A 57,671-nucleotide genomic window follows, 5' to 3' on the forward strand; every position below is an offset into this window, starting at 1 on the left:
AGACAATTTCTATATTATTTCAATAGAAATTGTCCTTTTTTACTTATCCTGGAACTTTAGTCCCGGACTCTTTTTTAAATGCGTATTAACTTACCCATTTTTTAGTATGGTTTTCTATATACTGATTAGCGAATTTCTTGAATTCTTGCAGCTTTACCACGTAAACTACGTAAGTAGTATAATTTAGCACGACGTACTTTACCGCGACGTTTAACTTCGATTTTTTCGATTTTTGGAGTGTGTAATGGGAATGTACGTTCCACACCTACACCTGAAGAAATTTTACGAACTGTGAAAGTTTCAGAAATTCCTCCACCACGGCGTTTAATTACAACACCTTCGAAAACTTGGATACGTTCACGTGAACCTTCGACGATACGTACGTGTACACGTAACGTGTCACCAGTACGGAAAGTTGGTAAGTCTGTGCGTAATTGTGATTTTGTAACTGCTTCGATTAACTTATGATTACTCATTTTTATACTCTCCTTCAACCTATGTTCTTGCCTAGACAATCATATAGCAGCGGATCATAGTGATTTTTAGTGTCTTTTCACACTTGATATATATTAGCATACTCCTAGTTGTTTTTCAATTGATTTTTATAGCTTTCTAAAAATTCTTTATCCTTATCACTTAATTGATACTTTTCTAGTAAATCCGGACGTTTATGCAAAGTGCGTATTAATTTTTGTTCATGTCGCCATTTTTCTATATTTGCATGATTTCCAGATAATAATACGTCAGGTACAGTCATATCTTTATATTCTCTTGGTCGCGTATATTGTGGGAATTCAAGTAAACCATCTGAGAAAGAATCATCTTGATGGGATTGTTCATTACCAAGTACTCCAGGAATTAACCTAACGATAGCATCAGTCATAGTCATAGCTGGTAATTCTCCACCAGTCAATACATAATCCCCCATTGAAATTTCATCGGTTACTAAATTTTCTCTAATTCTTTCGTCATATCCTTCGTAATGTCCACAAATAAATACAATATGTTCAGCTTCACTCAATTCTTCAGCAATTGCTTGAGAGAATGGTCGTCCTTGAGGACACATGAGAATGACACGCGTTTTATCAGTACGCTTTAAATCTTGCATTGCATTAAATACTGGTTCTGGTTTTAAAACCATTCCTTGACCGCCACCATACGGATAATCATCCACTTGATTATGTTTATTTTCAGCGTAATCTCTAAAGTTTACAGTATTAATTTCAATAATATTTTTATCTTGCGCACGCTTCAAAATCGAATGATTTAGAACGCCGTCGAACATTTCTGGAAATAATGTTAGGTAATCTATTTTCATTATTCTAATAATCCTTCCATTGGCGTAATACAAATTGTTTTATGTTCAACATCTACTTCTTTAACGACATCTGCTATATATGGGATAAGGTACTCTTTGTCACCTTTAACAACCCATACATCATTGGCACCAGTTTCAAAAATATTAATTACTCTTCCAATTGGTGTATCATTATTAAACACCGTACACCCAATAATATCAGAATAATAAAATTCGTTTTCATTCAATTCAATATCCTCATGATCACGTTCTTGGAATAAATAATCTCCTTTATATTGTTCGATGTCATTAATATTATTAATACCTTCAAATTTAAGCATGTGGAATCCTTTATGTATACGATATGATGTAATAGTCATTTCTATTTCATTATGGTGGTGATTTACGATAAGGACTTCTCCAGGTTGAAAACGTGTATCAGTAAAATCGGAATTAGATTTTACTTTTATTTCTCCTTTAATCCCATGTGTATTTACAATTTGTCCTACTTCTACTTGCATCCTTATCCTCCTTACATAGTCGTTTATTTATACATATTAACATGTTTCTTATAGAGTGCACATATAATAAAAGCCTGTGACATACCTTATGTCACAGACCAGTTATTATATGATATTATTATCAATTATTTTGAACGTTTTTGTTCATCAAATGTTTTTAAAATACCTTGTTTTGATAAGATATTGTGAACAGTATCAGTTGGTTTTGCACCGTCTTTTAACCATTTCAAAGCTAATTCTTCATCGATTTTAACTTCTGGTGCATTTACACTTGCTGGATTGTAAGTACCGATTTGTTCGATGATACGACCATCACGAGGTGAACGCGCATCAGCTACAACGATACGATAGAATGGATTTCTTTTTGAACCTAAACGAGTTAAGCGAATTTTAACTGCCATTTATAAAACTCTCCTTTAAATCTTTTAATTTTTATTTTCTACAAGAAATAATAATAACAGGAACATTCAACTTTGTAAAGATTTTTTTCTTTACCAAATCTAGATTTATGAAATAAATCGTAAATTTGATTATGTACTAGCTTTAGCTAGGGCTTATCTTTATTCATTTTGGTTATGCATATACCAATATACATGCATTCCTTTACTTATTTATGAAAAAGCGGAATAACACTTAAAATGTTATTCCGTCTTCATTACTTTCTAGAATGGTAAATTCATGCCTTTTAACATATTTTCCATTTGGCTACGTTTACCTTTTTTACCTTTACGACCATTACCCGTAAATTGTTTCATCATTTTTTTCATATCATTAAATTGTTTCATTAAACGATTCACTTCCTGCAATGAACGGCCTGAGCCTTTTGCTATACGTTTCTTTCTTGAAACATTTAAAATTGCTGGATCTTGTCTTTCATTAGGTGTCATTGATTGAATAATAGCTTTAATATGGTCAATTTGTTTATCGCTCATATTTAGCTTATCTAAGCCTTTCATTTTATTCATACCTGGAATCATCTTCATAATATCATCCAGTGGTCCTAGATTCTTCACTTGATCCAATTGTTCTAAGAAGTCATCTAATGTAAATGAAGACTCACGCATTTTCTTTTCTAAATCTTTAGCTTTTTCTTGGTCCACATCTTGTTGCGCTTTTTCGATAAGACTTAATACATCACCCATACCTAGTATACGAGATGCCATACGCTCTGGATGGAATAATTCTAAACCATCCATTTTTTCACTCATACCAACAAATTTAATTGGTTTATGTGTTACTGCACGGATAGAAAGTGCCGCACCACCACGAGTATCTCCATCTAATTTAGTTAAAGTCACACCAGTGACATCTAATTGCTCATCAAATGATTGCGCAACGTTCACAGCATCTTGTCCTGTCATTGCATCTACAACAAGCATAATTTCATCTGGTTTTGAGATTTCTTTAACATCAGCTAATTCATTCATTAATGTTTCATCAATGTGTAAACGTCCCGCCGTATCGATAATTACAAAGTCCAAATGTTCTTCTTTAGCATATCTTAATGCGTTATCTACAATTTGTTGTGGTTTAACTTGATCACCTTCACTATAAACAGGTACATCAAGTTGTTTACCTACTGTTTGTAATTGATTAATCGCAGCTGGACGATATATGTCGGCTGCTACTAACATTGGCTTTTTATTATATTTTTTTCGCATTAACAATGCCAATTTACCAGCAGTAGTTGTTTTACCTGCCCCTTGTAAACCAACCATCATTACAACTGTGGGTGGCTTATTAGCCATTTTAATAGATGTATTTTCTCCACCCATTAATTGTGTTAATTCATCTTGTACTATTTTTATAACTTGTTGTCCAGGTGTTAAAGACTGCATAACGTCTGATCCCAAAGCACGTTCGGAAACTGTTTTAACAAAGTCTTTGACTACCTTGAAGTTAACATCGGCTTCTAACAATGCTAATCTAACTTCACGCATCATTGTTTTAATATCCGCTTCTGTTACTTTACCTTTACCGCGAATTTTTTGCATCGTGGCTTGTAAACGATCGGATAATCCTTCAAATGCCATATTAACAACCTCCTTATAAATTATTCTAGTTCTTCTAAATTTTGGATTAAATGTTCCAGTTTTTTAGTATCATGAATGGATTGTTTCATTTCGTTATAAATCATTTGACGTTGTTCAAATTTCTCATATAACTTTAATTTAGTTTCATAGTCTTCTACTAAATCGCCAGTTCTTCTTATATTATCATAAACCGCTTGTCTACTCACTTTAAACGTTTCAGCAATTTCACTTAATGAGTAATCATTTAGATAAAATAATTCAAGATAATTCTTTTGTTTTTCAGTAAGCAAAGAATGATAAAAATCAAATAGATAATTCATTCTTAACGTTTTAACTAAATCATTTTTCCCCATTTTGGTGTTCCTCATTATTGTTTGTTAAGCTTTGCATTTCATCAGGGATATTATCATTTTGCTCAATCATATCAGCAAACAGTCCATATACATAACTTTCAGGATTAAATGGTTGTAAATCATCTAGTTTTTCACCTAAACCAACGTATTTAACAGGAATATGCAATTCATTTCGAATAGCAAGTACAATACCACCTTTTGCTGTGCCATCTAATTTAGTGAGCACAATCCCTGAAACGTTGGTTACTTCTTTGAATGAACGTGCTTGTGATAGTGCATTTTGACCAGTGGTTGCGTCTAAACATAATAATGCTTCATGTGGTGCATCTGGAACAGCACGACTAATGACTCTTTTCATTTTGTCCAATTCTTGCATTAAGTTTGATTTATTTTGTAAACGACCTGCTGTATCACAAATTAATATATCTACACCTTTATTCTTAGCCGCATTGATTGCATCATAAACAACTGCTGCAGGATCAGAACCTTCGCTTTGTCTGATTACCTCTACGCCTACACGATCGCCCCAAACTTGTAATTGTTCAATTGCACCTGCTCTGAAAGTATCACCAGCAGCCAACATAACTTTTTTACCTTCCATTTTATAACGATGTGCCAATTTACCAATCGTTGTAGTTTTACCTACACCATTGACCCCAACCATTAAAATGACATTTAATCGGCCATCTTCGATATTCATTGCTTCTGAATGATCATCTTCTTGATGATAAATTTCTACAATTTTTTCAACGATAACTTCTCTTAAACCTTCAGTTTCTTTGATATTACGACGTTGTGCTTCTGTACGTAATTCATCCGTTAATTGCATAACCGTATTGAAACCTACATCCGCAGTAATCAACATTTCTTCTAAAGCTTCGAAGAAATCTTCATCTACAGTTCGATAACGTGCAATCAAGTTATTTAATTGCTCTTGGAAGTTTTCTCTTGATTTTTCTAAACCTGCTTTAAATTTCGCTCCCATTTTTTGAGCTTCAATTTCTTCAAAATCTTCAATTGAAATTAACCCATCTTCATCGAAGTCAGCTTCGCTTAATTTACGTGGTTTTTTCTTTTTTGGTGCGGGTTCTTCATTTTCTTGTTCATTGTCTTTTGTTGATGGTTGATCTAATTCCTCATCTTCCGTTAATTCCTTTTCAATATCTTCAGTCGACTTTGTAGAAAATTTATCTTTCAGTCGTTTGAAAAAACTCATGCATTTTCCTCCTTCATAACCTCATCTATTGTATTTAAATTTACACTTACTAATTTTGAAACGCCTGACTCTTGCATTGTAACACCATATAAACGATCCGAATACTCCATGGTACCTTTTCTATGCGTAATGACGATAAACTGTGTTTTTTCAGATAAATCATTTAAAAATTGTGCGTAACGAATAACATTGGCTTCATCCAAAGCTGCTTCCACTTCGTCTAGTATAACAAATGGTGCTGATCTTACTTTTAAAATAGCAAATAGTAATGCAATAGCACTTAATGCGCGTTCGCCACCACTTAATAGAGAAAGATGTTGTAATTTTTTACCTGGTGGTTGAACAATAATATCTACTCCTGCAGACAAGTAATCATCATCCGTAAGCTCTAACTTAGCATGACCACCACCAAAAAGTGATTGAAATACAGATGTAAAATAATCTTGTACTTCAAAAAATGTAGCTTTGAAACGATCTTTTACTTCTTGATCCATTTCATCAATGATTTGTTCTAAAGTCTGTTTTGCTTCTCTTAAATCATTTCTCTGTTCATTCAAAAATGTATAACGCTCATTTAATTCTTCAAATTGTTCAATAGCATTAACATTAACTGAACCTAATTCTTCAATTGACATCTTAGTTAATTTCACTTTTTTTCTTAATGTTTCTATTGGAACATCTGATTGATACGTTTCTCTCGCACGTTCAAGTGTAAGATGATACGTTTCATTTAAATGATTCATTGCATGATTAATAAGAACATCTAATTTAGACTGTTGGGCCTTAATATCTTGATAAAAACTTTCAATGGATAATAAATCTTGATGGCATTGTTCGAGTTTGTACTCATGAATTTCAATATCTTCATTTATAGACTCTTTTTGTTCTTTTAAAGCATCAAGTTTTTGTTTTAATGTGTCACGTTGAGACGCTTTATCTTGGATACTTGATTGAAGCTGTTGAAATGCTTTTTCGCCCATCATATCGTCAGAATTAAATAATTCTATTTTCTCTTTAGTTGCTATGATTTGTTGGTTAATTTGTGCATGTTGTTTGTCTATTCTTTCCAACGACATAGTTTGATGACTTATTTTTTCTTTAACGACTGCAACATCAGAACGTTTTTGATTTAATTCTTTTTCAACTTGCGATACATTTTCTTTACCCTCTTTAGAGAGCTTTGAATATACCTCTATGTCCTTTTCAAGTTGTTTTAGTTGCTCTTGAATTTCAGATAACCGTAATTGTTGTTGTTTTAATGTATGACGACTTTTTTCACTTTGATAGCCATCATTTTTCTCAAATTCAAATTCTTCATGTTCACTTTTTATATGTGTTTCTTGTTTTTTTAATCGATCTAAAGTCAATGTTTCTTCGTGAGCGGTGGCTTTTAATTGATGATATTGTTGACTTAAATCTACATACTTATTACTTAATGTCTCAACTTCCTCTTTTTGATTTTGCAATTGTTGTTCGAATTCTTTTGTTTTCTCTTCGTAGTCGTTTAATTGTGTTTTCATTGTTGTCAATTCATCTTTTTGAGCTAAAATACTTTTTGATTGACGCATTCCGCCACCTGACATTGATCCTCCTGGATTAACAATATCTCCTTCTAAGGTAACGATTCGCGCTTTATATTGAATCGCTCTTGCAAGTTCATTCGCAATTTTAAGATTCTCCACTATAATTGTAGTACCCATCAAATTATCTATGACAGCTTGATACGTTTGATTAACTTCAACCGCTTCAGATGCAATATTAATAAAACCATCAAAATTTCGAGCTACATTTTGGATATGATGAGATAAACTTCTTGCTCTAATTACATTTAGTGGTAAAAATGTTGCTCTTCCTAATCCTCGTTGTTTTAAAAATTTTATCGCCTGGCGACCATCTTTTTCATTATTTACAATAATGTGTTGTAAGGAGGCTCCTAACGCTGTTTCAATCGCTTGTGTTAATTTTGATGGTACCTTGATGACTTCGGCTACTGCACCATGAATACCACTTAAAGTATTCTCTTTTGCTTTTAATATATGTTTTACTCCATTAAAAAAGTAGGAATAGTCTTCTGCTTGTGTTTCTAAACTTTCCATACGCACACGCATTTTATCAGTATATCGATACGCTTGATATAACTTATCTTCATATGTCGCTTCTATACGTTTTGCTTCAGATAAACGATATTCAACGTCACGCATGTCTTTCTCTGTTACATTCATTTTTTGTGATGTAGTAGTATGCGCTTGTTCGGTTTGATGTATGTCCTTTTGAATATGTTTAAGTTGATCAAATACTTCTATTAATCTTGCATCGAGACGTGTTTTTTTGGTTTCATTTTCTTGAATAGTACGTTCTAAAAAACGAATATCATTATTCACTTCAGATTGCTCGGACATTAATTCATAATATTCATTTTTAATAGCTTCTAATTTTTCATCATGTTGTGCATCTGTAAGATTAAGTTTTGATTCTAACTGTTTAATCTCTTTATTAAGCGATTGATGCTGTTTTTTAAGTTTAGATACTTGTTCTAAAGAAAGTTCTCTTTCATCTTGAACATTCTTTAATTCATACTGTAAATTATCTAATTCTTCTTCAAAACGTGCATTCGTTTCTGATTGATTTCTTTTTCGCTCTTCAAGGACATTTAATTTTCCAATACATTTTTCATATTCCTCAGTTGTAGTAATTAAATCTATATTAACGTGGTCGGTATCTCTTTCAAGCTTTTGACGTTGTGTTTTTTGTTTTTGTAAATATTGATTTAATTGAGCTTGTTGGCCTTCTTTTTCAGCTTGTTGGCTTTTTAGATGATTCAATCGTTCATCGAGTTGACGATTCTCTTCATCATATTGATTAATATCGTGTACAGTTACGACAACATCACTATGCTCCATCTCTTTTGATAATTGTAAGTATTCTTTAGCAATAGATGCTTCTGCTTTTAGAGGTTCAACACGCCCTTCTAAATCATATAAAATATCTTCTACTCGAGATAGATTATCTTCTGTATGACCTAGTTTTTGTAAAGATTCCGTTTTTCTTTTTTTATATTTTAAAACACCCGCTGATTCTTCTATGATTTGACGTCGATCAACAGGTTTAGCATTTAAAATTTCATCTACTCTACCTTGTGAAATAATACTAAACGCTTCTTTTCCTAGACCAGAATCTAAAAATAACTCTGTAATATCGCGTAGACGTGCCCTATCATTATTTAAATAATATTCGCTCTCTCCACTACGATAAAGACGACGTGTTACAATCACATCATCAGCCTCAATCTGCAACCCTCTTGTAGAATTATCTAATTTTAATTGTACTTCTGCATAATTTTGTGCTTGACGATGTTCTGCCCCTGAGAAAATAATATCTTCCATTTTAGAGCCACGAAGCGACTTAGCAGATTGTTCTCCTAAAACCCATTTAATCGCATCAGTAATATTACTTTTTCCACTACCATTTGGACCAACAATTGCTGTCACGCCTCTATCGAACTGTACATTCGTACGATCTGCAAATGACTTAAAGCCAATGGTATCTATAGATTTCAAATAAACCATACTCTTCTCCTTAATTCATTCATACTCATTCTTGTTGAAAAGAAGATAATATATGAAATGCGTTCATTATTATTTGTTCTCATCTCTTAACTTATGATAAGCACTTTCAGCTGCTTTTTGTTCAGATTCTTTTTTTGTTCTGCCTTGTCCTTTTGCGATTGCTTTATTTTCTAAAATCACTTCAGATGTAAATAAACGATGGTGTGCTGGACCTTCTTCTTTAATCAAATGATACGTCACATCCCCTTTACTTTGACTATGAATATATTCTTGGAATTGTGTTTTAAAATCGACCACGCCAATTAATTCATTATGTTCTACATATGGAAAAATGACTTTTTGAGCAAACTTCCAGACTACTTCTAAGCCTTGGTCTAAGTATAAAGCCCCAATAAACGCTTCAAAAGCATCTGATACTAATGAAGGTCTTGTTCTACCACCTGTTTTTTCTTCACCTTTTCCAAGTAAAATGAGTTGATTTAATTCAATTTTATTTGCAAATATTACAAGTGAGGGTTCACATACGATTGTCGCTCTCATTTTAGTTAAATTTCCTTCTGGTAAATTAGGATATTTGTCAAAAAGGTAACGTGAAACCGTCAATTCTAATACCGCATCTCCTAAAAATTCTAAACGCTCGTTATGCGCTAATCGATCCATATTAAAATCATTAATAAAGCTAGAGTGCGAAAACGCTTGTTGGTACACATCTAAATGAGTATAACTAAGACCAAGCATCTTCATTTTTTTATCAAATTGATATTGAAAATCTTTAATCATTTCTGATTGTTTCGGGTGCATGATTGATAAACCTCCGTTCATGTTATTGATGTCCTATGAAAAAAATCTGAGCCATCATGACGACGACTCAGATGTAAGTTTTTATTTTTCAAGACTATTGATGTATTTAACTGCATCACCAACAGTGTTGATTTTTTCAGCTTCTTCATCAGGAATTTCAGTACCAAATTCGTCTTCTAATTCCATCACTAATTCAGCGATATCAAGTGAGTCAGCGCCTAAATCATCTTTGAAAGATGCATCTTCTGTTACTTTATCAGCGTCTACACCTAAACGGTCAACGATGATATCTTTTACTTTATCGAAGTTTTCCACGTCGATTCACCTCCTTTAAAAGTGTCTATCCATAGACTATTATATTTTCCCATTTTAAGGGCTAAAACACAAGTATTTATTAAAAGGATATAATGACTATTTATCCTTTTAAATACATGACGTATATATTACATATACATGCCACCATTAACTGATAACGTTTGACCAGTAATATATTTCGCACGATTAGATGCTAAAAATGACACTGCATAGGCAATATCTTTATCTTCTCCAAAACGTGATAATGGAATTTGCTCCAACATTTGTGATTTAAGATCTTCATTTAATGCATTTGTCATATCTGAGACGATAAACCCAGGCGCAACTGCATTAACAGTAATACCACGTGAAGCAAGTTCACGTGCACTTGATTTTGTCAGTCCTTCAATACCTGCTTTTGTCGCTACATAATTAGCTTGTCCAGGATTACCCATAGCCGCTACAATACTAGATAAATTGATAATAGCACCGCTACGTTGGCGTAACATTTGTGGCGTAGCTTTTTGAATACAATTAAATGTCCCTTTTAAGTTAGTATTAATAACGTCATCCCATTCTTGCTCTTTCATTCGCATTAATAAATTGTCTTTTGTAATACCTGCGTTGTTTACAAGAACATCTAAAGAGCCAAATTGATTTACAACTTCTTTAATCATGGCTTTGACTTGATCACCTTCAGCAACGTTTGCTTGTATTGCAAAACTTTCTACGCCTTTTTCTTTGATTTCTTTAACCACTGCTTCTGCTTTTTCTTTATTACCCGCGTAATTAACTGCTACATTGAATCCATCTTCTGCTAATTGCAATGCAATACTACGTCCAATTCCTCTAGAAGCACCAGTTACTAATGCACTTTTAGTCATTTTCATTCCATCCTTTCACATCTTCTAATGTTTGAATCGATGTAATTTTTACATCTCGATTAATTTTTTTAATTAAACCAGATAATACTTTACCAGGCCCAATTTCAATAAAATGATCCACGCCTTGGTCTATTAACCACTCTGTAGATTTAATAAATTGTACTGGTGAATAGAGTTGTTTCACCATATTTTGTTTAATCGTTTCTGCTTTTGTTTCTCCATGAGCATTATAATTTTGAACGATAGGAAATTGAGCATCATTCCAAGTGAATTGATCAATAAATGAAGCGAAATCCTCTTCAATTACTTGCATCATTGAAGAATGGAAGGGACCTGATACTGCTAAAGGAATCACACGCTTCGCACCTAAAATTTTTCCTTCTTTAGTTAATTTATCAATCAGCGCCTTATGCCCAGATACAACAATTTGACCTGGTGCATTAATATTGGCAGGTTCAATTAATTGATCTCCAAATGAAATTTCTTTACAAATTTCATTTACTTCTTCATAACTTAACCCTAAAACAGCAGCCATACTTCCTACACCATTTGGAAAAGCTTGAGTCATTAATTCGCCACGCTTACGCACAATTTTCACTGCATCTTCAAATTTTAGTACGCCAGCAGCCACTAAACTTGAATATTCACCAAGACTATGCCCCATTGTATAGTCAGCATCTATACGGTTTAGTGCTTCTAGTAATGCAATACTATGTGTTAACAATGCAGGTTGAGTATTCTCAGTTTCTCCTAATTTTTTCTCTTTATCTGTAAACATCGTTTCTAATAAATCAAAATCAACAGTTGTTTGCGCTGATTCTAAAACAGAAGTCGCATCTTTATTAACATGATATAAATCTTTAGCCATTCCTACTTTTTGTGCACCTTGTCCAGGAAAAACAATTGCAGTTTTACTCATTGTCACCACCTACCGTTTCTCTCATAATTTTTACTATTTGTTCATCACCAGCAATTTTAGCTTGTCGAATTGCAGAATAGAATGCACGTGCATTTGAACCACCATGTGCTTTTACTACAGTACCATCTAACCCTAAAAGAACAGACCCACCATATTCTGCATAGTCTAATTTTTTCGCAAACTTACTGATATCTTTTTTCAATATCGCAGCAGCAAGCTTATTTTTTAAATTAGCTAGTAGTGTACCTTTTAACATTTTTCCAATTGATTTAGCAGTACCTTCGATGTTTTTTAGTACCATATTTCCAGTATAACCATCAGTGACAACTACATCTGTGTCACCCTCCATCAATGTTTTAGCCTCAATATTTCCATTAAATCGGAGACTCGCTTCATCTTTTAATAATTGATATGTTTTTTTAGTCAAGGCATTTCCTTTTGCTGGTTCAGTTCCGATATTCAACAATGATATTTTAGGTTGTTGAATACCTCTAATTTTTTGAGCATAAATATTACCTAGCTGTGCATATTGCAATAAGTGTTCAGGTTTTGCATCTGCATTGGCTCCAACATCTAAAAAGACAAATCCTTTACCATCGATAGTAGGTAATGTGACAACAAGTGCTGGTCTAGCTACGCCTTTAATACGTCCGACGATAAATAGCCCTGCTGACATTAAAGCACCTGTATTACCAGCAGATACACAACCATCTGCCTCACCAGATTTAACCGCTTCTGCCATGCGTACCATTGAGCTGTCTTTTTTTCTTTTAATGGCACGTACAGGCTCATCTTCCATCTCAATTTTTTCTGAACAATGTCTAAATTCTATACGCTTATGATTTAATGTATATTGTTTTTCATCACCAAATAAAATAATTTCTAAATCTTTAAAATCATTGATTGCTTTCTCTACAGCTTCTAATACGATGTCTGGTGCATTGTCGCCACCCATCATATCTACAGCAATTTTAACCATGGTTTTCATCCTCACTTATATAAAACATTTTAAATATGCCTGTAAAAACGAGTGTATCTTTTACAAAAGATTCCACTTTTATATCATAATGTCGATTTGTTCTATTGATTACGGTTGCTTTTGCTCTAACATTATCATGCAACTTTACTTTTTCAATAAATTTCAAATTACTTTCTTGAGTTAAAACAGTAGAGTTATGTATTAGGGCTACACATAATGAATTAGCTTGAGCAAATAAAATATGCCCACGTGCAATACGTGTTTTTTGAAACACATACTCTTCTGTAATTTCTATAATAGATTGGGCAGAATAATTAGGTTTAACTTGAATAAGATCCCCAATCACTTCATTAGCTTCCAATCCTTTGATATATTCATAATTTTGTTTGGCTACAGATTTAATACGTTTACGTAATTCAGGAATATTAAGTTGTGTGCGATCCAGACGGATAGTTTGAATACTTACGTTGAATAATTCACACAATTCACTATCCGTAATAAAGGGGTTTTCATTAATCGCCTTCTTAATCTCATGACGACGTTCTGTTTTTTTTAATTTCATACTTTCCTCCCCTTTAAATATTTTAGTACCAAGTCTTAATCATTCCTCACATATCATAACACTTTCTATTTATTATCCTCAACAAATATTACATTCTCATATAATAAATAATTTGAATTAAATATCAGTTTACTGATGTTAATCAAAACTCATGTTAAGTAAGTGGTCGTTGATAAATGCTCTTAAACGTTCATATTTCTCAGTAAAAAACTCCCCAGATTGAATGAGTTCTGCGGCCTCATCACGAGCTACTTCTAGCATACGATAATCTTCTACTATATTAGCAACCATAAAATCTGGTAACCCGCTTTGTTTAACTCCAAAGAAATCACCAGGGCCTCTCATTTCTAAGTCATATTCACTTAATTCAAATCCATCTGTAGTTTGTGTCATAATGGTCATTCTTTCTATGCCAGTTTCTGTTTTAGGTGATGCAATTAATACACAATAACTTTGATGTTCACTACGTCCAACACGACCTCTAAGTTGATGTAGTGTAGATAATCCAAAGCGATCAGCATCATAAATCATCATAAATGTAGCATTAGGAACATTAACGCCTACTTCAACTACGGTTGTCGACACTAAGATATCAATATCATGATTACTAAAACGTGCCATTACATCATCTTTTTCGTCTGCTGACATTTTCCCATGTAATAAACCTACATGTGTTTTACCATAAAACTCTTGTAGTGACTCAAAAAGTTCAACAACATTTTGTACATCTTCTAGGTGTTCAGAACTTTCAATTAGTGGACAAATCACATAGGCTTGACGTCCTTTTTTTAGTTCGCTTGTCATTTGAGCTAACACTTGGTCATACTGTTCATGTTTCGCCCAATGTGTAATAATTGGCTTTCGACCTTTAGGTAATTGTTTAATTGAGGACACATCCATTTCTCCAAATACTGAAATGGCTAACGTTCTCGGTATAGGCGTCGCAGTCATAAACAATACGTTAGTCATAGCACCTTTTTCTCTTAGTAATTGACGTTGATTCACACCAAAACGATGCTGTTCATCAGTAATAACTAACCCTACATTTTTAAATTTTACATCGTCTTGAATCAATGCATGCGTGCCAATTAAACAATCGATCGTTCCATTCTCTAATTGTTCTAACAATACACGTCTTTTTTTTCCTTTTACCGATCCAGTTAATAAAGCAACATTCATATGGTCACCAAAAAGTTCTGTTAAACTATTTGCATGTTGTTCAGCCAAAATTTCTGTAGGTACCATCAGTGCAGATTGATATCCAGCAGTTTTGAGTGCATACATACAAATTGCTGCTACAACTGTTTTCCCTGACCCAACATCACCTTGTAATAAACGATGCATGCGTATTGGCGCTTTCAAATCTCTAAATATTTCATTAACGCTCGATTTCTGTGCATCTGTTAATTCAAAAGGTAACGACTGGATAAATGACTTCACTTTATTAATATCATAATTAATTTCAATGGCTTCATCTGAAGCTTTTTCTAAGCGATTTAACCATTGCATACGTAGTTCAAACATAAATAATTCAGTAAAAGCATATGTACGTCTCGCACGCATAAGAGCTTGTTTATCTTTAGGTAGATGCAACGTTTTAATAGTATAATCTAGTAATTCCAATTTGTACCTTTGTCTTAATTCCTCCGTAATCCATTCATGTATAGTGACATCATTAAGAGATTGATGAATCATATCACGCATTTGTTTTTGTTTAATACCTTCTTTAAGTCGATATACCGGTTCTAATCTCACTTCTTCAGTAGAGGTATGAGTGTCATTAAAAAAAATACGATTGCCATTAATTTCTTGTTTAGCACGATTCCATTTACCTTTTATTGTCACTGTTTGATTTAACTCAATTTTCTTTTTTAAATACGGTTGATTAAAAAATACACATTTAACTGCGATATTATCAATCATTAAATGGACAGTTAATTTTGATTTATTCCGACCAAAAAAGGCTACCGTGGGTACAGAATAAATTTCTCCTGCTACTGTCACAGTAGATTGATCTTCAGCTAAGTTTAAATCTACAACAGTATTATCTTCATAACGCGTTGGTAAATACAACACTAAATCTTCTATTGTGTGAATGTTTAATTCATGTAGTAAAGCAATTCTCTTTGGTCCAAGTCCTTTTATAGATTGAAGCGGATATGGACTTTCAATTAAACTAACTTTCGACATTATTTCTCACCTAATATTTTTAATCTTATTTATATTTTATCACGTTTATTATAAATATTTAGTGATACTATCTTACTATAGTCCACTTGACAAATGAATATCACTCACTTCATTTAAACGTACAACATTCACTTTTAATACTAATATCGTTTTATCATACTTAACTAATAATATGAAAGAGAGCATAAATCTATTTTAAATGATTTTGCATTAGCTCTTAATCTTATTTAAATTTTAGAAGTACGAAGTATTTTTATGTTCCATCAAGGTTTAAATCAAAAAACGATTTATACATACATTCCCAGTTATTATTACTGCTAAATTATATGATATTTTTTTAATTACTCTTTGAATATTAGTTATCTTCTTAATTGTGATATCTTCCTCTATTTTACAGTTCATTATTGATAGCATATTTTTCTATTTTAATATATATTGACTGGTCATTATGTCTTGAAAAACCTATTAAAGTAAGTTTTCCAGTGTCATATTTTTCAATACTTTTATTAAATATAAAATGGGGAGTGACAACGATAATCATTTCATCGTTATCACTCCCACTATTAAATCTCACTTTATTCTACAGCAAATAAATATGGATAAATTGGTTGATCACCTTTATGGATTTCTATTTCAACATCTGGATATTCATTTTCTACCCATTCTTCTAATTGAGTTGTCATATCAGATTGTGCATCTTCACCAGTAATCACTGTTAAGATTTCACTTTCTTCATTTAACAATGTACTTAATAAGCCAGTAATAGTTTTAAATTCATCTGCATTACTAGTCACAATTTTACTTTCAGCTAATCCCATAAATTCATCTTTTTTAATATCTACACCATCAATCTTAGTATCTCTGACAGCAAATGTAATTGAGCCAGATTTAACAGTTTCTAACGCTGTATTCATATGAGACGCATTTTCTTCTAACGTAGATGCAACATCATATTGGAAAAGTGCTGCAATACCTTGAGGAATAGATGTAGTTGGAATGACTACTGTATCAGCTTTAACAAGTTGTGCTGCTTGATCACTAGACATTCTAATATTTTTATTATTTGGCAAGATAATTGCACGCTGGCATTCAGACTGTTCAATCACCTTAACAATATCCTCTGTAGAAGGATTCATTGTTTGCCCACCACTAATAATGTGTGTCACACCCATTGAAGTGAACAACTCAGAGATACCTTCACCCATTGAAATGGCAATTACTGCTGTTTCAACTGTTTTAGGTTGTTGCGAAGCTGTTGCTTGTTGATGACTTTGTTCTTTTCTAATTACTTCACGATGTTGTTCACGCATATTTTCTACTTTTAATTTAATAAGCTCACCATATTGTTGTCCATAATTGAACACTTCACCTGGTGTTTCTGTATGTACATGGACTTTAACTATTTCATCATCATTAATAACTAATAACGAATCACCAAATTCGCTCATGTCATTTCTGAATGTTTGTTCATTAAATTCTTTTTTATCTTTTCCAAAGCGTACCATCATTTCAGTACAATAACCGTACTTAATATCTTCTGTATTAATAACCCCATGAAAATCATGTTCTTCATGAACCAAATCTTCTGTGTCTAATTTTTGTTTGTTAGCTTCAACTTTTTCGCCTTTTAGTCCTTTTAAAAAGCCTTCGTAGACACACAATAAACCTTTACCGCCACTATCCACTACGCCTACTTCTTTTAAAACTGCTAATAAATTTGGCGTATTATTTAAAGATTGCTCAGCTTTTTCGATTGTATATTCCATTACTTCGATGCAATCATCTGTTTCTTCTGCTTTAGTCATAGCTGCACTTGCTGCATCTTTGGCAACAGTCAAAATAGTTCCTTCAACTGGTTTCATGACTGCTTTATAAGCTGTATCGACACCTGCTTGAAAACTACTAGCAAATTGTTGAGCATTAATTTCCTTTTCATCTTCAATATTTTTGCAAAATCCTCTAAATAATTGAGATAAAATAACACCAGAGTTACCACGTGCTCCCATTAAAAGTCCTTTAGAAAAAGTTTTACCTAATTCACCAATACTTTGAGATAAATTATTTTCAACTTCTTCGCGACCTGAGGTAATTGTTAAATTCATATTTGTTCCTGTATCACCATCAGGTACCGGATATACATTAAGGGAATCAACTAAATCTGCATTATTAGATAAATTGTGTGCCCCTTGTATTATCATATCGGCAAATAATTTACCATTAATTTTGCTAATCATCGTGCTTTGTCCTCCTATACCTTCTTGCCCTTGTTATTAAGTCTTACACCTTGTACAAAAATATTAATAGAATTCACTTTAATATTAAGTGAACTTTCGAGTGTATATTTTACTGATGATTGTACATTGTTAGCTACTTCAGAAATTTTGACACCATAACTTACAATGATGTACATATCTATATCAATCACACCATTATCTTCTTTAACAACAATACCTTTAGCATAATTCTCATGTCCTAATATTTCAGCAATACCGTCTCTTACTTGTTGTCTAGATGCCATGCCAACAATGCCATAACTTTCTACAGCTTTACTTCCTACAACAGAAGCAATGACCTCATTTGAGATATCAATTTTGCCATAGTCATTTAAGATCTCTAATGTCATCTTCATTATCCTCCTGAATTATGGTTAAAATCATATTTAAAAATGATGTATACATATATGATAAAGATAACTATTTTATAAATAAGCCAATCTACATAAAAATATATTATAATAACTCCACAATAGTTAATTATACCATAGATTTACATTTTCAAAACAATTAACATAAATTACATATGATTTTATTGCTTTAAATATTGATATATGGTATCTTATTTAAAGTATATAAGTAGTTAAGTGTATTTATATTTATTAAAGGAGGTACTTTGATGGGTAAACAATGTTACGTAACAGGTCGTAAAGCTACGACTGGTAATAATCGTTCACACGCTTTAAATGCGAACAAACGCAGATTTAACGCTAACCTTCAAAAAGTTAGAATTTTAGTTGACGGTAAACCTAAAAAAGTTTGGGTTTCTGCTCGTGCTTTAAAATCTGGTAAAGTTACTAGAGTTTAATAAATATAATGCACTAAAAATGCCTTCATATGTGGTGAAGGCATTTTTTTATTACTCTAAATCTTTACTTCTCATTTGCAATACTTGACCTTTTTCAACTTCGATAATCGCTATTGATTGATCGACTTCATTAGAGATTGTCAGTGTAGAGCCTATTTCTAAATGCTGATGATCTAAATTATATTTAAACCCAGATAAAGATACTATCACTTCTCCATTTACTGGAATAAATGAAACATATTGATATTTATCAGATTTATGAAGTTGATGTGTCCCAGTATTAAGTAGCATGATTTCATTTTGCTTATCTATTACTTTAATTATAATTTCTTTTTTTATATAGACTGACTTGAAAAGAATTTGTAATGTTCCCATAAAATGATCTAATCTTCCACCCGTTGCTCCATAGATATCTATTTCTGTATATCCCTTTTGAATGGCTTGTTCTACGCCTAATGCTAAATCAGTGTCATCTTTTTCAGCTTTAACTGGATGAATATTTAATGTTTTTTTTAAAATTTCTCTTTCTTCATCATTGACGGAGTCAAAATCGCCCACTGAAAAAACAGGTACAATACTTTGTTCAGAAAGAATTAAAGTCCCACGGTCTATTCCGCCCCACGATTCAGTTGATAATTTTGAAAAAATATGAGGGGGTAAATGCCGATCTCCACATAGTAAATTAATTTTCATTATCTCAACCTCTCAATATTTTAGTCACTGTTTTATAATCATCTTGGTTAAAAAAGTATGAACCTGTAACAAAAAGGTTAGCCCCATGTTTTGCACAAATATCTATCGTTTTATCATTTATACCACCATCGACTTCAATATCAAAATTTAAATTAAAAGATGACTTCAAATCATTTAATAACTTAATTTTTGAAGCACACATGTCGATAAATGTTTGTCCACCAAATCCAGGATTAACCGTCATTACTAAAACATAATCCACCATAGAAAGAACAGGTACGACCCTATCTACAGGGGTGCCAGGATTAATTACTACACCTGCTTTTTTATCTAGACTTTTGATAAGTTGAATAGCACGATGAATATGAGGGGTTGATTCAATATGGACTGAAATCATGTCTGCCCCATGTTTTGCAAATGTCTCAATATAGTTTTCAGGATTCTCAATCATGAGGTGTACATCAATTGGTAATTGCGTAGTTGATCTTACTGCATCTAATATGGGTAATCCAATTGATATATTAGGTACAAATTGACCATCCATAACATCAAAATGTAGACCGTCAACGCCTGCTTTTTCTAATAATTGTATTTCCTGTTTTAAATTCAAAAAATCGACTGATAATAAAGAAGGAAAAATGTGTCTCATTAATATCTAACCTTTCTATTCGAAATTTCATTAACTAATTGTAAATAATGTTCATAGCGAAATTGCGCTAAATTATTGTTTTCTAATTGATGTTTAACATTGCATTTAGGTTCTTTAATATGATTACAATTTCTAAATTTACAATCATTTCCAAAAGCATTAATTTCTTTAAAGTAATACTTTACATCATCTTTTTCAATATGATCAAAATCAAGTGCACTAAAACCAGGTGTATCTGCTATAAAACCATTTTCTCTTTCAAATAGTTCTACATGTCTTGTCGTATGTTTACCTCGATTAAGTGATTTAGAAATATCATTGGTTTCAAGATTTAGTTCTGGTTTAAACGTATTTATAAATGTTGATTTTCCAACACCAGATTGTCCACTTAGCACAATTAGACCATTAGGCCAGGTATTCACAATATCAACTTTATCAGTTTCTTTACCTACAAATTGAACAGAATATCCTATTTCCTTATATGTATTTAGTAATGTTTCGATATGACTGATTTGCGTTTCACTAGCAATATCTTTTTTAGTGACTAATATACTAGGAGATAAGTTGTAAGAATGTGCAATCACTAAAAATCTATCTAACAATTGTGTTGAAAAATTAGGTTCAACCGCACTCATTACAATAACCAGACCATCAATATTACTTACTGGAGGACGCTTTAATGCATTGTGGCGTTCATGTACGTGGTGAATATAACCTTCATCTTCATTTTGAATATCAAAGTCAACGATATCTCCTACTACAGGAGAAAATTTTTTCTTTCTAAAAAGACCACGAGGTTTAGTATTATATTTTTTTCCACCTACATCTACTTGATATACTCCACTAATTAATTTAACAATACGTCCTGTTTCCAAATTAACACCTCAAATTAAGTATTTATATTTATATTATTATAGCAAACATAGAATTAATAATATATATTCTATACCATCATCATAAAGATAAGGATAGAAAGACATTAAAATCGCTCAAAAAAGTTAACTTTACATAATAAAATTATAGTTGTTAAAAAGACAATTTCTATATTATTTCAATAGAAATTGCCTTTTAAAATTGACATCATTTATATCATAAAATACATGTTAATGTATAAACAGTAAACGATGCATAACTTATCATTACTATCTTACTCTTGTTCTGATATTTGAAATTTATTCATAGTCAATATCTTTATCTGCAATAACATTGTCATCTACTTCAATCGTATATCCAGCAGAATCACCTTGTTCAATTTTTAATGGAATAGTAATGATCTTATCTTTGTGAATATTGTATGTTTGACTTACCTGTGTACCACTATTATTTTTATCTCTAATATAAATCTTTACCTTTTGACTTTCTCCATCATTTCCAGTATACGGAATATGATAAGTTTCCGTATAATTTTTTACGCTTGTCGTATGATTATCTTTCTTATCATCAGAAGAATCTGAGTCCTTTTTTGAATCTTCTTTTTTATCTTTACCCTTAGAAACCATAAATTCTACTGTACTTCCTTCATTTACTTCAGTCTGCTTTGGAGATTGTGAAATAATGATATCCTTATCTTTAGTATCCCTATTAGTCGTCTTAACTTGTACGTTTAGACCCATCGACTCTAATTCTTTTTTAGCATTTTGATAATTTTTATTTTCATAGTCTTTGACGTAAACTTTTTTTACACCTAACGATTCAGTCAGTACAATATGATGATCGTTAAGTTTCACCGATTCATTAGGGTTAATATTTTGCTTGAAAATATATCCTTTTGGCATTTGACTATTATATTCTTGATTAATTGTCACATGATTTAATTTATGATCTTTAAGTTTTTTTATAGCCTCTTCTTTTTTAATCCCGATCACATTAGGCATATTTATCTTTTCTGGGCCTTTTGATAACACAACATCTACTTTTTCTTGTTGGTTAACACGTTCTCCTGCTTTAGGATTGGAGTTAATAATTTTATTTTCGGGATAGTCATCATTATATTCTCTAGATATATGTCCTATTTCTAAATGCGAAGCTTTTAATACTTTTTCTGCTTCTTTTTCAGTTTTACCCGTTAAATCAGGCATTTCTGTATATTTATCACTAAGCATGCCCCAAGCGATAAACCCAATCAAACTTAATAATAAAAGCGCTAAAATAAAAATAATAGCGAACTTTTTCTTTTTAGAACGTTTTTTACGTTTAGGTGTGTATACATTATTTTCACTTGCTTGAAATTTATGATGATTGATAATAGGAATTTGCATCGTTTGCGCTATATCTTTTTTATGAGTTTCTTCTTCGAGTTTATTTTTTATTTCTTTTTTATCAATGGGTACTGTTTGGGTGGTATCACTTATACGCGTATGCTTTTCTTCATTTAATCTGCTTGTAACAAGCACACTACTCAAATCATTATACATTTCTTCTATCGTTTGATAACGATCTTTAGGATTTTTTTCAGTCGCCTTAAGTACCACATTACTTAAAGATTGTGGAATATTTGGATATTTTTCAGTAATATTAGGAACCGTTTCTTGAATATGTTTAATAGCAATACTTACAGCTGTCTCTCCACTAAAAGGTGGTTCACCAACTAACATTTCATACAACACTATACCAATTGAATAGATATCGGTTGTTTCATTCGTTTTATCTCCTTTAGCTTGTTCTGGAGATAAATATTGAACCGTTCCAAGCACATGATTTGTTTGAGTCATTGATGTCTCACTTAACGCTTTTGCGATGCCGAAATCAAAAATTTTTAAAATTTTATCTTTATTAATTAGCACATTTTGAGGTTTAATATCTCTATGTATAATACGTTGCTCATGCGCTTGTTTTACTCCATTTAAAATTTGCTTAATAAAATCAATAGCTGTTTCTATATTCAATGGACCATGACTATGTATATACTCAGATAGTGTCGGCCCATCAATATATTCCATAATAAGATAGAAATTATCATCATCTTCTTCAACATCATATACTTCCACGATATTTTCATGAACAATTTGTGTAGCACTATTTACCTCTCTGTAGAAACGTTTCATAGTTTCATCTTTTTCGCTTTGGGGAATAGAAATTGCTTTAATAGCCACTTTACGTTCAAGTATAGTGTCTTCAGCAAGATAAACCATACTCATTCCTCCGCCACCAAGTTTATCTAAGAGTTGATAGCGATCATTAATTAGCTTGCCATTCATACATTATTACCCTCAATTTCAGCTAATAGTACACTCACATTATCTTTAGATTGATGATCTAAGGCAGCTTGTATCAGTGCTTCTCCAAGTTCATTTAATGATGTAGACTGATTCATTAACGTTTCTATTTCGTGATTTCTTACATAATCTGACAGTCCATCAGAATTAAGTAATATATAATTATAGTAACTGATGCGTTTTGTAAAAATATCAGGACTTACTCGGCGATCGGTACCCATTACTTTAGTAATTATATTACGTTGAGGATGATTAAACGCTTCTTCTTCAGTAATTTGTCCTGTCATAAGCAAATGATTAACAAATGAATGATCATAGGTAATCTGTTCAATTTCTCTTGAATTAATCACGTATGCTCTAGAATCACCAATATTTGCTACTACAATTTTATTATCAAATATGAGGGCACATACACACGTTGTGCCCATACCACGATATTCTTCATTCGTTGTAGCATATTCAAATAATTCGAGATTAATATCTTTTAATGTTTGACTTAACCATGATTCAGCTCGGTCTAATTCAATAAAATTTTCTTTTTCAAAATAGTCTTGTAATTGATTAGTAACAAATTGACTTGCAACTTCACCTGCTTTATGACCACCCATTCCATCACACAACACTAACAATTGTTGATGTGTTTGGTTATAAAATATACCTCCCGCGTCTTCGTTCTTTTCTCGATGTTGTCCAGTATCTGTGAAAAACTGTGCGTTAAGCATGATGATTACCTCGTTTCTACTTGTCGTTCCTTAGCTCTTAATTGTCCACATGCTGCATCTATATCTGAACCTTGTTCTCTTCTAATTGTTGCATTGATGCCTAAACGTTTCAATTCTTTTTCAAATTTAAAAATATCATCTTTGGGTGTTTTAACATAATTACGTTCAGGAACATGATTGACTGGTATAAGATTCACATGACAGTTTAAATCTTTAATTAAATGTGCTAAATCTCTTGCATGTTCAAGTTGATCATTTACGCCTCCAAACAATCCATATTCAAATGTAATTCGACGATTCGTTTTCTCTTGATAATATTTAATTGCTTCCATTAATTTTCCAACATTATACGCTCTATTAATTGGCATTAATTTTGAACGAATTTCATCTTTAGCAGCATGTAAACTTACTGCAAAATTAATTTGAATTTGTTCATCAGCAAAGTCATAAATACGTGGGATAATTCCTGACGTTGATACTGTAATATGTCGCGCTCCAATGTTTAAACTATTATCATCATTGACTATTTTTAAAAAGTCCATCATTTCATCATAATTTTCGAAGGGTTCACCAATTCCCATAATAACAATTTGTGATACACGTTCATTAGTAGCATCAAGTGCTTTTTGAACTGTAAGTACTTGAGATACAATCTCGCCAGCCTCTAAGTTACGCTTTAAACCACCTAAAGTTGAAGCACAAAATGTACAACCAATTCGACAGCCAACTTGAGTCGTTACACATACAGAATTACCGTAATCGTGTCTCATTAATACCGTTTCAATAGTATAACCATCTTGTAATTCAAATAAAAACTTAATTGTTCCATCTTTACTTTCTTGTTTAACTACGGTAGTTAACGTTGTCATAACAAAGTTATCTTTTAACAATTGTCTTAAGTCTTTAGATAAATTAGTCATCTCATCAATAGTGTCTACACGCTTTTGATATAACCATTCAAAAATTTGTTTAGCTCTAAATTTTTGTTGTCCGTGCTCAACTAACCAATTTTGCATTTCATCATATCTTAACGAATATATTGATTGTTTTTCAAAATTTGGTAAAAATTTATTTTTTTTCTTTTTTTCAGCAGTTATCATCTTAACTTTCCTTTCTTTTTATTTTAGTAATGAAAAAGCCATCTGAATTAAAGTCTTGTGGCAAAATTTGTAGTGTTTTTACTTTTTCACCAGTAATAGGATGCGTTATTAATTCAAATTCAAAATCTTTATTTTCCTTTAAAAATGTATAAATTACATTTTCATTTTCCATTTGTTCAATTGTGCAGGTTGAATAAATAAGTGAACCGCCTGGTTTCAAGTTATGTTTAACATTATCTAATATACTTAATTGAATTTCTACAAGATCATTAATACTATCCTTAGATTGTACATATTTAATTTCAGGCTTATGTTTTAATACACCTAATCCACTACAAGGTGCATCTACTAAAATTTTGTCATATAGTTCTGAATATGGTTTTGTTGCATCATGGTCGAAAGTGGACACATTCTTTAATTTTAACTTTTTGATATTTTCTTTAATTAAACCAATTTTATGCTTATGAATATCTGTAGCATCTACATGGCCAGTGGATGCTAGTAATTCTGCCATATGACAAGCCTTACCGCCAGGAGCACTGCATGCATCTAGTATGGTATCGTCTTTTTGAACATCCATTAAATACCCTACTAACATTGAACTTTTATCTTGGATGGAAATAAGTCCATCTTTAAAAGCTCGAGATTCAATCACTGGTTTACCTGTAAGATGTAAACAATATGGAATGAGTTGATCGATATCCACATGATAGCCTTCTTGTAAAAGCGCCTTACTTATTGTTTCAACATCCGTACGACTTGTATTCACTCTTACTGTACTTGCAGATTGTACTAGAAATGATTTTGCAATCTTATGTGTCGTTTCTATTCCGTAATGTGTAATCCAATGCTCAATAATCCATCTTGGTATACTATACTCAATCGTCATGCGTTGCTTTTCATTCTTAATTGTTTCCAATGTCGGTAAGTCACTTTTAAATATATGACGAAGTATAGCATTAACAATGTTCCCATTATGCTGGCCACCACGACGTTTAGCAATATTAACTGCTTCATTTATAATTGCGTGATTAGGTATTTTATCTAGGAAGACATATTGATATAAACTCATCCATAATAATTGACGTACCCAACCTTTAATTCTAGTCTTAACAAAGGGTTTTAAATAAAAATCTAAAGTCATTTTACGCTTTATTGTTCCATAAACTAATTCTGTAAACAATGCTTTATCGACAGTTGCAATATTATATTGGTTAATGACTTCGTTAATTTTTAAATTGCTATAAGCATTATCGTTTAAAATATCTTGAATAGACTGAAATGCAAGGTCTCTTACTGATTGTGTCATACTAATTTAGTCCCCACTAATGAATCTTGTACACCACTTAAATATTGAGCAACAAGCATTCGTTTTTTCCCAGATAATTGAATATCTGTTAATGCAATAGCATCCAAAGAGCCAGTTCCTACAATAATTGCAGTCTTAGTGATTTCTATAATTTCACCTGGTTCTCCGTTTTTTCCTTTTTCAATATGAGCTTGATATAGTTTTAAATTTTTATTATTCATAGTTGTATAAGCCACTGGCCATGGTGATAATCCGCGAATATGATTGTGTATCTCTTTAGCACTTTTAGTCCAATCGATACGTTCGTCTTCTCTGCTAATATTAGACGCAAACGTTGCTTTTGAATCATCTTGTGGAATACTTTCATTTGAACCATCTATAATAAAAGGTAATGTTTCTTTTAATAAATCTGCACCTAAAAAGCTTAATTTATCGTGCATTGATCCTACATTATCATCATCTTCAATGTCGATGGCCTTTTGAGAAATAATATTACCTGCATCTAACTTTTTCACCATATACATGATTGTAATACCCGTTTGTACTTCCCCATCTATAATGGCTTGGTGAATAGGTGCTCCACCGCGATATTTTGGTAATAATGAGGCATGTACATTTACAGCACCTAACTTAGGGAGCTTTAATAGACTTTCAGGTAATAATTGTCCAAATGCTGCCGTTACAATTAAATCAGGATTTAAATCCATAAGTTCATTTAACTCATTAGAATCTTTTAACTTTTCAGGTTGATATACTGGAATGTGGTATGTTTCTGCCACTTTCTTTACAGGAGGAGGCGTTAATACACGCTTACGTCCTACTGGTCTGTCTGGTTGAGTAACTACTGCGATGACTTCATGTTCAGCGATTAACATCTCTAGTACTTTTGTTGAAAAATCTGGTGTTCCCATAAAAATTATCTTACTCATTGTCAAAATATGCCTCCACTTCTTTTTCAGTCAATATTTTTATAGCACGTTCGGTAAATGGAATACCATCTAATTGATCAATGATGTGTAGTATCATCCTAGCTACATCATCATAAGCAGTTAATTCAATCTCGTGACCTTCTAAATCATTTGCTTCTACAGTTATCATTTTACTACGTTCTACCTCACCAAATACATTAGGAAGATTAACCGAACCTTCTAAGTCAATGATTTTCTCATTAGATTCTGTTTTGATTTTAGGATTGATTAATTGCAAAAGTCCTTCTGCTTCCATGTCAATCATAGCAACACGTTGACTTACACCAATTTGTGGCGCTGATAAAGCTGATGCTTCTTCAGAATATAAAGTGTCTTCAATATCTAATAATAAACGTTTTAAATTTTCATCAAAAGTTGTTATCTTTTTTGCTTTTTTAAATAAAACAGGATGAGTCGATGGAACTAATTTCTTTATTGCCACTTAGAACGCCTCCCGAAAAAAATTCATCATATTATTATAACGTAATTCAAATTAAAATGCGACCTTAGTCTTACCTTCACTCTTCTTAGATAACTTTAATTGCTTTTAATTTTTTTCATATCTAAAATAATCATGAAGACATTAATATATTAAATAGACTAAGGAGGTATAAAGAATGGAAGTCAATAAAGTGATTTACATTATCCTAGCTGTCTTTTTAGGTGGCTTTGGCGTACACAAATTTTATGCTGGTAAAATGATGTCTGGTCTTCTTCATTTATTATTTTGTTGGACAGGAATTCCTCATATTATTGCAATCATCAGTGCGATTCTGACATTACTAAGACCAGCAGATGAAAATGGAAACGTAACAATGTAACCTGTAAATACAAAAAGAGTTACACCACGTAGCTAAACGCAAATGGTGCAACTCTTTTTTTACATTAATATTTGAGGATTGATATCAATCTTTAATGATAATTTATCTTTAATATATGCTTCATGATAATAATCATCTAAGTACTGTAATGCATGAATTAATTCTGGCTCTCGCTTGTATTTAACCAATATTTGAAAACGATGTTCGTTATTAATTCTAGCAATTGCCGCTGGAGAAGGTCCAAGTACGAGTGCTCTTTCTGAAAGATGTTGCAGTAAAATTTGATGTACATGTTTAGCAGCTTCCATTACTTTTTTCATATTTTTATGCGCAATAGTAAAATTAATTAAATAATAATAAGGTGGATATTTACCTAATTTTCTAAATTGCATTTCTTTATGATAAAACGTTAAATAATCATTTTTTTGAACATCTTCTATTGCATAATGAGTTGGATTATATGTTTGAATAATCACTTTACCGGGTTTTTCATGACGACCAGCACGACCTGAAACTTGTGTAAGTAACTGATACGTTCTTTCACTCGCTCTAAAGTCGGGCAAATTTAACATTGTGTCGGCATTAAGCACACCAACTAATGTTATATTTGGATAATCTAAACCTTTTGCAATCATTTGTGTGCCTAATAAAATATCGCCTTTTCCATTTTCAAAATCAGTCAATAGCTTTTCATGTGCACCTTTTCTTGACGTCGTATCTACATCCATACGAATAATACGTGCCTCTTCAAATTCTTGTTGTAAAATTTCTTCTACCCTTTGTGTACCTGTTCCAACCTGTCTGATATGTGGGCTTTCACAATTAGGACACAGGTTAGGAGGCAAGTCTTGATAGCCGCAATAGTGGCATTTTAGTTGGTCTGTCGTCTTATGATAAGTTAACGAAATATCGCAATGTGGACATTGTGGGACATATCCACAATCTCGACATAACATAAACGAAGCATAACCCCGTCGATTTAAAAATAAAACGATTTGTTCATTTTTATTCAGTCTATCTTGAATCGCTTGTCTTAATTCTTCAGAGAACATGGAACGATTACCTGAACTTAGTTCTGCTCTCATATCAATGATATCTATTGAAGGTAAAGCTTGTTGATTCACTCTTTCAGGTAAAGTAAGTAATTGATATACATTTTTTTCTGCCCGTGCATAAGATTCAAGACTTGGTGTCGCACTTCCTAATATTAATGGGCATTGATGAAATTGACTTCTCCATTCTGCTATGTCTCTAGCATGATAACGTGGATAATCTTCTTGTTTATATGTTGATTCATGTTCTTCATCAATAATAATAATGCCTAAGTTTTTAAATGGTGCAAAGATACTTGATCTAGCACCTACACTTACACGTGCTCTGCCATCTCTAATTTTTTGCCATTCATCATATCGTTCACCATTTGACAAACCTGAATGTAAGACAGCTACATCATCACCAAAACGTCGCTTAAAGCGTAAAACCATTTGTGGTGTCAGCGCAATTTCTGGAACAAGCATCATGGCTTGTTTATCCTTTTTTAATACTTCTTCAATGGCTTGCAAGTAAACTTCAGTTTTTCCTGAACCTGTGACGCCGTGTAATAAAAATGTACGTTGTGCATTGTGATCTATTTTTTCTTTAATTTGTTGAAATGCATCATTTTGAGCAGAGGTTAACGTTCGTTTTTCTTCTTTTTCAAAGATACGATTTGCAAAAGGATCTCGTTCAATTTCTGCATCATATTTTTCTAGGAAACCTTTTTTAACGAGACCATCTATACTTGATTTAGAAAATCCCATATCTTCAAGTTCTTTTAAAAATACATTTCTATGATGTTCTTCTAAAAGATAAGCATACACATCATATTGTTTTAATTTCTTTTCTAGTAAAGCTAATATATCATCTGGATTGTATCCTTCAACAACTCGTACTGCACGCTGTGTTTTTCTTTTTGTATGTTGAGATAATATTGTTTCTTCTTCTATTAAGTGTTGTTCCAGTAAACGATTTAATAGATTTAAATGATTATTTTTTTGCGCATCTTTATACTTATAATATCCGTTGTTATCAAAGTATTTTAATATATCATCTTCAATATCATTGTGACGGACTATTTTAAATACTTTAGTATATTTTGCTTTAATCGCACTTGGAAGCATTGCTTCTAACACAGAAATACGTTTTGAAATATGATAATGACTCAACCATTTACTTAATTGAATAAGTTCAGGTGTTAATTCTGGTCGAATATCTCGAATTTCTTTAATTGCTTTCAATCTATCTATATTGACATCTTCACTTGGTTGTTGTTGTATATCCATAACATATCCTTGAATTGTGCGTGGACCAAACGGTACAACAACTCTTACACCCACTTTTATAAAATCTTTTAAATGGTCAGGTATGAGATAATCGAATTTAAAATCAACACTCTTAGAAGGAATATCTACAATGACCTTCGCAATCATTATTGCCACCTAGTTTCCAGTTCATCTAAAATTTGTTGTGCAAGTTGCACTTTCTTTCCTTTTTTTATATTAATACGTTGTCCATCTTTAAAGTGCATAGTGAGTTCATTATCATCAGATTGAAATCCAATGGTTTGATCTCCTACATTATTCGAAATAATGACATCAGCATTTTTACGTTTTAATTTATCTTGTGCATAAGCATTAATATTTTGGGTTTCAGCTGCAAATCCGACCAAGTATTGATGCGTTTTATGTTCACCTAAATATTTCAAAATGTCTTTTGTTCGTTTAAAAGTGACAGAAAGATTGCCATCTTGTTTTTTCATTTTATGATTCAATACATCGGCCGGCGTATAATCTGAGACGGCTGCTGCTTTAACAACAATATCTTGTTCTTCATATCGACTTATAACTGCATTAAACATTTCTTCTGCACTTTCTACATGAATGACTTCTACATTCTCTGGATTATCAAGTTGCGTTGGTCCTGCCACAAGCGTCACCTTTGCACCTCTTTTAGCTAAAGCTTCTGCAATTGCATACCCCATTTTTCCAGAGGAACGATTAGATACAAACCTTACTGGATCAATCACTTCAATTGTAGGGCCTGCAGTAACTAAAGCATGTTTCCCTTCAAAAGAAGTATGAGATCTATGTGATAGTTTATTCTTATTTTTAAAATAATCATTGATTATTTTGACAATTTGAAGAGGCTCCTCCATACGTCCCTTTGCAATGTACCCACATGCTAAAAAACCATCTCCAGGTTCAATAAAACGATATCCATCGTCTTTTAACACAGAAATATTATGTTGCGTACGTTTATTTTCATACATATGAACATTCATAGCTGGAGCAATAAATTTAGGGATTTCTGTAGCAAGTAGCGTTGATGTGACGATATCATCAGCAATGCCTACACTTAATTTGGCAATAGTATTAGCAGTAGCAGGTGCAACAACGATGCAGTCTGCCCAATCACCTAATGCTACATGTTGAATTTCTTCAGGATTTTCTTCAATAAATGTATTGGTATATACAGGGTTTCTACTAATGGCTTGAAAGGCTAAAGGTGTAACAAATTCTTGTGCATGATTCGTGAGCATTACTCTTACATCATAATTCGCTTGAGTAAGTTTACTAGTTAAATCAATTGCTTTATAAGCAGCAATGCCTCCTGTAACAACTAATAGAATGTTCTTCATGATTCGACTCCTTTAGTTATATTTATAGTCTTCACTTTTAAATTTATTATACACAACTAAGATGAAAAACTAAAAACACGGGAGTAGAACAGATTTTTAATTCACTGTTCTACTCCCGCAAGATTAACTGATTCTAAAAACGCTTATATAAGTATATTTTCAATTGAATCAGAGATTGCAAAAATGTTTAAAAGTCTGAAACACATGATAACTTATATTTCAGAACAACATCTTAACTGATAACGAAATAATTTTATTTATGCTTGAAATTCTTCAGGTACAACAGGTGAAATTTTTCCGCTTGCGATTTCTTCTAGTGCTTCACCTACAGGTTTTGCTGAATGATAACCATTTAGTAATGCAGTTTCAGGCTTTTCGTCTAATTCACGTGCACGTTTAGCAGCTGTTGTTGCAATTAAATATTTTGAATTAATTTGTGATTGTAATTGATTTAACGGTGGGTTTAACATTATTTTTTTGCCTCCAATAACATTTTTCTATATATCGCTTCAACGCGTTCTCTTTTTAAGTGCTCGGCTTCTACAATTGATTGAATTCTTTCTTTAGCTAAATGAACTTCATCATTAACAACGACATAATCGTAAAGATTCATCATTTCTACTTCTTTACGTGCTTCATTTACTCTGCTTTGAATCTTTTCATCTGTTTCTGTACCGCGACCAATAAGACGTTCTTTCAAATGATCTAAGCTTGGCGGTGCAAGAAAGATAAATAATGCGTCAGGAAATTTTTTTCTTACTTGTTTCGCACCTTCAACTTCAATTTCTAAAAATACATCATGACCTTCAGCCATTGTATCTTTAACATATTGTACGGGTGTCCCATAGTAATTTCCTACATATTCGGCATATTCAATAAATTGATCTTCTTGAATTAATGCTTCAAATTCTTCTTTCGTTTTAAAAAAGTAATCTACACCGTTAACTTCTCCTTCTCGCATTTGACGCGTAGTCATCGAGATTGAGTATTTATATGATGTAGTTGGATCGTCAAATATCTCTTTACGAACAGTTCCTTTACCTACTCCTGAAGGACCTGAAAGAACAATTAGTAATCCTTTTTCATTATCCATGCCTTACGACCTCTCTAAGCTATTCTTCTATTATTTAAATATGATATCACATTGTTGTTTACATTGTATAGAGTGTACTAGGATAAACTTAACTCATGACGCTCTATTGTTACCATGTTACAATATAATGAATGACAAAACTGAAGGTGGAAAAAAATTATGGCTTATGATGGCTTATTCACAAAAAAGATAATAGAATCACTACAATTTTTAGTAACAGGTAGAATTCACAAAATTAATCAACCTGAAAATGACACGATCATTATGATTATTCGTCAAAATCGTAAAAACCATCATCTATTATTATCCATTCATCCCAACTTTTCAAGAATGCATCTCACCAATAAAAAGTACGACAATCCCTTTGACCCACCAATGTTTGCACGTGTCTTTCGTAAGCATTTAGAGGGAGGTATTGTTAAATCAATACGACAAATAGGTAATGATCGTAGAGTAGAAATTGACATTGAAAGTAAAGATGAAATTGGCGATACGATATATCGAACAGTGATATTGGAAATTATGGGTAAACATAGTAATTTAATACTAGTAGATGATCAATATAAAATTATAGAAGGCTTTAAACACTTGACGCCAAATACAAATCAGTATCGTACAGTGATGCCTGGTTTCAAATATGAAGCTCCTCCTACTCAAAACAAACGAAATCCATATGATATTTCAAGTGATGAGGTGCTCAAATTCGTTGACTTTAATGCCGGAAAAATTGCTAAACAATTACTCAATGCGTTTGAAGGCTTTAGTCCTCTAATTACAAATGAAATTACAAATCGTTACCCATTTATGAATCAAGATACGCTTCCTCAAGCTTTTGAAGAAGTCATTGACCAAACATTAAAAGTACCCGTGCCAGTATTTCATAAAAATCATGAAACAGGTAAAGAAGATTTCTATTTTATGAAATTAAAACAATTCTCGGATGATATTGTTATCTATGATTCTTTACATGATTTATTAGATCGTTATTATGATGCTAGAGGTGAGCGAGAGCGTGTAAAGCAACGTGCGAATGATTTAGTACGCTTCGTACAACAACAATTACAAAAATATCAACACAAGTTAAGTAAACTTATAGACGAATACGAAAGTGCTAAAGATAAAGATACACAACAATTATACGGTGAACTCATTACTGCTAATATTTATCGTATTCAACAAGGTGACGCGTCTATAAACGTTCTAAATTATTATACTAATGAAGAAATAACGATTCCATTAGACCCTACTAAATCACCATCTGTGAATGCTCAATACTACTATAAGCAATATAACCGAATGAAGACACGAGAAAAAGAACTCGATCTTCAAATTGCTCTTACACGTGAAAATATTGACTATTTTGCCAATATTGAACAGCAATTAGAACATATTACAGTTGATGAAATTGATGACATTCGTGATGAATTAGCAGAACTAGGATTTATGAAACAACGTAAAAATACTAAAAAGAAAAAACAAGATAAAATCCATTTACAAACATATATATCTTCAGATGGTGACACGATTTTAGTAGGTAAAAATAATAAGCAAAATGATTATTTAACAAATCGTAAAGCTCAAAAATCACATCTATGGTTCCACACTAAAGATATTCCAGGTTCGCATGTTGTCATTTTAAATGATGCACCGAGTGAGACTACGATAAAAGAGGCAGCAATGCTTGCGGGCTATTTCTCTAAAGCTGGAAATTCTGGTCAGATACCGGTAGACTATACAGAAATTAAAAATGTCCATAAACCTTCTGGCGCTAAACCAGGATTTGTCACATATGATAATCAAAAAACGTTATATGCAACACCTGATTATGACCAAATCCAGCATATGAAGCAGGATAAAAATTAAAAAAATAAAAATCCGTAGATGCTTTTTTCAAGTCATCTACGGATTTTATATATCATAGCGTCTATTTTTCTGGTAATGCAAGTTGGAAACTTACTCCAAATTTATCTTGCACCCATGCAAACTCACGAAATGGTGGCATAGGAGTTTTAGGCATAAGTATAGCGCCTTCTTTTTTTAGACCATTAAATAAACGTTCCATTTCCATAACATCTTCAACAGTGACATATAAAGAGATGGAAGGATTCATTGGTAATTCTTCACCATTATCGGCATCTATCGCCATGAAGACTTGACCATTTAATGTGAAAATAGAATGTTGAACTGTCCCAGGTTCTCCAGGACCGTCTTCTCCGTATTTTACCATTGTTAAAATCTCACTGTTTTTAAATAAGCTCGTATATAAATTGACTGCTTCTTCAGCCTGATTATTAAACATTAAAAATGGTGTCACTTTAGGTATTTCCATTGTAATCCTCCTATAATTTATAATTAATGTCTATTTTAAACTATTTTTAAAAATAATAAAAAGTTAGCTATTAAGAACTTTGAATTAAAAGTAGCTTTAATTTTGAAAACTTTCCATAAACAGTTAAAATTAAATAAAAGTATAATAGGAGGCACTTAATATGATGCATTATATTCTACCACTATTAGCAATGGTCATCGTTTTATTAATCGGATGGGTGTTAATTAAAATCTTTATACGTTAAGTTAATTATAGATTGATATAAAAAGATACATATAAACATGTTGATTCATTATTTATATGTATCTTTTTTCTATATTTAGATTTTATCTTTTTGACGTAAACGTGCTTTGGCTTTTTTAAAGAAGTCACTTGTATGCTCAAAAGATTCCATTTGTGCGTGATGCATATGTTTAATACTTTCTTTAATAGTTAATACATGTGCTGTTTGTTTAAATTCTTTTTCACTGTATAAAAATTGATTCACATGTTTTAAATGATTATAAAATGCATTATTATCTTTGTCTTTAGCCAACTTTATCACCCTTTAAGCGATACTTAGAGATTATCGCGCCAATCCACTAATGTTTGAATATCATTTTCTGAAATTTTGCCTTCTTCTTTAGCTACTTCAATAAGTTCATTATAATTACTTAGCGTATAGAATGGTAGATTCGCTTGTTTGAACATGTCGTCTGCTTTAGCTAGACCATAAGTAAAGATTGCAACTACACCTACGACTTCAGCCCCTGCTTCTTTTAAAGCTTCCACTGCAGTAATTGATGACCCCCCTGTTGAAATTAAATCTTCAACGACAACGACTTTTTTATTTTTACTTTGTGCGCCTTCAATTTGATTTTGTTTACCATGACTTTTACTTTTAGATCGTACATAGTTCATTGGTAAGTTTAGTTTTTCAGAAATATAAGCAGCATGTGGAATACCAGCAGTGGCTGTTCCTGAAATAACCTCTACATTACCAAAATGTTCTGTAATAAGTTCACTTAATCCATCACGAATGTCTTGACGTACTTTAGGGTAACCTAATGTAATACGATTATCACAATAGATAGGTGATTTTATGCCTGAACTCCATGTGAATAAGTCATTGGGTGATAAACTTACTGCTTCAATATCTAATAATGATTTTGCTATGTGTTTTGACATATTAACCTAACCAACTTTCCTTTATTTTTGTATAACTCTCTTGTGGATGCTCACTTTGAGTTATTGGGCGACCCACTACAATGTGAGTTGAACCTAATTGTTTCGCGTCTTCTGGAGTTGTAATACGTTTTTGATCATTCACCGCTGCACCTTTAGGTCTGATACCAGGCGTCACTTTTAAAAATTCAGAACCCAGGGACTTTGTCAGTAATTTAGCTTCTAATGGCGAACATACTACGCCATCTAATCCTGACTCTTGCGCTAATTTTGCATAATTCAACACTGCTTCTTCAATAGACGTTTGGATATTTTGTTCTTGATGAAGCATTTCTTCAGTCGTTGATGTTAATTGAGTCACTGCTATTATTTTAGTAGTTTCATTATATTTACGTAACCCTTTTACAGCATGTTTCATCATTTCAGTTCCACCAGCAGCATGCACGTTAACTAAATCAACATTTAACTTACCTAAACCCTCCATAGCTTTTTGAACTGTATTAGGAATATCGTGTAACTTAAGGTCTAAAAATATATCATGTCCACGTTCTTTTATTTTCTTAATTAAAGCTGGTCCAGTTTGATAATATAATTCCATTCCTACTTTTACAAAAAGTGGTTCATCAAATTGATCTAAAAAATCAAGAACATGATTCTCAGAATCAAAATCTAAAGCTATAATTGGTAAATCTCTCATTCATTAAACTCCTTTAAATAACTCACTTTTATTTTAAAAAGAAGCGACTTGTGCTTAAACATAAAGCAAGTTAACACATAAGTCGCTTATAATTATGGCATTACATATTTCTCATTGAAAATGTCATACTTTCAATGACATTTGTTAATGCACTTGCAGTATCTAATGAAGTTAAACATGGCACTCCGTTTTCTACAGTAGTACGTCGAATTTGGAAGCCATCTCTTTCAACTTCTTTACCTTTTGTCATTGTGTTAATAACAATTTGTACATCCCCATTTTGAATACGTGTTAATAAATCATCTTCTCCACCGATTTTACCCACAACTTCAACAGGGATATTGTGCGCTTCTAATTTTTGTGCAGTACCTTGTGTAGCTAAGATTTTATAACCTACTTCATTTAAACGGTGAGCAATATCAACGATTTCTTCTTTATCTTTATCGCTTACTGTCATTAATACTGTACCATGATCTTTTACTTCTACCCCACTACCTGTTAAACCTTTATATAAAGCTTTTTCAAGTGTTAAATCTTTACCCATCACTTCACCGGTAGATTTCATTTCAGGTCCAAGTGTAATGTCAACATTTTTTAATTTATTAAAACTAAATACCGGTGCTTTAACAAACACACCCTCTGAATATGGTTGAATACCTTGTTGATAGCCTAAATCTTTAAGCTTTGTGCCCATTATCGCTTGCATGGCAAGTTGTGCCATTTGAATATCAGTAATTTTACTTAAGAAAGGCACTGTACGACTTGCACGTGGGTTAACTTCTAATACATACACACCATCATGTGCAATAACGAATTGAATATTGATGAGTCCTACAATGTTTAATCCTTTAGCTAATTTAATTGTATAATCTTCGAGTGTTTTTATTTCTTCATCGCTCAATGTTTGTGGTGGATACACTGCAATTGAATCACCGCTATGAACACCTGCACGTTCAATATGCTCCATAATACCAGGAATAATAACTGTTTCACCATCAGAAATTGCATCGACTTCTATTTCTTTACCTGTTAAATATCTATCCACTAATACTGGATGTTCTGGACTTGCTTTAACAGCTTGCTCCATATAATTTTCTAATTCTGCATCACTATTTACAATCTCCATGGCACGACCACCTAATACATAAGAAGGTCTTACAACTACTGGATAACCAATTTCACGTGCATTTTCTAATGCTTCTTTAGGAGAAGTTGCTGTTTTACCTTTAGGTTGTGGAACATCAATTTTTCTTAAAAGTGCTTCAAATTCTTTTCTATCTTCTGCACGATTTAAATCTTCTAGTGATGTTCCTAAGATTTTCACACCATGTTTAGCTAATTTATCAGCTAAATTGATTGCTGTTTGACCGCCAAATTGAACTACTACACCTTTAGGTTGCTCTAAATTAATAATATTCATTACATCTTCTTCAGTTAGCGGTTCAAAATATAATTTATCTGAAATTGAAAAGTCTGTTGATACTGTCTCTGGATTATTATTAACAATAATCGCTTCATATCCGGCATTTTGAATTGCCCAAACGGCATGTACTGTCGCATAATCAAACTCTACACCTTGTCCGATACGTATTGGTCCAGAACCTAATACTAAAATTTTCTCTTTATCTGTAACTACAGATTCATTTTCTGTTTCATATGTTCCGTAATAATATGGTGTAGATGATTCAAATTCTGCTGCACACGTGTCTACCATTTTATATACAGGTTTAATATCATTATCTTGACGTAATTGATATACTTCTTCTTCTGTCATATCAAAGCGATGAGCAATCACTTTATCACTGAAACCATAATCTTTTGCATATTTAAGATATTCTAAGTCTCCTGGATGCGCTTTAAGTTCATGTTCAATATGAATAATATTAAGGAATTTATTTAAGAAGAAATAATCAATTTTAGTCATGTCATGAATTTCTTGTAATGATGTGCCACGTCGAATCGCTTCACCAATAAAGAATAAACGCTCATCATCTTGATGACTGATACGTTCTTTAATGTAATCTAAGTCATAATTTTCACCATTTGGTAAACCAAGATGATGAACACCATATTCTAATGAACGAATCGCTTTTAATAATGATTCTTCATATGTACGACCAATAGCCATCACTTCACCAGTAGCCTTCATTTGCGTTCCTAATTCACGTTCCCCTTTTTCGAATTTATCAAATGGAAAACGTGGAATTTTTGAAATGACATAATCAAGTGTTGGTTCAAAAGCAGCATAAGATGTTCCAGTTATAGGATTTAGCATCTCATCTAATGTTAAACCAACCGCAATTTTAGCCGCCAATTTAGCAATTGGATAGCCTGTTGCTTTTGATGCTAGTGCAGATGAACGAGACACACGTGGATTAACTTCAATGATGTAATAATTTAAGGAATATGGATCTAAAGCCAGCTGTACATTACAACCACCTTCAATACCTAAAGCACGAATCACTTTAAGCGATACATCACGTAACATTTGGTATTCAACATCTGATAGTGTCTGACTAGGAGCTACAACCACTGAATCTCCAGTATGGATACCTACTGGGTCAATATTTTCCATATTACATACTACAATGGCATTGTCATTTTTATCACGCATAACTTCATATTCAATTTCTTTATATCCTGCTATTGATTTTTCAATTAAACATTGAGTCGCTGGACTATAATGTAATCCATTACTTACAACTTCTTTTAATTCTTCATCATTATGACAGATACCACCACCAGTACCTCCCATTGTAAAGGCAGGGCGTACAATTAATGGATATCCCACTTGTTCTTTGAATGCAAATGCTTGTTCCACAGTATTTACTATATCACTTTCAGGTACTGGAACATCTAAATCATTCATCAATGATCGGAATAATTCTCTATCTTCTGCTTGTTGTATAGATTCTAATTTTGTACCTAATAACTCTACATTATTTGCTTTTAATACACCGCTATCATGTAATTGTATTGCCATATTCAAACCTGTTTGTCCACCTAATGTAGGTAATAATGCATCAGGTTGTTCTTTACGAATGATACGTGCAATAAAGTCATGAGTTAAAGGTTCAATATATACTTTATCTGCAATTTCTTTATCAGTCATAATGGTTGCAGGATTTGAGTTCACTAAAATAACACGGTATCCTTCTTCTTTTAAAGCAAGACACGCTTGTGTTCCAGCATAGTCAAATTCTGCAGCTTGTCCAATAATAATAGGACCTGAACCAATTACTAAAATCGTTTTAATATCGTCACGTTTAGGCATTCGTTTTACTCTCCTTTTTATTATCTTTAAAATCTCTCATCATATCTAAGAACTCATCAAATAAGTAATTTGAGTCACTTGGGCCTGGTCTTGCCTCTGGATGATATTGCACTGAAAAGGCTGGTAATGTTTTATGTCTTAATCCTTCAACCGTACCATCATTTAAAGCAATATGTGTCACTTCTAAACCTGTATTTTTTAAAGAATCTTTATCAATAGCATAACCGTGATTTTGACTTGTGATATCTACTTTACCTGTGCGTAAATCTTTTACAGGATGATTCGCACCACGATGTCCGAACTTCATCTTAAATGCTTTGGCGCCTTGAGATAATGCAAATAACTGATGACCAAGACAAATACCAAAGAATGGTATATTTCCTAAAACACCTTTAATCATATCTAAAGCAACATCAACTTCTTCTGGATCTCCAGGTCCATTTGAAAGCATGACACCATCTGGTGACATTGCTAATATTTCCTCTGCTGAAGTATCATAAGGTACTACAGTAACATTACATCCTCTTGAATTAAGCTCTCTAACAATATTTTGCTTTTTACCAAAGTCTAATAACACGACGCTTAAATCTGAACCTGTTGATACATACGGTGTTTTTGTTGACACAGTAGTCACCTCATCACGAGGTAACTCTGCAGTTTTTAAGTTAGCTGCAAGCGATTCAATTTCCTCTTTATTGTCGGTAAATCCTGCTTTTAATACACCATATTTTCTAATTTTTCTAGTAATACTACGCGTATCTACCCCTGAAATACCAGGAATATGATATTGAACAAGCACTTCATGTAATGTTTTTTGTTTTCTAAAATTACTTGGATGCGTACTTGCTTCCTTAACTACTACCCCATTTAATGTAGGTGTAAGTGATTCAAAATCGTCTCTATTAATACCATAATTTCCAATTAAAGGATAAGTAAATGTAACAATTTGACCAGTATATGATGGATCAGAAATCGTTTCTTGATATCCAGTCATCGCTGTATTAAATACAATTTCACCGATTGATAATTGATCTGACCCTAATTTATATCCTTCATAATATGAACCATCTTCAAATACGAGATATCTACGTTCAAACATTTTACTTGTCCTCCTTAAATTTAACTTCACCCTCAACCATTGTTAAAACAGGGTTACCATATACTTTATATCCTATAAATGGTGTATTATCTGCTTTAGATAAGAAATCTTCACCACGAATTTCTCTTTCTTCATCTAAATTGATAATTGTTAAATCTGCATAGCTGCCTTCTTCTAATTTTCCATAAGGTAAATCAAATATTTGTGCTGGCTTAATTGTTAAGTAATCAACAAGTTGTTGTAATGACCAGTCTCCTTTTTTAACAAAATGAGTATATAATAATGGGAAGGCCGTTTCACTTCCTACAATACCAAATGGTGCTTTTGTCATTGGCTGAGCTTTTTCTTCTTTGGCATGAGGCGCGTGATCTGTAGCAATACAATCAATGGTACCATCTAGTAATCCTTCTAATAATGCATCTCTATCTTCTTTACTTCTTAATGGTGGATTCATTTTAAAAATGGCATTATCGCCTGGAACATCATCTTCAGTTAATAACAGATGATGTGGTGTCACTTCAGCTGTAACATGAATGCCTGCTGCTTTAGCATCACGAATTGCTCTTACACTTTCTTTTGTTGAAACGTGGCACACGTGATAGTGACAATTAGCTGCTTCTGCTAATAAAACGTCTCGTGCAATTTGTACAGATTCACAAATATTTGGAATGCCAGGAATACCTAATTCTTCACTACGTTTACCTTGATGCATTGCACCACCATAAATTAAGCTATTATCTTCACAATGAGCAACAACTGCTTTATTTAATTTTGCTGCTTGTTGCATCGCTTCATACATCATTGCTGATTCCTGAACACCCACACCATCATCTGTAAATGCAAATGCACCCTCTTTTGCAAGTGCTTCAAAATCAACATGCTCTTTACCAGCTTGACGAATGGTAATTGATGCATAAGGCAAGACACGGACTTGTGCATTTTCTTTAATTAATGATTGCAACTGATCCATGTGTTCTACTGTATCAGGTACAGGACGTGTATTAGGCATTGGACATACTGTTGTAAATCCTCCACGTGCAGCTGATTTTGTTCCAGTTTCAATTGTTTCCTTATGTTCCCCACCTGGTTCTCTTAAATGTACATGCACATCTACTAGACCTGGTGCTACAAATTGACCATTTGCATCAATGACTTCAGTACCTTCATCAATATTAATATTTTCATTCATTTCCTTGATATATTGTCCATCAATTAAAATTGACGTTGATTTAAGTTCACCATTGTCTAAAATTTTAGCATTTTTTATAAGTTTCATAATTATTCTCCTTTTCATGATAAAAGTTTATCTATTACAGCCATTCTTAAATACATTCCATTTTCCATTTGTTTAAAGATTCTTGACTTAGGTGCTTCAACTAGTTCACTATCGATTTCTACGCCACGATTTACTGGAGCAGGATGCATCACTATCGCATCCTCTTTTAAACGACGATACCTTTCTTTAGTTAACCCATATTGTTCATGATAATGATCAGCTTTAAAGTTTGCTTCATCAGTAATACCATGTCTTTCATGTTGAACTCTTAAAAGCATAATAATATCAACTTTATTAATCACATCATCAATATTTACATAAGGAGCATCTAATGTTTCATCTACCCATTCATTTGGACTTGAGAACATCACCTTAGCACCAAGCGAGGTTAAACTTGTATAATTACTTCTCGCTACACGAGAATTTTTAATATCTCCACATATTAAAATATTTAATCCTTCAAATGTTTCATATTCTTCATAAATCGTCATTATATCCAATAAGCTTTGAGTAGGATGCTGACCACTACCATCTCCAGCATTTGCAATCGGAATATTTAAATTTTCTAGTTCTTCGTAATATGCATTTTGAGGATGTCTAATAACTAATAAATTGACGCCAATACTCTCTAACGTTTTACAAGTGTCATAAAGCGATTCCCCTTTTTGTACTGAAGAAGTACTTGTTTCAAAGTTAACTTGTTTCAATCCAAGATTAAGTTCAGCTACTTCAAAACTGCATTTTGTGCGTGTTGAATTTTCAAAGAATAAGTTAGATACATATTTCCCTTCATACTGAGGGACAGTTTCTTTTCCTGATTTAAAACGACTCGCTGTTTGAATAAGATTAAAAATATCATCGTTTGTTAAATATTCCATTGAAAATAAATGTTCCATGACGTGCCTCCTAAAAGATCCTCTTTTATTTAATGTCTGATTCTTCTTTTTCTTTTGGCAAAATAAGATTTAATATGATTCCTGATAATGCTGCTAAAGCCATGCCTTCAATTTGTAGGTTCACACCAAGACTTTTTAAATTGATAAGTAAATTTCCAATACCGACTACTAGTACTACTGACGCAATAACTAAATTACGATTACTAGCAAAATCAACACGACTTTCTACCAACATTCTAAGTCCACTTGCTGCAATAATACCGAATAATAAGATAGATACACCACCCATCACTGGTGTAGGAATTGATGAAATTAATGCTGAGAACTTACCTATAAATGATAAGATAATTGCAATCACTGCTGCACCACCAATGACATAAATACTATATATTTTTGTAATTGCGAGCACACCAATATTTTCACCATAAGTTGTACTAGGCGGTCCTCCAATAATACTAGCAAACATTGTTGAAACGCCATCACCTATAATTGAACGATGTAAACCAGGATTTTCAAAGAAATTACGTCCTACAATTTTATTAATCACCATTTGATGACCAATATGTTCACTGACTGTTACAAATACTATAGGCAACATGACTAAAATAAGTCCGATATGTATCGATGGAACATAATCTTTAAATGGTAAATATATATCTGGAAAATCTAGCCAACTGGCTTTAGCAATTGGTTTGAAATTAACAATGCCTACAAAAATTGACACAATATAACCTACAATAATTCCTATTAACACAGGAATAAGTGAAAGGAAACCTTTAAAAAATCCTTGAACAATAATAGTTACTAGTAAGGTTACTAATGCGACTAATAAATAGCTTAAATTGTAACCCTTCATATCTCCTGAATTCTCATACATTGCCATGTTTACTGCTGTTGGTGCGAGACTTAATCCAATGACCATAATAACTGGACCAACAACAACTGGTGGTAAAAGATGCATCAACCAACCGGTACCACTTAATTTTATGAAAATACCAATAATGATATACATTACGCCACTAGCAAATAATGCGACAAGCATATCTCCTAAACTGTGCGTACTTAACCCCGTAATAATTGGAGTAATAAATGCAAAGCTTGAACCTAAATAGGCAGGTATTTTTGCTTTAGTAATTAATATGTATAGTAATGTTCCTATACCCGATGCTAATAATGCAGCAGAAATAGGTAACCCTGTTAAAAATGGAACAAGGACAGTTGACCCAAACATTGCAAATAGATGTTGTAAGCTTAAAAACGCCCATTGTGCTGGTTTTGGTTTATCTTTTACATCTAGTACTGGTTTGACAGTACGTTCAAACATTTGCTCATTTTCCATGAAATGTTCTTCCTTTCTAAAAAAGTCTCTTTACACTATGGTAAAGAGACTAAAATAAATTAATGAAATATTATAAAAAGCTTCTTTAAGTTTTTTATAACATGACATAGGAAAAGTATTTAATTTAAGTGAGACATATCATCTATCCATTTAATAAATACATTACACGCTCACCATTACATACTTCACCTTTTTCAGTCTCTCGTACTGGTTTAAAAGGTTAGTTATTCAATTATTACTGCATTTCTATCATCTATTTCTTCAAGATAAACAGATACTGCTTCATCTTTTGCAGTAGGTATATTCTTTCCAACAAAGTCTGCTCTAATTGGCAGTTCACGATGGCCACGATCCACAAGGGCAGCGAGGCCAATCTTTATAGGTCGAGAATGTAATAAAATTGCATCTAAAGATGCTCTAACTGTTCGTCCAGTATAAAGTACATCATCAATAATAATCACTATCTTATCTGTAACATCTTGATCAATTTCAATGGCATCTTTAGTGATAGGCTTTTTCGAGTTTTCAATATCATCTCTAAAATGAGTAATGTCAATCGTACCTGTTGGAACTACATGATGTTCAATTTGTTTAATTTTTTCTTGAATACGACGTGCTAAAAATTCGCCTCTTGTCTTAACACCTAAAAGAACAAGTTGTTCAGTTCCTTTATTATATTCTAGAATTTCATGTGCTATACGTGTAACAGTACGTTGTATAGCCGCTTTGTCCATAATAATACGTTCTGACATGATTACACCTCTTAAAAGAAAAAACCTCATGCCTTTTATAAAGACATGAGGTTTAATGTATATAAAAATATTTTATATGATTAGTCTGATAGTAATCGAACAATTGAAGTTAATCATATTTATATCATTAGTCACCCTGTCTTTTGAGCCTCTCTGGACTCTTTTTAAAAGACACTGTTTTGTTTAATTTTAACTGTTATTAGCTTAAATCTTTTTAGTTCATAAGTCAATATGCTTTCTTTTAATTTACGACTTTATTCTCTAATTTTATGATTCTCTTAATCGAATATCTTCTAATAGCGATTGAAACGCTTGAGGTAACTCAGCATGACGTTCAATATATTCATGAGTGACAGGATGTTTAAAACCAATAACTCCAGCATGTAACGCTTGTCCACCAATATCTAATGTTTTTCTAGGACCATATTTAGGATCTCCAACAAGTGGGAACCCAATATATTTCATATGAACACGAATTTGATGAGTACGCCCTGTTTCTAATTGACATTCAATCAATGTATAGTCATTAAAATGCTCTAATACATTAAAATGAGTCACTGCTTCTTTTCCATCATCAACAACATCCATAGATTGACGGTCTTTTTTGTTTCTGCCTATTGGAGCATCAATTGTTCCATAATCATGAGGAATATTACCATGTACTAAAGCTGTATACTTACGCTTTACTGTTTTATCCATAAGTTGTTCTACTAGACCACGATGTGCTACATCATTTTTAGCTACCATAAGTAACCCAGACGTATCTTTATCAATACGATGAACAATACCAGGACGTATCTCTCCATTGATACCTGATAAATCTTTAATTTGATACATTAATCCATTAACTAATGTACCTGTATAATGACCTGGTGAAGGGTGTACAACCATACCTTTAGGTTTATAAACAATGGCTACATCTTTATCTTCATAATAAATATCTAAATTGAGGTTCTCCGGTAAAATATCGGCTTCAACCACTTCTTTTTCAGTTACTTGAATCTCATCATTTAATTTAACTTTATAATTTGATTTGATTATTTTACCATTAACAGTGACTAAATCATTTTTAATCCAATCTTGAAGTTGACTTCTAGACCACTCACTATTGAAATCAGATAATAATTTATCAATACGCTGACCTACGAGTGCTTCATCTTCTATTTTATATTTATACGTTTCCACTACGTGCCCTCCTATTCTTTTTTGGTTGCATCCTTAACCAATGCAATAATGACAAAAATAACACCAATTGTTAAGCTTGAATCTGCGATATTAAAAATTGGAAAATCATATCCAAAAATATTTGTATCAATGAAATCAACAACTTCACCATTGAATAAACGATCGATAAAGTTACCTAATGCACCTGCAAATAATAAGCTAATTGCAACTTGCATAAACGCATTATATTTAGTTTCTTTAATATAAAATATAATAAGTACAGCTAAAATAATAAGAGTAATAATATAGAAAAATCCCATTTTACCACTTAAAATCCCCCATGCTGCACCATTATTTCTATGTGAGGTAATATTTAAAAAATGAGGAATCACTTCATAAGAATCACCAATGTTCATTGTTGCTGTAATTATTTTTTTAGTTAATTGGTCTATAATTAAAATCACGATGGCTACTATTAAAGATAAACCAATATAATATTTCTTTTTCATTCATGTGCCTCCATTCAGCCCTCAACTCTTTGACAACACTCTACATTATAGCCTACTACTTAGCATAAAAAAAGCTACAATCTTCTATGTCATATTTGTGTTACTTTTAGGATGAATATAATTAAATTGATCGACTTGATAAACATCTACAAAACGTGTTGTAATTTCGTAAGGTTTTCTGAAATTCATATCAGAGACTATTAAAGAGCCATCATTATTGACTTGTTCTACATAAGCAACATGTCCATGTTTTCCTTTTGGATAATGTAAAATAGAACCCTTAGTTGGATTTTCATTGACTGTATATCCTTGTTTCTTAGCCTTATTAGCCCAATATTTAGCGTCACCCCATTGGTTACTTATTAAATGATGATCTTCTTTTACTCGATCAAATACATAGTAAGTACATTGACCTTTAGCGTATGTGTTATATTTCATAGGATTTTTTTCCCAAAAATGAATTGTAGGTTCAGTCATATCTTGATTGTCTAGACCATCAAAAATTGCACCGCCCGTAAATATCATGCATACAAATACCATTAAAAAAATCCATTTTTTCATTTCATCACTCTACCTTTATAAAATTAAATCTAAATTGGATACCATCTGGGCCTTTAATATTGATATGATGTGTTTCTGGATAATGAAAGTCAACGATAGATAGACCATAAGTATGTTCATTATCTATTCGCTTTATTTTTGAATTCCATTGATTCATTGAAAGATGACAATAATATTGTTCAGAAGCTAAATAAAAAGATTCATCATCTAAATATGCAGAAGGTACTAGTCCAAAATAGTTTAGATAATACTCTCTTACTTCATTTAATCGAATGGTTTTTAAACTAATATTCCCAATTTTACTATCATTAGGTAAACCTTGCCATCCGATGGTTGATGCATATGGTAATAATGAAGAAACATCGAGTGGCTTAATATCGAGTCTAATCCATTCACTTTCTTGTTTCCAATCAGAAATCGATTTATCAACATAAAACTTAAACATATGACCTTCTGGATCTTCGACAAAAATAAATGTACATACGTTTTGTTCTCCACCATTAATTGGTAACTCATAGTCATTTAACTTTTCGATTAGATCTGCCAGATGGTGTGTATTGGATAATTGAACTCCTATATAAAATAAACCAGCTTCTTGAGATAAAGGATTTCGTCCAGATTTTATCTCTCTTAAAGTAATATAATGGTGACGATCTCCAATTTGATATTTGACAGCCGTTAATGTCTCTTCCACCTTTTTAAATCCTAATAATTCTTCATAGAACGGTTGTAAAGTACGTAAATCTCTTACATTTAAAGTGATACCATTAATAAAATGTGCATCATTATCATGAAACATAGGGTACCTCCTAAATTTTAAAATCTCTCTTTCAATTTAAAATAGCTACGATTAATGATTATTCTATAATAAAATAATTAAAATTTTATCAGTCTTAATGCGTAATATTCAACTATTTAGGCTAAAAAAAGCTTTCGATAGAAAGAACTTCATGGCTCTTCCATCGAAAACTTTTAAATACATAAAGTATACTATTTTTTAGCTAAAAATTTATTGTATATTCTTGCACCAACAAATGCGCCAATCATTGCACCAGTAGTCATAGCAAGATTAGTAAAAATTTTATTAACAGGATCTTGTTTATCTTCTTCTTCATTAGCTAAATGATTCATATGGTGTTTAAACACATCCATCACAAACTTATGTGCATTGGCTTGAGTAAACTTATAAACTCCCCATGGTAATGTTGGTTCATATTCATGTAATGCTACAATACCTTCATTAGTATCTAATATACGCCTAAATTCAAATCGCGCATTACCGCCGTCTTTAGCCATTGCTAAATCTCCACCAACAATTTTATATACAATCATTTCACTCGTAGAATCATGATTATGTCGTGTCATTTTTAAAATGAATTTCTTTATTAATGGTAATTGAATATTAAATTCATGCTCATTAATGGTACCATCTATTAAATGAAGCGTAATATCATTTATAAATTCTGCATATTCTCTTGTTACATCACGCATTGAATAACTTTCAGGAATTTTAAAACGCGTTATTGCTCTAACATCTTTCATTTCATTTTTCTTATCTTGCTTTGATTTAGGTTTAGACTGTTTTGTAGTTATTGTTTGTTGTTCATCTTGTTCTTCTTTCAGTGCTTTTCTTACACTTTCTTCATAATTCATTTTCCCTAATGATATTTCAGGTTTTATACGCTCAGGCTGTGGAATCATATCATGCACTAAACTATCCATAAGTGGGTATACCATTTCTTTAGGTACTTGCGAAATCAGTCTAACCCAAAATCGACTTAACCAAATAGGAATAATTGGTAAATTCAACATAGGTAAACGTTTATCAAGAATAGCCGCTGTACGTTCAAATAATTCTTGATAATTCATTACCTTAGGTCCTGTAATATCAAATGCTTCATTTTCTTGTGGAGAACGTTCAACTAACATAGCTAATTTATCAATAACATCATCAATAGATACTGGCGCAATCATATTGTGAGCCCAGTTCGGTAGAATCATTGCTGGCAAACGCTCTATCATTCTTTTTAAAATAGGATATGAGCTACCTTTTGAACCTATAATTAGACCAGCACGTAATGTGCTTACAGGGATGTCATAATATCCTAATATTTTTTCACATTCTAACCGACTTTTTAAGTGAGGTGATAACTGAGTATCATTTGGGATAATACCACTCATAAATATAATATGTTTAACACCTTGCTTTTTTGCTGCACGTCCAAAATTATCAGCTAGTAGTGCATCCATATCTTCGAAATTCGCTTGTGTAAGTTTAGCACTTGGCATCATTGAATGAACAAGATATATCGCAGTATCTATACCTTCCATTACCTCAGTTATAGCATCTAAATCAAATAAATCCGCTGATTTCCAAGTTACATTTCTTTCATTTTTTTTATTTTGAGCATTTCTTGATATTGCGATAATCTCATGATTATCTTTTAATTTATCTTTTAAATGACTACCGATATATCCAGAAGCCCCAGTTAGTAAAATCTTGCCCATAATTTTATCCCTCTTCCTATATCTATCATAAACATACGAGAAATATTCCATCACTTATTATGTGTTATAACCTAGTTCCTCTTCATCTAAACTTGAAACTCTATTCAGCTATATTTTCAAACTATTATTATTTAATATTTATATACTTTAAAAAAAACGCTCGTAATCCTTAATTAGGTTACAAGCGTTCTATCTTTATTGAATTAAACTAAAGTTTTTACGACTTCTTGACAACGTGGACATAAATGATCAAGTTCACCAACAGATCCTAATGCTTCACTATAATTCCAACATCTTTCACATTTTTCACCTGAAGCATGGTCAATACGAATGTCACCATGTTGATATTCATTTCCATTGTCTACTTTTTCAGTCACTTCAACTTGAGAGACGATAAATAATTGTTGTAAGTCATTAAATTGTTGTAAAAATTCTGCAGCTTTAAAGTGATCATTGTTTCCAATCACTACTTTAGCTTCAAGAGATTTACCGATAACTTTTTCATTACGTGCTGCTTCTAATGCACGGTTTACATCATCACGTAATGACATAAATTGATTCCATTTATCTAATAACTCTTGATCAACGTCCACAACTTTTGGCATATCTGCTAAATGAACACTTTCTTCTTTAACATGTGGTGTATGAGACCATACTTCTTCGGCAGTGTGTACTAAAATAGGAGCGAGTAATTTGGTCATATCTACTAAAATTTGATACAACACTGTTTGCATGCTACGACGTTTATGTGCGTCTTTTTGTTCAATATACAGAATATCTTTACCATAATCTAAATAGAAGTTACTTAATTCAACATTGATAAAGTTTTGAACTTCTTGATAAATATTTAAGTAATCAAAGTTATCATAGTGATTAATAGTACTAGCAGTGAATTCACGTAAGCGATTCAATAAGTAGCGATCTACTTCTAATAATTCATGTTCAGGTACACTGTCTGTTTCAGGATTAAAGTCGTTAATATTACCTAACATAAATCTTAAAGTATTTCTGATTTTTCTATAAACATCAGACGTTTGTTTTAAAATTTCATCTGAAATACGTACATCTGCTAAGTAGTCTGTACTACTTACCCATAATCGTGCAATATCTGCACCTTTTTGTTTTACTACTTGATTAGGTACGATAACGTTACCTAAAGATTTACTCATTTTTTTACCTTCGCCATCCATTACGAAACCATGTGACAATAAGAATTTATAAGGCGCTTGTTCTCTAGTCGCAACTGCTGTAGTAATTGAAGAGTTAAACCAACCACGATATTGGTCACTACCTTCAAAATATAAATCGGCTGGGAAATGCAATTCTGGACGAGTTTCTAACACGCCTCTATGAGATGAACCAGAGTCAAACCAAACATCCATAATATCTGTTTCTTTAGTAAATTCTCCATTAGGGCTTCCAGGATGTGTGAATCCTTCAGGTAATAAATCTTTAGCTTCTCTTTCAAACCAAACATTTGAGCCATATTCTTCAAATAAATCAGCTACATGATTGACTGTTTCTTTTGTCATAATAATATCGCCATTTTCAGCGTAAAATACAGGCAATGGTACACCCCATACACGTTGACGAGAAATCACCCATTCACCACGATCACGAATCATATTATAAATACGTGTTTTACCCCAATCTACTTTAAAATCAGTTTCTTCAATCGCATCTAAGATATCTTGTCTCACTTTATTAATTGAAGCAAACCATTGAGGTGTTGCACGGAAAATAACTGGTTTTTTAGTACGCCAATCATGCGGATAACTATGCGTAATAAAGTCTAACTTTAATAAGGCACCTTTATCAGTTAAAAGGTCTGTTACAGCTTTATTTGCTTTATCATAGAACATACCTTCAAATTGTCCGCCTTCCTCGGTGAAGACACCTTTATCATCCAAAGGACTGATAACAGGTAAATCGTATTTTTGACCTACAACATAGTCATCTTCCCCGTGACCAGGGGCAGTGTGTACACAACCAGTACCAGCATCAGTTGTTACATGACCACCATTAATGACTAAGGATACTCGATCTATGAAAGGATGTTGTGTTTCAACATACTCTAACTCTTTCCCTGTAAATTCTTTTTCCAATTGAATAGTATCTTTATCCCAACCTAATGCTTCAGAAACGCTTTCAGCTAAAGCTTCAGCAATCACATATTTCTTACCATTTACATTATATTGACCATATTTCAAGTCTGGATGAACTGTAATTGCTACGTTAGAAGGTAATGTCCAAGGTGTAGTTGTCCAGATAATAAATTGAGCATCCTCATCGATAGTACCTTTTGAATCTTTAACATCAAAGGCTACATAAATAGATGCTGAACGTTTATCATGATATTCAATTTCAGCTTCAGCAAGTGAAGATTCACTTGATGGTGACCAATATACCGGTTTTTTACCTTTATAAATTAAACCTTTATCAGCCATTTCGCCAAACAAACGAATTTGAGCTGCTTCATATTCAGGTTTAAGAGTAATATATGGATTATTAAAGTCCCCACGTACACCTAAACGCTTAAAATCTTGTTTTTGAAGTTCAACTTGTTCTAAAGCAAATTCTTTACATTTTTCTCTAAACTCAGCAATTGACATTTTTTTGCGATCAACGCCTTTTTTAGTCAATGCTTGTTCAATTGGTAAACCATGTGTGTCCCATCCTGGAACGTAAGGTGAGTAAAATCCTTGCATCGTTTTATAACGTACAATAATATCTTTAATAATTTTATTTAATGCATGTCCCATGTGAAGATTACCATTTGCATAAGGTGGGCCATCATGCAAAATAAATGATTGATTTCCTTCATTTTTCTCTAAAGCTTTTTGATAATGATTATTTGCTTCCCATTGCTCTTGAATTTTTGGCTCTTTATTAGGTAAACCTCCTCGCATTGGAAAGTCAGTTTTAGGCATTAATAAAGTTTCTTTGTAATTCATATTTTCCACTCCTTAAATATAAAAAGAACTCTAAGTTCAATTAATAGGGACGGGAAACCCGCGGTACCACCCTTCTTAACTCAACTTAGAGTTCTCTTCTTAATATTATAAAATTTTAATTTGCCAGTGATATAAAAAATAGACTTATATTAGGCTTGCACCGTGTCCTAACTCGCTGTGAAAAGTTTATTATTTTTTACGTGTCTGACATTTTATTAACTATTTATTTGATGATGATTCGCTACTTGAAACATCCTTATTTTCAGAAGTAGACTTATTTGTATTAGTTGTTTCATTAGAATTGATTGACTGATTTTCCTCATTTGATACTGTCTCAGTTGTTTCACTCGTTGGAGTTTCACTATTCGCATTTGGATTTACATCTTGTGGATTTAAATGCTGTATGTTTTCTTGTGTCACTTGTTCTGCATCAAAATCATAATTTAATAAGTAATCCCAATCATCATTTTTCAATAAATCCAGCTGTGCTTCTACAAGCATACGAAATCTTGATCTAAATATTTTAGATTGACGTTTCATATCTTCAGTTTGGAAAGATAAATGACGTGCTTTTTCAATAGCATCATTTACAATCACATCAGCTTGCGCTTTTGCTTTAGAGATAATTGCTTCTGATTCTTTTGTGGCAGCAATTTTTGTTTGTTCTCCAGCTTGTTGAGCTTGAATAAGCGCATCACTTACTGATTGATGAACATCTTGATAAGATTTAATATTAGTATCTCTCTCTTCAAGCACTTTTTCAAGTTGTTTTTTTTCTTCTTTAAGTCTTTCAATCTCATTACTTAATTGAGTTAAAAAGTCGCTAACTTCAGCAGGCTCCAAACCATTTTTCACTCTTGTAAATTCCTTATTTCTTATTTCATTAGGTGTAAAAGCCATCTATTATCCTCCTTAAAACGAACCATCATAAAGGTGTTTTTATTATTTATCAATCAATATCATTTACTTAAATAGTGTTTGATACGTTATATGAACTTTTTCTTTTTTAGTTTTGCCACCTATATCAACAATTCGAGCACGTCCAAATCCTTGAATAGAGAGCAAATCATTGTTTTGAAGTTGAAAATCGGGAGAATCGATTAAAGTATGATTCACTTTTACCCGTTTTTTTTCAATTAATTGTTTAGCAATTGATCTAGATTTTCGAATCATTTCTTTTAAAACGACATCTAATCTTAAAGCACTGACTGTACTATGATGAATATTCCAATTCTCTTTTGATTGTATCATATCTTTAAATGGAATAGAATCAAGTTTGACTGTAGCACCTTTAATCTTTGTTAATTCCATCATAATATATGATTCCAATTGCTTTGTCAAAACAAACTGAATCGTATCACCAACAAGTATATCTCCTACTTGTTCTCTTTCTATACCTAAAGACATTAAAGTTCCAAGTACATGTTGATGTTGAATAGACACAAATTTCTCAGGATAATTAATTTGGATTAATACTTCTTCAAAATCACCTTCAGTAGGTTCAAAATAACTAGGCGCAATAATTGCTCTCTTTCTTTCTGCCGATTGACCACCGAAATAGCTCACTTTCATATCTTCAAAACTACCGACGATGACTTCTAATATATATTGTTCTCTAGGATCTAAAAATGAAGTCAATACAGGTGCATATTGTTGATTAACTTGTTCACATTTATCTAATAATTGATTAATAAGTGGTTGTTCTTCATTTCTAAAGTGCTGATAAATATCGATGATTAACGCCTCCTCTTTTAAGTGTTAAAGAGCCTGAGACATTATGCATATCACAGGCTCTACTAACTTATTATAAAATTATTTTAGTATTAAATAATTTAATATCATATCAAAAATACTTTGCAATCCATATTGAAATAATACAAGTACAAATAATGCTACAATTGATGAAATATCAATCATACCAATGGGTGGAATAATCTTTCTAAATGGCTCTAAGAAAGGTTCATATATCTTACTTAAAAATGATCCAAATTTAGATTCTCTAATTGTTGGAACCCATGAAGTAAAGAAATAAATAATCATTCCCCAATAATAAATTTGAACTAGTAATATTATAAAGTTAAATATACTAGCTAATATACCAACATCCATATATTATATTCTACTCCTTAAATTATTCGTAATGTTGTTGTGTATTCATCTGTTCAAGGTGATCGGTAATACTACCTGCCACCTCAACATTATCAGGTGTACAAAGGAAGATATCAGCACCTACACGTTGTATATCTCCGCCAATGGCATAAACTGTTCCGCTTAAGAAGTCAATAATACGTTTCGCTGATACTTTATCAATACGTTGTAAGTTAACTAATGTCGCACGACGATTTTTAAGTTCATCTGCAATGTCTTGAGTATCTGAAAATACACGAGGTTCAAATAAGCACATTTTTGAATTTTCGTAATTACTATAACCTGTACCAGCTGATTGATTCATAGTAACAACATTTTTTGAATTAGACTTATTTGATGTATTTCCCATACGATAATTCCTTTCTTCAGTATTGTAATTTTTTGATACTTTCTTTTGAGGTACAGTTTTTAAGTGATTTTGATTATTCTGTGTTCTTTCAATAGGTTGCTGTTGCATATTACGATTTTGATTTTCTTCATTTTGTGTTACACGCTGTTGTCTTTCAGCAGGGCTTTCGACTTCTTCTTCATCTTCCATTAGGAAAAAATTATTAAATAAATCCTTGATAGCCACGGGGCTCACTCCTCTTCTCCAACAAGTTTAGTCCCTATTCTTATAAATGTAGCACCTTCTTCTACAGCAATAGTATAATCATTACTCATTCCCATAGATAAATATTCACATGGTGCATAATTCAATTTAAGGTTTTTAATTTCATCTCGTTTTAATCTCAATTGTTTAAATAACTGATGTATGTAGTCCTTATCATCGGTATAAGGCGCCATTGTCATTAATCCAACAATTTTAATATTGTCGAATGCTTTAATTTGTTCAATAAAATCATTAACTTCACTAAGCGCAATACCATGTTTAGTTTCTTCACCAGAAACATTCACTTGGATAAAGCATGAAATAGTGTGAGTTGCTCTTTTATTAATTTCTTTTGCTAAACTCAAACGATCTAGTGCATGTAAATAATCGATGTCATTAATCACATCTTTTACTTTTCTAGACTGCAGTGAACCGATAAAATGCATTGTAACATCTTTAGGTAAGGCTTGTTTTTTTTCTAGAAAACCTTCTACTCTATTTTCTCCAAAGTGTCTTAAACCAGCATCATACGCTTCTTTTGCTCGGTCTATTGTAACATATTTTGTTACTGCAATCACGTTTGGAGCGGTCTTAATTACACTTTTTTCAAGATGATGATTAATTTCCGCTTGTATTTTTTCTAAATTTTCTGTCACTTTCATTATATATCAACCTCTTAACTTTGTAATGACATAAAGGATTATAGTGATATAACTGCATTACACTACACTTCTCCTTTTTGACCTATAAATGCTAGCATCCTGCCAGTTTTACCTTTTTCAACACGATAAGAGAAAAAAAGCGATAAGTCTTCTGAGGTAGTGTATTTTGTAATATTAATATTTTCAGCTGGTACGCCACTATTTTTTAATAATAAAGCGTTAGCTAATTTTAAATCAATACCATGTCGATCAGTATCTCGTGTTTCAATATATTTGTCAGAATTAATAGGCAATGTTTCAAATTTATTTTTAATATCATCATTTATTTCATAGGTTGAAGAAGTCGCTGGACCTATGACTACATTTAAATCTTGATAGTCAAATTCTACATATTTAAGCATTTCTACTACTATTTGACCATATGTTCCTCTCCACCCCGCATGAGCTAGAGCGATAAAATGATGTTTTTCACTATAAAAATATACAGGTACACAATCAGCATAACACATCGTTAATAATATATCTGAATCATAAGTGTACATACCATCAATTCCATATAATTCATTACCTAATGCCTTAATATTAGCGCCACAATGTGCTTTAGTAATGTGAGCGATATTATTTTCGTGTGTTTGAATAGGAAAAACCCATTGTTGTGTAGGAAAGTTGATAGCATTAGCTAATATCTCTTGATGATGCGTCACATGACTAGGTTCATCATCAATATAACGTGCCATATTAAATGCATCTCTTGGATATGGACTTTTTCCATCTTCACGTGTAGTAAAACCAAGTGTTAACTGAT

General features: G+C 32.2%; 55 protein-coding genes (1 of these 55 only partly in view). 3 read left to right on the forward strand and 52 right to left on the reverse strand.

Features of this window, described 5'->3' with window-relative positions:
* Positions 1-125: 125 nt before the first annotated feature.
* The 17 genes from rplS to HMPREF2881_RS06900 form a co-directional block, all read right to left on the reverse strand.
* Entirely contained in the window at positions 126-476 is a 351-nt protein-coding gene (rplS, locus tag HMPREF2881_RS06820) for a 50S ribosomal protein L19 (RefSeq protein ID WP_002448843.1), read from the reverse strand.
* A gap of 104 nt (positions 477-580) precedes the next feature.
* Positions 581-1,318, reverse strand: a complete 738-nt coding sequence (gene trmD, locus HMPREF2881_RS06825; protein WP_002448830.1) for a tRNA (guanosine(37)-N1)-methyltransferase TrmD — start codon at positions 1,316-1,318, stop codon at positions 581-583.
* The gene (gene rimM / locus HMPREF2881_RS06830; RefSeq protein WP_002448854.1) at positions 1,318-1,818 is read right to left on the reverse strand and encodes a ribosome maturation factor RimM; all 501 of its coding nucleotides are present in this window, start codon (positions 1,816-1,818) and stop codon (positions 1,318-1,320) included. The genes trmD and rimM overlap by 1 nt, the downstream gene beginning before the upstream one ends.
* Before the next feature lie 125 nt (positions 1,819-1,943).
* Entirely contained in the window at positions 1,944-2,219 is a 276-nt protein-coding gene (gene rpsP, locus HMPREF2881_RS06835; RefSeq protein ID WP_002448807.1) for a 30S ribosomal protein S16, read from the reverse strand.
* A 261-nt stretch (positions 2,220-2,480) separates the two neighbouring features.
* A complete protein-coding gene (ffh, locus tag HMPREF2881_RS06840) occupies positions 2,481-3,851 on the reverse strand; it encodes a signal recognition particle protein (protein ID WP_002448737.1) in 1,371 nt (456 codons plus the stop codon).
* Positions 3,852-3,871: 20 nt separating this feature from the next.
* Complete coding sequence (locus HMPREF2881_RS06845; RefSeq protein ID WP_002448806.1) at positions 3,872-4,204, reverse strand: putative DNA-binding protein; 333 nt, start codon at positions 4,202-4,204, stop codon at positions 3,872-3,874.
* The gene (ftsY, locus tag HMPREF2881_RS06850; RefSeq protein WP_002488662.1) at positions 4,191-5,420 is read right to left on the reverse strand and encodes a signal recognition particle-docking protein FtsY; all 1,230 of its coding nucleotides are present in this window, start codon (positions 5,418-5,420) and stop codon (positions 4,191-4,193) included. The genes HMPREF2881_RS06845 and ftsY overlap by 14 nt, the downstream gene beginning before the upstream one ends.
* Positions 5,417-8,986, reverse strand: coding sequence for a chromosome segregation protein SMC (gene smc, locus HMPREF2881_RS06855; RefSeq protein ID WP_002448861.1), 3,570 nt, complete (start codon positions 8,984-8,986; stop codon positions 5,417-5,419). Before smc ends, ftsY begins: the two co-directional genes overlap by 4 nt.
* Before the next feature lie 69 nt (positions 8,987-9,055).
* Complete coding sequence (gene rnc, locus HMPREF2881_RS06860; protein WP_002448736.1) at positions 9,056-9,787, reverse strand: ribonuclease III; 732 nt, start codon at positions 9,785-9,787, stop codon at positions 9,056-9,058.
* Between the two features lie 81 nt (positions 9,788-9,868).
* Positions 9,869-10,102, reverse strand: a complete 234-nt coding sequence (locus tag HMPREF2881_RS06865) for an acyl carrier protein (RefSeq protein WP_001830184.1) — start codon at positions 10,100-10,102, stop codon at positions 9,869-9,871.
* A gap of 128 nt (positions 10,103-10,230) precedes the next feature.
* Complete coding sequence (gene fabG / locus HMPREF2881_RS06870) at positions 10,231-10,965, reverse strand: 3-oxoacyl-[acyl-carrier-protein] reductase (RefSeq protein WP_002448838.1); 735 nt, start codon at positions 10,963-10,965, stop codon at positions 10,231-10,233.
* Entirely contained in the window at positions 10,958-11,884 is a 927-nt protein-coding gene (gene fabD, locus HMPREF2881_RS06875) for an ACP S-malonyltransferase (RefSeq protein WP_002448827.1), read from the reverse strand. The genes fabG and fabD overlap by 8 nt, the downstream gene beginning before the upstream one ends.
* The gene (plsX, locus tag HMPREF2881_RS06880) at positions 11,877-12,863 is read right to left on the reverse strand and encodes a phosphate acyltransferase PlsX (protein ID WP_002448776.1); all 987 of its coding nucleotides are present in this window, start codon (positions 12,861-12,863) and stop codon (positions 11,877-11,879) included. Before plsX ends, fabD begins: the two co-directional genes overlap by 8 nt.
* Positions 12,856-13,425, reverse strand: coding sequence for a transcription factor FapR (fapR, locus tag HMPREF2881_RS06885; RefSeq protein ID WP_002448822.1), 570 nt, complete (start codon positions 13,423-13,425; stop codon positions 12,856-12,858). Before fapR ends, plsX begins: the two co-directional genes overlap by 8 nt.
* Before the next feature lie 138 nt (positions 13,426-13,563).
* Positions 13,564-15,615: an ATP-dependent DNA helicase RecG gene (gene recG, locus HMPREF2881_RS06890; RefSeq protein ID WP_002448724.1), complete on the reverse strand. Its 2,052-nt coding sequence runs from the start codon at positions 15,613-15,615 to the stop codon at positions 13,564-13,566.
* 575 nt (positions 15,616-16,190) lie between these two features.
* On the reverse strand, positions 16,191-17,849 hold the full coding sequence (gene fakA, locus HMPREF2881_RS06895; protein ID WP_002448785.1) for a fatty acid kinase catalytic subunit FakA: 1,659 nt from the start codon (positions 17,847-17,849) through the stop codon (positions 16,191-16,193).
* Positions 17,850-17,863: 14 nt separating this feature from the next.
* The gene (locus tag HMPREF2881_RS06900; protein ID WP_002448841.1) at positions 17,864-18,238 is read right to left on the reverse strand and encodes an Asp23/Gls24 family envelope stress response protein; all 375 of its coding nucleotides are present in this window, start codon (positions 18,236-18,238) and stop codon (positions 17,864-17,866) included.
* Positions 18,239-18,507: 269 nt separating this feature from the next.
* Between HMPREF2881_RS06900 and rpmB the strand changes: the two genes are divergently transcribed.
* Positions 18,508-18,696, forward strand: coding sequence for a 50S ribosomal protein L28 (gene rpmB / locus HMPREF2881_RS06905; RefSeq protein ID WP_002448748.1), 189 nt, complete (start codon positions 18,508-18,510; stop codon positions 18,694-18,696).
* 51 nt (positions 18,697-18,747) lie between these two features.
* Here the strand turns inward: rpmB and HMPREF2881_RS06910 are convergent, their stop codons facing one another.
* The 9 genes from HMPREF2881_RS06910 to HMPREF2881_RS06950 form a co-directional block, all read right to left on the reverse strand.
* The gene (locus tag HMPREF2881_RS06910; protein ID WP_002455439.1) at positions 18,748-19,389 is read right to left on the reverse strand and encodes a thiamine diphosphokinase; all 642 of its coding nucleotides are present in this window, start codon (positions 19,387-19,389) and stop codon (positions 18,748-18,750) included.
* 4 nt (positions 19,390-19,393) lie between these two features.
* A complete protein-coding gene (rpe, locus tag HMPREF2881_RS06915) occupies positions 19,394-20,038 on the reverse strand; it encodes a ribulose-phosphate 3-epimerase (RefSeq protein ID WP_002448758.1) in 645 nt (214 codons plus the stop codon).
* Complete coding sequence (rsgA, locus tag HMPREF2881_RS06920) at positions 20,038-20,913, reverse strand: ribosome small subunit-dependent GTPase A (RefSeq protein ID WP_002448849.1); 876 nt, start codon at positions 20,911-20,913, stop codon at positions 20,038-20,040. The genes rpe and rsgA overlap by 1 nt, the downstream gene beginning before the upstream one ends.
* A 297-nt stretch (positions 20,914-21,210) precedes the next feature.
* The gene (gene pknB / locus HMPREF2881_RS06925; protein ID WP_002448778.1) at positions 21,211-23,235 is read right to left on the reverse strand and encodes a Stk1 family PASTA domain-containing Ser/Thr kinase; all 2,025 of its coding nucleotides are present in this window, start codon (positions 23,233-23,235) and stop codon (positions 21,211-21,213) included.
* Positions 23,232-23,975: a Stp1/IreP family PP2C-type Ser/Thr phosphatase gene (locus HMPREF2881_RS06930; RefSeq protein WP_002448792.1), complete on the reverse strand. Its 744-nt coding sequence runs from the start codon at positions 23,973-23,975 to the stop codon at positions 23,232-23,234. The genes pknB and HMPREF2881_RS06930 overlap by 4 nt, the downstream gene beginning before the upstream one ends.
* A 5-nt stretch (positions 23,976-23,980) precedes the next feature.
* The gene (rlmN, locus tag HMPREF2881_RS06935) at positions 23,981-25,075 is read right to left on the reverse strand and encodes a dual-specificity RNA methyltransferase RlmN (protein ID WP_002448746.1); all 1,095 of its coding nucleotides are present in this window, start codon (positions 25,073-25,075) and stop codon (positions 23,981-23,983) included.
* A 1-nt stretch (position 25,076) separates the two neighbouring features.
* On the reverse strand, positions 25,077-26,384 hold the full coding sequence (rsmB, locus tag HMPREF2881_RS06940; RefSeq protein ID WP_002448831.1) for a 16S rRNA (cytosine(967)-C(5))-methyltransferase RsmB: 1,308 nt from the start codon (positions 26,382-26,384) through the stop codon (positions 25,077-25,079).
* Positions 26,381-27,313, reverse strand: coding sequence for a methionyl-tRNA formyltransferase (gene fmt / locus HMPREF2881_RS06945; RefSeq protein ID WP_037556100.1), 933 nt, complete (start codon positions 27,311-27,313; stop codon positions 26,381-26,383). Before fmt ends, rsmB begins: the two co-directional genes overlap by 4 nt.
* The gene (locus tag HMPREF2881_RS06950; protein WP_002448820.1) at positions 27,306-27,794 is read right to left on the reverse strand and encodes a peptide deformylase; all 489 of its coding nucleotides are present in this window, start codon (positions 27,792-27,794) and stop codon (positions 27,306-27,308) included. The genes fmt and HMPREF2881_RS06950 overlap by 8 nt, the downstream gene beginning before the upstream one ends.
* A 175-nt stretch (positions 27,795-27,969) precedes the next feature.
* Here HMPREF2881_RS06950 and HMPREF2881_RS06955 point away from each other — a divergent pair, with 175 nt between their 5' ends.
* A complete protein-coding gene (locus tag HMPREF2881_RS06955) occupies positions 27,970-28,173 on the forward strand; it encodes a TM2 domain-containing protein (RefSeq protein WP_002448731.1) in 204 nt (67 codons plus the stop codon).
* Positions 28,174-28,232: 59 nt separating this feature from the next.
* Here HMPREF2881_RS06955 and priA read toward each other — a convergent pair whose 3' ends face one another.
* From priA to gmk, 4 genes are all read right to left on the reverse strand, one after another.
* The gene (gene priA, locus HMPREF2881_RS06960) at positions 28,233-30,641 is read right to left on the reverse strand and encodes a primosomal protein N' (protein ID WP_037556096.1); all 2,409 of its coding nucleotides are present in this window, start codon (positions 30,639-30,641) and stop codon (positions 28,233-28,235) included.
* Positions 30,641-31,849 (reverse strand): bifunctional phosphopantothenoylcysteine decarboxylase/phosphopantothenate--cysteine ligase CoaBC, encoded by a 1,209-nt coding sequence (coaBC, locus tag HMPREF2881_RS06965; protein ID WP_002448784.1) that lies wholly within the window; start codon positions 31,847-31,849, stop codon positions 30,641-30,643. Before coaBC ends, priA begins: the two co-directional genes overlap by 1 nt.
* Positions 31,850-32,106: 257 nt before the next feature.
* A complete protein-coding gene (gene rpoZ / locus HMPREF2881_RS06970; protein WP_002448867.1) occupies positions 32,107-32,319 on the reverse strand; it encodes a DNA-directed RNA polymerase subunit omega in 213 nt (70 codons plus the stop codon).
* A complete protein-coding gene (gene gmk, locus HMPREF2881_RS06975) occupies positions 32,319-32,942 on the reverse strand; it encodes a guanylate kinase (RefSeq protein WP_002448723.1) in 624 nt (207 codons plus the stop codon). The genes rpoZ and gmk overlap by 1 nt, the downstream gene beginning before the upstream one ends.
* A 159-nt stretch (positions 32,943-33,101) precedes the next feature.
* Here gmk and HMPREF2881_RS06980 point away from each other — a divergent pair, with 159 nt between their 5' ends.
* Positions 33,102-34,805 carry an Rqc2 family fibronectin-binding protein gene (locus HMPREF2881_RS06980; protein WP_002488677.1) on the forward strand — a complete coding sequence of 568 codons (1,704 nt, stop codon included), beginning with the start codon at positions 33,102-33,104 and terminating at the stop codon, positions 34,803-34,805.
* Between the two features lie 61 nt (positions 34,806-34,866).
* Here HMPREF2881_RS06980 and HMPREF2881_RS06985 read toward each other — a convergent pair whose 3' ends face one another.
* The 22 genes from HMPREF2881_RS06985 to pgeF all read right to left on the reverse strand — a co-directional run.
* Positions 34,867-35,271 (reverse strand): VOC family protein, encoded by a 405-nt coding sequence (locus tag HMPREF2881_RS06985; RefSeq protein ID WP_002448810.1) that lies wholly within the window; start codon positions 35,269-35,271, stop codon positions 34,867-34,869.
* Positions 35,272-35,590: 319 nt separating this feature from the next.
* Positions 35,591-35,815 carry a hypothetical protein gene (locus tag HMPREF2881_RS06990; protein ID WP_002455445.1) on the reverse strand — a complete coding sequence of 75 codons (225 nt, stop codon included), beginning with the start codon at positions 35,813-35,815 and terminating at the stop codon, positions 35,591-35,593.
* A 14-nt stretch (positions 35,816-35,829) separates the two neighbouring features.
* Positions 35,830-36,438 (reverse strand): orotate phosphoribosyltransferase, encoded by a 609-nt coding sequence (gene pyrE, locus HMPREF2881_RS06995; RefSeq protein ID WP_002448722.1) that lies wholly within the window; start codon positions 36,436-36,438, stop codon positions 35,830-35,832.
* Between the two features lies 1 nt (position 36,439).
* Positions 36,440-37,132, reverse strand: coding sequence for an orotidine-5'-phosphate decarboxylase (gene pyrF, locus HMPREF2881_RS07000; RefSeq protein ID WP_002448794.1), 693 nt, complete (start codon positions 37,130-37,132; stop codon positions 36,440-36,442).
* A gap of 100 nt (positions 37,133-37,232) precedes the next feature.
* On the reverse strand, positions 37,233-40,406 hold the full coding sequence (gene carB, locus HMPREF2881_RS07005) for a carbamoyl-phosphate synthase large subunit (protein ID WP_002488664.1): 3,174 nt from the start codon (positions 40,404-40,406) through the stop codon (positions 37,233-37,235).
* Positions 40,399-41,505 carry a carbamoyl phosphate synthase small subunit gene (locus HMPREF2881_RS07010; RefSeq protein WP_002448798.1) on the reverse strand — a complete coding sequence of 369 codons (1,107 nt, stop codon included), beginning with the start codon at positions 41,503-41,505 and terminating at the stop codon, positions 40,399-40,401. The genes carB and HMPREF2881_RS07010 overlap by 8 nt, the downstream gene beginning before the upstream one ends.
* 1 nt (position 41,506) lies before the next feature.
* The gene (locus HMPREF2881_RS07015) at positions 41,507-42,781 is read right to left on the reverse strand and encodes a dihydroorotase (RefSeq protein ID WP_002448747.1); all 1,275 of its coding nucleotides are present in this window, start codon (positions 42,779-42,781) and stop codon (positions 41,507-41,509) included.
* A 14-nt stretch (positions 42,782-42,795) separates the two neighbouring features.
* A complete protein-coding gene (locus HMPREF2881_RS07020; protein WP_002448788.1) occupies positions 42,796-43,677 on the reverse strand; it encodes an aspartate carbamoyltransferase catalytic subunit in 882 nt (293 codons plus the stop codon).
* 25 nt (positions 43,678-43,702) lie between these two features.
* On the reverse strand, positions 43,703-45,016 hold the full coding sequence (locus HMPREF2881_RS07025; protein WP_002448743.1) for a uracil-xanthine permease family protein: 1,314 nt from the start codon (positions 45,014-45,016) through the stop codon (positions 43,703-43,705).
* A gap of 224 nt (positions 45,017-45,240) precedes the next feature.
* Positions 45,241-45,768: a bifunctional pyr operon transcriptional regulator/uracil phosphoribosyltransferase PyrR gene (gene pyrR / locus HMPREF2881_RS07030; RefSeq protein WP_002448721.1), complete on the reverse strand. Its 528-nt coding sequence runs from the start codon at positions 45,766-45,768 to the stop codon at positions 45,241-45,243.
* A 267-nt stretch (positions 45,769-46,035) separates the two neighbouring features.
* Positions 46,036-46,953, reverse strand: coding sequence for an RluA family pseudouridine synthase (locus HMPREF2881_RS07035; protein WP_002448828.1), 918 nt, complete (start codon positions 46,951-46,953; stop codon positions 46,036-46,038).
* Positions 46,954-46,964: 11 nt separating this feature from the next.
* Positions 46,965-47,441 carry a signal peptidase II gene (gene lspA, locus HMPREF2881_RS07040; RefSeq protein ID WP_002448847.1) on the reverse strand — a complete coding sequence of 159 codons (477 nt, stop codon included), beginning with the start codon at positions 47,439-47,441 and terminating at the stop codon, positions 46,965-46,967.
* An 84-nt stretch (positions 47,442-47,525) separates the two neighbouring features.
* Positions 47,526-48,002, reverse strand: coding sequence for a CHAP domain-containing protein (locus tag HMPREF2881_RS07045; RefSeq protein WP_002455452.1), 477 nt, complete (start codon positions 48,000-48,002; stop codon positions 47,526-47,528).
* Between the two features lie 4 nt (positions 48,003-48,006).
* Positions 48,007-48,801, reverse strand: a complete 795-nt coding sequence (locus HMPREF2881_RS07050) for a VOC family protein (protein ID WP_002448857.1) — start codon at positions 48,799-48,801, stop codon at positions 48,007-48,009.
* Positions 48,802-48,992: 191 nt separating this feature from the next.
* Positions 48,993-50,510, reverse strand: coding sequence for an NAD-dependent epimerase/dehydratase family protein (locus HMPREF2881_RS07055; protein WP_002488683.1), 1,518 nt, complete (start codon positions 50,508-50,510; stop codon positions 48,993-48,995).
* A gap of 203 nt (positions 50,511-50,713) precedes the next feature.
* Positions 50,714-53,464: an isoleucine--tRNA ligase gene (gene ileS, locus HMPREF2881_RS07060; protein WP_002448848.1), complete on the reverse strand. Its 2,751-nt coding sequence runs from the start codon at positions 53,462-53,464 to the stop codon at positions 50,714-50,716.
* Positions 53,465-53,683: 219 nt separating this feature from the next.
* Positions 53,684-54,364: a DivIVA domain-containing protein gene (locus tag HMPREF2881_RS07065; RefSeq protein ID WP_002448772.1), complete on the reverse strand. Its 681-nt coding sequence runs from the start codon at positions 54,362-54,364 to the stop codon at positions 53,684-53,686.
* A 63-nt stretch (positions 54,365-54,427) separates the two neighbouring features.
* Positions 54,428-55,201 (reverse strand): YlmH family RNA-binding protein, encoded by a 774-nt coding sequence (locus HMPREF2881_RS07070; RefSeq protein ID WP_064206886.1) that lies wholly within the window; start codon positions 55,199-55,201, stop codon positions 54,428-54,430.
* A gap of 75 nt (positions 55,202-55,276) precedes the next feature.
* Positions 55,277-55,573, reverse strand: coding sequence for a YggT family protein (locus HMPREF2881_RS07075; RefSeq protein ID WP_002448805.1), 297 nt, complete (start codon positions 55,571-55,573; stop codon positions 55,277-55,279).
* 22 nt (positions 55,574-55,595) lie between these two features.
* Positions 55,596-56,186 (reverse strand): cell division protein SepF, encoded by a 591-nt coding sequence (gene sepF / locus HMPREF2881_RS07080; protein WP_002455458.1) that lies wholly within the window; start codon positions 56,184-56,186, stop codon positions 55,596-55,598.
* Positions 56,187-56,191: 5 nt separating this feature from the next.
* Positions 56,192-56,866, reverse strand: coding sequence for a YggS family pyridoxal phosphate-dependent enzyme (locus HMPREF2881_RS07085; RefSeq protein ID WP_002455459.1), 675 nt, complete (start codon positions 56,864-56,866; stop codon positions 56,192-56,194).
* A 62-nt stretch (positions 56,867-56,928) separates the two neighbouring features.
* Positions 56,929-57,671, reverse strand: the 3' portion of a protein-coding gene (gene pgeF / locus HMPREF2881_RS07090; protein WP_002448754.1) for a peptidoglycan editing factor PgeF. The gene runs 52 nt beyond the window's last position; the window shows 743 of its 795 coding nt (coding positions 53-795); the start codon falls outside the window, past its right edge; its stop codon occupies positions 56,929-56,931.

The sequence above is a fragment of the Staphylococcus sp. HMSC057A08 genome, from assembly GCF_001812925.1.
Lineage (GTDB): Bacteria > Bacillota > Bacilli > Staphylococcales > Staphylococcaceae > Staphylococcus > Staphylococcus hominis.

Bases quoted from the DNA above. Each gene is read 5' to 3' on its own strand.
- rplS (WP_002448843.1), bottom strand. From the start codon at position 476: ATGAGTAATCATAAGTTAATCGAAGCAGTTACAAAATCACAATTACGC.
- trmD (WP_002448830.1), bottom strand. From the start codon at position 1,318: ATGAAAATAGATTACCTAACATTATTTCCAGAAATGTTCGACGGCGTT.
- rimM (WP_002448854.1), bottom strand. From the start codon at position 1,818: ATGCAAGTAGAAGTAGGACAAATTGTAAATACACATGGGATTAAAGGA.
- rpsP (WP_002448807.1), bottom strand. From the start codon at position 2,219: ATGGCAGTTAAAATTCGCTTAACTCGTTTAGGTTCAAAAAGAAATCCA.
- ffh (WP_002448737.1), bottom strand. From the start codon at position 3,851: ATGGCATTTGAAGGATTATCCGATCGTTTACAAGCCACGATGCAAAAA.
- HMPREF2881_RS06845 (WP_002448806.1), bottom strand. From the start codon at position 4,204: ATGGGGAAAAATGATTTAGTTAAAACGTTAAGAATGAATTATCTATTT.
- ftsY (WP_002488662.1), bottom strand. From the start codon at position 5,420: ATGAGTTTTTTCAAACGACTGAAAGATAAATTTTCTACAAAGTCGACT.
- smc (WP_002448861.1), bottom strand. From the start codon at position 8,986: ATGGTTTATTTGAAATCTATAGATACCATTGGCTTTAAGTCATTTGCA.
- rnc (WP_002448736.1), bottom strand. From the start codon at position 9,787: ATGCACCCGAAACAATCAGAAATGATTAAAGATTTTCAATATCAATTT.
- fabG (WP_002448838.1), bottom strand. From the start codon at position 10,965: ATGACTAAAAGTGCATTAGTAACTGGTGCTTCTAGAGGAATTGGACGT.
- fabD (WP_002448827.1), bottom strand. From the start codon at position 11,884: ATGAGTAAAACTGCAATTGTTTTTCCTGGACAAGGTGCACAAAAAGTA.
- plsX (WP_002448776.1), bottom strand. From the start codon at position 12,863: ATGGTTAAAATTGCTGTAGATATGATGGGTGGCGACAATGCACCAGAC.
- fapR (WP_002448822.1), bottom strand. From the start codon at position 13,425: ATGAAATTAAAAAAAACAGAACGTCGTCATGAGATTAAGAAGGCGATT.
- recG (WP_002448724.1), bottom strand. From the start codon at position 15,615: ATGTCGAAAGTTAGTTTAATTGAAAGTCCATATCCGCTTCAATCTATA.
- fakA (WP_002448785.1), bottom strand. From the start codon at position 17,849: ATGATTAGCAAAATTAATGGTAAATTATTTGCCGATATGATAATACAA.
- HMPREF2881_RS06900 (WP_002448841.1), bottom strand. From the start codon at position 18,238: ATGACATTAGAGATCTTAAATGACTATGGCAAAATTGATATCTCAAAT.
- rpmB (WP_002448748.1), top strand. From the start codon at position 18,508: ATGGGTAAACAATGTTACGTAACAGGTCGTAAAGCTACGACTGGTAAT.
- HMPREF2881_RS06910 (WP_002455439.1), bottom strand. From the start codon at position 19,389: ATGAAAATTAATTTACTATGTGGAGATCGGCATTTACCCCCTCATATT.
- rpe (WP_002448758.1), bottom strand. From the start codon at position 20,038: ATGAGACACATTTTTCCTTCTTTATTATCAGTCGATTTTTTGAATTTA.
- pknB (WP_002448778.1), bottom strand. From the start codon at position 23,235: ATGAATGGCAAGCTAATTAATGATCGCTATCAACTCTTAGATAAACTT.
- HMPREF2881_RS06930 (WP_002448792.1), bottom strand. From the start codon at position 23,975: ATGCTTAACGCACAGTTTTTCACAGATACTGGACAACATCGAGAAAAG.
- rlmN (WP_002448746.1), bottom strand. From the start codon at position 25,075: ATGATAACTGCTGAAAAAAAGAAAAAAAATAAATTTTTACCAAATTTT.
- rsmB (WP_002448831.1), bottom strand. From the start codon at position 26,384: ATGACACAATCAGTAAGAGACCTTGCATTTCAGTCTATTCAAGATATT.
- fmt (WP_037556100.1), bottom strand. From the start codon at position 27,313: ATGAGTAAGATAATTTTTATGGGAACACCAGATTTTTCAACAAAAGTA.
- HMPREF2881_RS06955 (WP_002448731.1), top strand. From the start codon at position 27,970: ATGGAAGTCAATAAAGTGATTTACATTATCCTAGCTGTCTTTTTAGGT.
- priA (WP_037556096.1), bottom strand. From the start codon at position 30,641: ATGATTGCGAAGGTCATTGTAGATATTCCTTCTAAGAGTGTTGATTTT.
- coaBC (WP_002448784.1), bottom strand. From the start codon at position 31,849: ATGAAGAACATTCTATTAGTTGTTACAGGAGGCATTGCTGCTTATAAA.
- rpoZ (WP_002448867.1), bottom strand. From the start codon at position 32,319: ATGTTAAACCCACCGTTAAATCAATTACAATCACAAATTAATTCAAAA.
- gmk (WP_002448723.1), bottom strand. From the start codon at position 32,942: ATGGATAATGAAAAAGGATTACTAATTGTTCTTTCAGGTCCTTCAGGA.
- HMPREF2881_RS06980 (WP_002488677.1), top strand. From the start codon at position 33,102: ATGGCTTATGATGGCTTATTCACAAAAAAGATAATAGAATCACTACAA.
- HMPREF2881_RS06985 (WP_002448810.1), bottom strand. From the start codon at position 35,271: ATGGAAATACCTAAAGTGACACCATTTTTAATGTTTAATAATCAGGCT.
- pyrE (WP_002448722.1), bottom strand. From the start codon at position 36,438: ATGTCAAAACACATAGCAAAATCATTATTAGATATTGAAGCAGTAAGT.
- pyrF (WP_002448794.1), bottom strand. From the start codon at position 37,132: ATGAGAGATTTACCAATTATAGCTTTAGATTTTGATTCTGAGAATCAT.
- carB (WP_002488664.1), bottom strand. From the start codon at position 40,406: ATGCCTAAACGTGACGATATTAAAACGATTTTAGTAATTGGTTCAGGT.
- HMPREF2881_RS07010 (WP_002448798.1), bottom strand. From the start codon at position 41,505: ATGTTTGAACGTAGATATCTCGTATTTGAAGATGGTTCATATTATGAA.
- HMPREF2881_RS07015 (WP_002448747.1), bottom strand. From the start codon at position 42,781: ATGAAACTTATAAAAAATGCTAAAATTTTAGACAATGGTGAACTTAAA.
- HMPREF2881_RS07020 (WP_002448788.1), bottom strand. From the start codon at position 43,677: ATGGAACATTTATTTTCAATGGAATATTTAACAAACGATGATATTTTT.
- HMPREF2881_RS07025 (WP_002448743.1), bottom strand. From the start codon at position 45,016: ATGGAAAATGAGCAAATGTTTGAACGTACTGTCAAACCAGTACTAGAT.
- pyrR (WP_002448721.1), bottom strand. From the start codon at position 45,768: ATGTCAGAACGTATTATTATGGACAAAGCGGCTATACAACGTACTGTT.
- lspA (WP_002448847.1), bottom strand. From the start codon at position 47,441: ATGAAAAAGAAATATTATATTGGTTTATCTTTAATAGTAGCCATCGTG.
- HMPREF2881_RS07045 (WP_002455452.1), bottom strand. From the start codon at position 48,002: ATGAAAAAATGGATTTTTTTAATGGTATTTGTATGCATGATATTTACG.
- HMPREF2881_RS07050 (WP_002448857.1), bottom strand. From the start codon at position 48,801: ATGTTTCATGATAATGATGCACATTTTATTAATGGTATCACTTTAAAT.
- HMPREF2881_RS07055 (WP_002488683.1), bottom strand. From the start codon at position 50,510: ATGGGCAAGATTTTACTAACTGGGGCTTCTGGATATATCGGTAGTCAT.
- ileS (WP_002448848.1), bottom strand. From the start codon at position 53,464: ATGAATTACAAAGAAACTTTATTAATGCCTAAAACTGACTTTCCAATG.
- HMPREF2881_RS07065 (WP_002448772.1), bottom strand. From the start codon at position 54,364: ATGGCTTTTACACCTAATGAAATAAGAAATAAGGAATTTACAAGAGTG.
- HMPREF2881_RS07075 (WP_002448805.1), bottom strand. From the start codon at position 55,573: ATGGATGTTGGTATATTAGCTAGTATATTTAACTTTATAATATTACTA.
- HMPREF2881_RS07085 (WP_002455459.1), bottom strand. From the start codon at position 56,866: ATGAAAGTGACAGAAAATTTAGAAAAAATACAAGCGGAAATTAATCAT.